General features: G+C 65.7%; 49 protein-coding genes and 1 tRNA gene. 18 read left to right on the forward strand and 32 right to left on the reverse strand.

Going from position 1 to position 46,392, the window contains the following annotated elements; translation table 11 throughout:
- The 5 genes from BLQ39_RS13595 to BLQ39_RS13615 all read right to left on the reverse strand — a co-directional run.
- Nucleotides 1-641, reverse strand: a 641-nt coding sequence (locus BLQ39_RS13595; protein WP_092324735.1) for an NAD-dependent epimerase/dehydratase family protein, incomplete at its 3' end; no start/stop codon positions are given.
- 146 nt (nucleotides 642-787) lie between these two features.
- Nucleotides 788-1,210, reverse strand: coding sequence for an RbsD/FucU family protein (locus BLQ39_RS13600; RefSeq protein ID WP_092324737.1), 423 nt, complete (start codon nucleotides 1,208-1,210; stop codon nucleotides 788-790).
- Between the two features lie 33 nt (nucleotides 1,211-1,243).
- The gene (locus tag BLQ39_RS13605; RefSeq protein WP_092324739.1) at nucleotides 1,244-2,110 is read right to left on the reverse strand and encodes an amidohydrolase family protein; all 867 of its coding nucleotides are present in this window, start codon (nucleotides 2,108-2,110) and stop codon (nucleotides 1,244-1,246) included.
- Nucleotides 2,107-3,063 carry an aldo/keto reductase gene (locus tag BLQ39_RS13610; protein WP_092324740.1) on the reverse strand — a complete coding sequence of 319 codons (957 nt, stop codon included), beginning with the start codon at nucleotides 3,061-3,063 and terminating at the stop codon, nucleotides 2,107-2,109. Before BLQ39_RS13610 ends, BLQ39_RS13605 begins: the two co-directional genes overlap by 4 nt.
- Nucleotides 3,056-4,342, reverse strand: a complete 1,287-nt coding sequence (locus tag BLQ39_RS13615) for an enolase C-terminal domain-like protein (protein WP_092324742.1) — start codon at nucleotides 4,340-4,342, stop codon at nucleotides 3,056-3,058. Before BLQ39_RS13615 ends, BLQ39_RS13610 begins: the two co-directional genes overlap by 8 nt.
- A gap of 151 nt (nucleotides 4,343-4,493) precedes the next feature.
- Between BLQ39_RS13615 and BLQ39_RS13620 the strand changes: the two genes are divergently transcribed.
- Together BLQ39_RS13620 and BLQ39_RS13625 are read left to right on the forward strand one after the other, a co-directional pair.
- Nucleotides 4,494-5,366 (forward strand): fumarylacetoacetate hydrolase family protein, encoded by an 873-nt coding sequence (locus tag BLQ39_RS13620; RefSeq protein ID WP_092324744.1) that lies wholly within the window; start codon nucleotides 4,494-4,496, stop codon nucleotides 5,364-5,366.
- On the forward strand, nucleotides 5,359-6,108 hold the full coding sequence (locus tag BLQ39_RS13625; RefSeq protein ID WP_092324746.1) for an SDR family NAD(P)-dependent oxidoreductase: 750 nt from the start codon (nucleotides 5,359-5,361) through the stop codon (nucleotides 6,106-6,108). Before BLQ39_RS13620 ends, BLQ39_RS13625 begins: the two co-directional genes overlap by 8 nt.
- 51 nt (nucleotides 6,109-6,159) lie before the next feature.
- Here the strand turns inward: BLQ39_RS13625 and BLQ39_RS13630 are convergent, their stop codons facing one another.
- The 4 genes from BLQ39_RS13630 to BLQ39_RS13645 are packed head-to-tail and all read right to left on the reverse strand — an operon-like array spanning nucleotide 6,160 to nucleotide 8,240.
- Nucleotides 6,160-6,684: a hypothetical protein gene (locus tag BLQ39_RS13630; RefSeq protein WP_092324748.1), complete on the reverse strand. Its 525-nt coding sequence runs from the start codon at nucleotides 6,682-6,684 to the stop codon at nucleotides 6,160-6,162.
- Nucleotides 6,685-6,727: 43 nt separating this feature from the next.
- Nucleotides 6,728-7,084 (reverse strand): hypothetical protein, encoded by a 357-nt coding sequence (locus tag BLQ39_RS13635; RefSeq protein ID WP_092324750.1) that lies wholly within the window; start codon nucleotides 7,082-7,084, stop codon nucleotides 6,728-6,730.
- A complete protein-coding gene (locus BLQ39_RS13640; protein WP_092324818.1) occupies nucleotides 7,081-7,677 on the reverse strand; it encodes an Asp23/Gls24 family envelope stress response protein in 597 nt (198 codons plus the stop codon). The genes BLQ39_RS13635 and BLQ39_RS13640 overlap by 4 nt, the downstream gene beginning before the upstream one ends.
- Nucleotides 7,674-8,240: an RNA polymerase sigma factor gene (locus BLQ39_RS13645; RefSeq protein ID WP_092324752.1), complete on the reverse strand. Its 567-nt coding sequence runs from the start codon at nucleotides 8,238-8,240 to the stop codon at nucleotides 7,674-7,676. Before BLQ39_RS13645 ends, BLQ39_RS13640 begins: the two co-directional genes overlap by 4 nt.
- 130 nt (nucleotides 8,241-8,370) lie before the next feature.
- Here BLQ39_RS13645 and BLQ39_RS13650 point away from each other — a divergent pair, with 130 nt between their 5' ends.
- The 4 genes from BLQ39_RS13650 (at nucleotide 8,371) to BLQ39_RS13665 (ending at nucleotide 9,833) form a co-directional block, all read left to right on the forward strand.
- The gene (locus BLQ39_RS13650; protein WP_092324754.1) at nucleotides 8,371-8,790 is read left to right on the forward strand and encodes an Asp23/Gls24 family envelope stress response protein; all 420 of its coding nucleotides are present in this window, start codon (nucleotides 8,371-8,373) and stop codon (nucleotides 8,788-8,790) included.
- 4 nt (nucleotides 8,791-8,794) lie between these two features.
- Nucleotides 8,795-9,220 (forward strand): hypothetical protein, encoded by a 426-nt coding sequence (locus BLQ39_RS13655; RefSeq protein WP_092324756.1) that lies wholly within the window; start codon nucleotides 8,795-8,797, stop codon nucleotides 9,218-9,220.
- 70 nt (nucleotides 9,221-9,290) lie between these two features.
- Entirely contained in the window at nucleotides 9,291-9,464 is a 174-nt protein-coding gene (locus BLQ39_RS13660; RefSeq protein ID WP_092324758.1) for a CsbD family protein, read from the forward strand.
- Between the two features lie 105 nt (nucleotides 9,465-9,569).
- On the forward strand, nucleotides 9,570-9,833 hold the full coding sequence (locus BLQ39_RS13665; protein WP_092324760.1) for a GlsB/YeaQ/YmgE family stress response membrane protein: 264 nt from the start codon (nucleotides 9,570-9,572) through the stop codon (nucleotides 9,831-9,833).
- Nucleotides 9,834-9,929: 96 nt separating this feature from the next.
- Here the strand turns inward: BLQ39_RS13665 and dcd are convergent, their stop codons facing one another.
- Entirely contained in the window at nucleotides 9,930-10,535 is a 606-nt protein-coding gene (gene dcd / locus BLQ39_RS13670) for a dCTP deaminase (RefSeq protein ID WP_092324762.1), read from the reverse strand.
- A gap of 64 nt (nucleotides 10,536-10,599) precedes the next feature.
- Between dcd and BLQ39_RS13675 the strand changes: the two genes are divergently transcribed.
- A tRNA-Gly gene (locus BLQ39_RS13675) sits at nucleotides 10,600-10,670 on the forward strand.
- On the opposite strand, the gene BLQ39_RS13680 is transcribed toward BLQ39_RS13675, so the two are convergent.
- From BLQ39_RS13680 to BLQ39_RS13725, 10 genes are all read right to left on the reverse strand, one after another.
- Nucleotides 10,670-12,787: a phosphocholine-specific phospholipase C gene (locus BLQ39_RS13680; RefSeq protein WP_092324764.1), complete on the reverse strand. Its 2,118-nt coding sequence runs from the start codon at nucleotides 12,785-12,787 to the stop codon at nucleotides 10,670-10,672. The two genes, BLQ39_RS13675 and BLQ39_RS13680, sit on opposite strands and share 1 nt — an antisense overlap.
- A gap of 211 nt (nucleotides 12,788-12,998) precedes the next feature.
- Nucleotides 12,999-13,601: a YgjV family protein gene (locus BLQ39_RS13685; RefSeq protein WP_166784415.1), complete on the reverse strand. Its 603-nt coding sequence runs from the start codon at nucleotides 13,599-13,601 to the stop codon at nucleotides 12,999-13,001.
- 108 nt (nucleotides 13,602-13,709) lie between these two features.
- A complete protein-coding gene (locus BLQ39_RS13690) occupies nucleotides 13,710-14,687 on the reverse strand; it encodes an ornithine cyclodeaminase family protein (protein ID WP_166784416.1) in 978 nt (325 codons plus the stop codon).
- Nucleotides 14,688-14,743: 56 nt separating this feature from the next.
- Nucleotides 14,744-15,904 (reverse strand): D-TA family PLP-dependent enzyme, encoded by a 1,161-nt coding sequence (locus tag BLQ39_RS13695; protein WP_092324770.1) that lies wholly within the window; start codon nucleotides 15,902-15,904, stop codon nucleotides 14,744-14,746.
- A 73-nt stretch (nucleotides 15,905-15,977) separates the two neighbouring features.
- Nucleotides 15,978-16,907, reverse strand: a complete 930-nt coding sequence (locus BLQ39_RS13700; protein WP_166784417.1) for an aldo/keto reductase — start codon at nucleotides 16,905-16,907, stop codon at nucleotides 15,978-15,980.
- 13 nt (nucleotides 16,908-16,920) lie between these two features.
- The gene (locus BLQ39_RS13705; protein WP_166784418.1) at nucleotides 16,921-18,588 is read right to left on the reverse strand and encodes an N-acyl-D-amino-acid deacylase family protein; all 1,668 of its coding nucleotides are present in this window, start codon (nucleotides 18,586-18,588) and stop codon (nucleotides 16,921-16,923) included.
- Nucleotides 18,585-19,418 carry a carbohydrate ABC transporter permease gene (locus BLQ39_RS13710; RefSeq protein WP_092324776.1) on the reverse strand — a complete coding sequence of 278 codons (834 nt, stop codon included), beginning with the start codon at nucleotides 19,416-19,418 and terminating at the stop codon, nucleotides 18,585-18,587. The genes BLQ39_RS13705 and BLQ39_RS13710 overlap by 4 nt, the downstream gene beginning before the upstream one ends.
- Nucleotides 19,415-20,365, reverse strand: a complete 951-nt coding sequence (locus BLQ39_RS13715) for a carbohydrate ABC transporter permease (RefSeq protein ID WP_198414404.1) — start codon at nucleotides 20,363-20,365, stop codon at nucleotides 19,415-19,417. Before BLQ39_RS13715 ends, BLQ39_RS13710 begins: the two co-directional genes overlap by 4 nt.
- A 113-nt stretch (nucleotides 20,366-20,478) precedes the next feature.
- Nucleotides 20,479-21,753 (reverse strand): ABC transporter substrate-binding protein, encoded by a 1,275-nt coding sequence (locus BLQ39_RS13720; protein WP_166784419.1) that lies wholly within the window; start codon nucleotides 21,751-21,753, stop codon nucleotides 20,479-20,481.
- A gap of 74 nt (nucleotides 21,754-21,827) precedes the next feature.
- A complete protein-coding gene (locus BLQ39_RS13725) occupies nucleotides 21,828-23,300 on the reverse strand; it encodes an aldehyde dehydrogenase family protein (protein WP_092324779.1) in 1,473 nt (490 codons plus the stop codon).
- 216 nt (nucleotides 23,301-23,516) lie between these two features.
- On the opposite strand from BLQ39_RS13725, the gene BLQ39_RS13730 reads away from it, so the two are divergent.
- Complete coding sequence (locus BLQ39_RS13730; protein ID WP_166784420.1) at nucleotides 23,517-24,188, forward strand: GntR family transcriptional regulator; 672 nt, start codon at nucleotides 23,517-23,519, stop codon at nucleotides 24,186-24,188.
- Nucleotides 24,189-24,278: 90 nt separating this feature from the next.
- Here the strand turns inward: BLQ39_RS13730 and BLQ39_RS13735 are convergent, their stop codons facing one another.
- The 6 genes from BLQ39_RS13735 to BLQ39_RS13760 all read right to left on the reverse strand — a co-directional run bounded on the left by BLQ39_RS13735 (nucleotide 24,279) and on the right by BLQ39_RS13760 (nucleotide 30,411).
- Nucleotides 24,279-25,304 carry an ABC transporter permease gene (locus BLQ39_RS13735; protein WP_198417110.1) on the reverse strand — a complete coding sequence of 342 codons (1,026 nt, stop codon included), beginning with the start codon at nucleotides 25,302-25,304 and terminating at the stop codon, nucleotides 24,279-24,281.
- On the reverse strand, nucleotides 25,301-26,860 hold the full coding sequence (locus tag BLQ39_RS13740; protein WP_092324785.1) for a sugar ABC transporter ATP-binding protein: 1,560 nt from the start codon (nucleotides 26,858-26,860) through the stop codon (nucleotides 25,301-25,303). Before BLQ39_RS13740 ends, BLQ39_RS13735 begins: the two co-directional genes overlap by 4 nt.
- 51 nt (nucleotides 26,861-26,911) lie before the next feature.
- Nucleotides 26,912-27,898, reverse strand: a complete 987-nt coding sequence (locus BLQ39_RS13745; protein ID WP_092324786.1) for a sugar ABC transporter substrate-binding protein — start codon at nucleotides 27,896-27,898, stop codon at nucleotides 26,912-26,914.
- Nucleotides 27,899-27,978: 80 nt separating this feature from the next.
- A complete protein-coding gene (locus BLQ39_RS13750) occupies nucleotides 27,979-28,827 on the reverse strand; it encodes an MBL fold metallo-hydrolase (protein ID WP_166784421.1) in 849 nt (282 codons plus the stop codon).
- Nucleotides 28,828-29,003: 176 nt separating this feature from the next.
- Entirely contained in the window at nucleotides 29,004-30,005 is a 1,002-nt protein-coding gene (locus BLQ39_RS13755; RefSeq protein ID WP_092324789.1) for a LacI family DNA-binding transcriptional regulator, read from the reverse strand.
- The gene (locus BLQ39_RS13760) at nucleotides 29,989-30,411 is read right to left on the reverse strand and encodes an RbsD/FucU family protein (RefSeq protein WP_092324791.1); all 423 of its coding nucleotides are present in this window, start codon (nucleotides 30,409-30,411) and stop codon (nucleotides 29,989-29,991) included. Before BLQ39_RS13760 ends, BLQ39_RS13755 begins: the two co-directional genes overlap by 17 nt.
- Nucleotides 30,412-30,569: 158 nt before the next feature.
- On the opposite strand from BLQ39_RS13760, the gene BLQ39_RS13765 reads away from it, so the two are divergent.
- Both BLQ39_RS13765 and BLQ39_RS13770 read left to right on the forward strand, forming a co-directional pair.
- Nucleotides 30,570-32,219 carry a fucose isomerase gene (locus BLQ39_RS13765; RefSeq protein ID WP_092324792.1) on the forward strand — a complete coding sequence of 550 codons (1,650 nt, stop codon included), beginning with the start codon at nucleotides 30,570-30,572 and terminating at the stop codon, nucleotides 32,217-32,219.
- Entirely contained in the window at nucleotides 32,216-33,694 is a 1,479-nt protein-coding gene (locus BLQ39_RS13770; protein WP_338419125.1) for an FGGY-family carbohydrate kinase, read from the forward strand. Before BLQ39_RS13765 ends, BLQ39_RS13770 begins: the two co-directional genes overlap by 4 nt.
- 311 nt (nucleotides 33,695-34,005) lie before the next feature.
- On the opposite strand, the gene BLQ39_RS15665 is transcribed toward BLQ39_RS13770, so the two are convergent.
- Nucleotides 34,006-34,365 carry a hypothetical protein gene (locus BLQ39_RS15665; RefSeq protein ID WP_135109408.1) on the reverse strand — a complete coding sequence of 120 codons (360 nt, stop codon included), beginning with the start codon at nucleotides 34,363-34,365 and terminating at the stop codon, nucleotides 34,006-34,008.
- A 232-nt stretch (nucleotides 34,366-34,597) separates the two neighbouring features.
- Here BLQ39_RS15665 and BLQ39_RS13780 point away from each other — a divergent pair, with 232 nt between their 5' ends.
- The 4 genes from BLQ39_RS13780 to BLQ39_RS13795 all read left to right on the forward strand — a co-directional run bounded on the left by BLQ39_RS13780 (nucleotide 34,598) and on the right by BLQ39_RS13795 (nucleotide 38,248).
- The gene (locus tag BLQ39_RS13780) at nucleotides 34,598-36,214 is read left to right on the forward strand and encodes an isocitrate lyase (RefSeq protein WP_092324796.1); all 1,617 of its coding nucleotides are present in this window, start codon (nucleotides 34,598-34,600) and stop codon (nucleotides 36,212-36,214) included.
- 582 nt (nucleotides 36,215-36,796) lie between these two features.
- Nucleotides 36,797-37,321 (forward strand): hypothetical protein, encoded by a 525-nt coding sequence (locus BLQ39_RS13785; RefSeq protein WP_092324798.1) that lies wholly within the window; start codon nucleotides 36,797-36,799, stop codon nucleotides 37,319-37,321.
- A complete protein-coding gene (locus BLQ39_RS13790) occupies nucleotides 37,318-37,701 on the forward strand; it encodes a DUF5655 domain-containing protein (RefSeq protein WP_092324800.1) in 384 nt (127 codons plus the stop codon). The genes BLQ39_RS13785 and BLQ39_RS13790 overlap by 4 nt, the downstream gene beginning before the upstream one ends.
- A 37-nt stretch (nucleotides 37,702-37,738) precedes the next feature.
- Complete coding sequence (locus tag BLQ39_RS13795) at nucleotides 37,739-38,248, forward strand: dihydrofolate reductase family protein (protein ID WP_338419124.1); 510 nt, start codon at nucleotides 37,739-37,741, stop codon at nucleotides 38,246-38,248.
- A gap of 61 nt (nucleotides 38,249-38,309) precedes the next feature.
- On the opposite strand, the gene BLQ39_RS13800 is transcribed toward BLQ39_RS13795, so the two are convergent.
- Nucleotides 38,310-38,582, reverse strand: a complete 273-nt coding sequence (locus BLQ39_RS13800; protein WP_092324802.1) for a DUF2277 domain-containing protein — start codon at nucleotides 38,580-38,582, stop codon at nucleotides 38,310-38,312.
- 274 nt (nucleotides 38,583-38,856) lie between these two features.
- Here BLQ39_RS13800 and BLQ39_RS13805 point away from each other — a divergent pair, with 274 nt between their 5' ends.
- Nucleotides 38,857-40,242, forward strand: a complete 1,386-nt coding sequence (locus BLQ39_RS13805; protein WP_092324804.1) for an MBL fold metallo-hydrolase RNA specificity domain-containing protein — start codon at nucleotides 38,857-38,859, stop codon at nucleotides 40,240-40,242.
- Nucleotides 40,243-40,317: 75 nt separating this feature from the next.
- Here the strand turns inward: BLQ39_RS13805 and BLQ39_RS13810 are convergent, their stop codons facing one another.
- A complete protein-coding gene (locus tag BLQ39_RS13810) occupies nucleotides 40,318-40,851 on the reverse strand; it encodes a DinB family protein (protein ID WP_092324806.1) in 534 nt (177 codons plus the stop codon).
- A gap of 9 nt (nucleotides 40,852-40,860) precedes the next feature.
- Nucleotides 40,861-42,153 carry a serine hydrolase domain-containing protein gene (locus BLQ39_RS13815; RefSeq protein WP_166784422.1) on the reverse strand — a complete coding sequence of 431 codons (1,293 nt, stop codon included), beginning with the start codon at nucleotides 42,151-42,153 and terminating at the stop codon, nucleotides 40,861-40,863.
- A gap of 224 nt (nucleotides 42,154-42,377) precedes the next feature.
- Here BLQ39_RS13815 and BLQ39_RS13820 point away from each other — a divergent pair, with 224 nt between their 5' ends.
- Both BLQ39_RS13820 and BLQ39_RS13825 read left to right on the forward strand, forming a co-directional pair.
- The gene (locus tag BLQ39_RS13820; protein WP_092324810.1) at nucleotides 42,378-42,788 is read left to right on the forward strand and encodes a DUF4383 domain-containing protein; all 411 of its coding nucleotides are present in this window, start codon (nucleotides 42,378-42,380) and stop codon (nucleotides 42,786-42,788) included.
- A gap of 38 nt (nucleotides 42,789-42,826) precedes the next feature.
- Nucleotides 42,827-43,426, forward strand: coding sequence for a hypothetical protein (locus BLQ39_RS13825; protein ID WP_092324812.1), 600 nt, complete (start codon nucleotides 42,827-42,829; stop codon nucleotides 43,424-43,426).
- On the opposite strand, the gene BLQ39_RS13830 is transcribed toward BLQ39_RS13825, so the two are convergent.
- Entirely contained in the window at nucleotides 43,423-44,736 is a 1,314-nt protein-coding gene (locus BLQ39_RS13830; protein ID WP_174775379.1) for an ATP-dependent DNA helicase, read from the reverse strand. The genes BLQ39_RS13825 and BLQ39_RS13830 overlap by 4 nt on opposite strands.
- Nucleotides 44,737-44,896: 160 nt before the next feature.
- On the opposite strand from BLQ39_RS13830, the gene BLQ39_RS13835 reads away from it, so the two are divergent.
- Nucleotides 44,897-45,940, forward strand: a complete 1,044-nt coding sequence (locus BLQ39_RS13835; protein WP_092324816.1) for a hypothetical protein — start codon at nucleotides 44,897-44,899, stop codon at nucleotides 45,938-45,940.
- On the opposite strand, the gene BLQ39_RS13840 is transcribed toward BLQ39_RS13835, so the two are convergent.
- Nucleotides 45,937-46,392 (reverse strand): integrase core domain-containing protein (locus BLQ39_RS13840; RefSeq protein WP_143006477.1); only part of this gene is annotated, 456 nt, incomplete at its 5' end. The two genes, BLQ39_RS13835 and BLQ39_RS13840, sit on opposite strands and share 4 nt — an antisense overlap.

Genomic DNA, 46,392 nt, shown 5'->3' on the forward strand with positions numbered 1-46,392 from the left:
AGCACAATCGCGTCTGCCAGATCATAGACGTCGATGTAGCTCCACAGATTCGGGCTGAGCACCGCGGCGTCGCGCACCTGCGGCCCAAGGTTCTGCTCGTAGTTGCCTTCGTTCTGAACCCAGCTCGGGCGCAGGGAGATGCAACGGATGTCCGACCGCTCGACCGCAGCGTTCATCAGCTGTTCGCCGAAGTGCTTGGACAGGGCGTAGGGATCCTGCGGGTGGACCGGGTGTTCCTCGTCGACCGGGGCGTAGTCGGGCAGGAAATCCCGCTCCGGGAAGAAGAAACCGGGGACCGTCTCGCTCGAGATGTTGACGAAGCGCTTCACCCCGAACCGGACGGCCGCTTCGAGAACGTTGAAAGTGGCCATCAGGTTCGTGCGGAACACGACATGCGCGGGGTTTCCGGTTGGCTCCGGGATCGCAGCCACGTGCACGACGGCATCGACGCCGCTCACGACGGCGAACGCCTCTCCGGCATCCGTCAGGTCGGCCATCTGGTAGCGGGCCGTTCCTTCGGCGCGTCGCTCAAATCCGGGGCGGGTCAAGTCCGTCGCGAGGACGTCGTGACCGGCGTCCAGCAGGGCCTGGGTGGCGGCACGGCCGACCTTACCGTGGGCTCCGGTGATAAGTACCTTCATGATTGCTCCTTCTGTGCTGCAGTGTTATGCGCGTCCGTTTGACGCGCTGTTGTGATCTGTGCGACCTGGCCGCCCACGCCAACAGGTTCATTCGCGGGCGGCTGCACGGCGTCGAGTCCATCGCCCAGCACTAGCACGGGCACCTCCTAGGCAGCGGAGGCGTGCCCGACGAGTCCCTTCCGCACGATCACGCAGCCGTAGGTGCGCGTTTCGCCGGTGCGGATGATGACGTAGGCGCTGTCGGCGGCATCGTAGAAGGCATACCGGTCGAGGAAACGGCTCCCCTGGGCAGTGACGCCGGCGGCGGTCAGGAGCTGCTCTTGCACCTCGAGCAGCGATCCATCGGCCGAAGTCATTAGGTCGACGGCGGGGGTGTCATCGAGCGGAAGCACGCTGCGCACCGCCTCGAGCACGTCGGGCGATGATGTGCCCGGCATGGAGACGAGGCGTCGGGCCAGGCGCGAAGCAGGGAAGTGGGCGTCGACGATCAAGGCGGTGTCCGAGTGCCCCATCTCGTCGAGGTGCTTGAGCAGCTCTCCGGTCAGGAGCGGGTTGATTCCCTGCAGCATGGCGGCTTCCTTTCGTGTGGTCGTTCGGCGTGGTCAGGGGCGAGGCGGCGGCGCATCGGGGAGCCCGTAGACGCGAGTGGCCGTGCCGGACAGGATGTTCTCCTGTTCGGCCGGGGCCAGCTCTCCGATCAGTTCCGAAGCGACCTGCCAGGTGGGCTGGTAGCCGCCAACGGGCACGGTCAGCGGCCAGTCGCCGCCGTACATGAGGCGCCCCGGGCCGAACAACTCGAGTGCTGTGTCCCAGACCTGCCGGAGGGCATCGGCCGTGAACGGGGCATCCGTGACGTGGAGCCCGGAGAGTTTGGCGACGGTGTTCGGGTTCGCGGCCACCCCGGCCACGGCCGTCCTCCACGCCTCCATGCCGTCCCGGCCGCGCGGCGGTTTGCCCAGGTGGTCGATCACCAGCGTGAGGACAGGCAGGTCGCGGGCAAGCCGCTCGGTCTGGCCGAGGTGGCGCGGCCAGGCGTCGTGCACATCGAACGGGAGACCGCGTCGCGCCAGTTCCGCGAGGGAGGAGCGCACGCTCGAACGGTCGAGGAAATCCGCCCGCGGGTCGTCGTTGATCAAGTGACGCACGCCGCAGAACGCGGGATGCTGCAGCCACCGATCGAGGTCCCGGCCGGCGGCGAGGGGATCGTCGAGCCGGATCCAGCCCACCACGCCGAGCGCCCACGGGTGGGCGGAGGCGACGTCGAGCAGGTACTGGGTGTCGACCTCGGTATCTTCCGCCTGCACGAGCACGGCGCCCGCCATGCCGGCCGCCTCCAGTTCGGCAGCCGCCTCTTCCGGCGACCAGCTGGCGTGCAGGACGCCCATTTCCGGGCCGAGCCAGGCGTAGTCGCTCACCGCCAGGTCCCAGAGGTGCAGGTGGGCGTCGATGCGGCGCGGCTCGGCGCTCATGCGGGGATGAGTTTCTTCCGGGCGAGCGCCTGCCACAGCTGCTCGGGGATACTCACCCGCATGTGCTCGGCGTTCTGATGCAGCTGCTCGGGGCGGCTCCCGCCGACCACGATGGTGCGTACCGTGTCGTCGCGCAGGGTGTACTGCAGTGCGGCAGCGGGGAGCGAGACCCCGAAGTCCCGGCAGACGGCAGCGATCGCCTGCACCCGGGCGAGCACCTCGGCCGGCGCCTGCCCGTAGTCGTACCGCGCCCCCGCCCCGGGGTTGTCGGTCGCGAGCATCCCGGAGTTGAAAACGGAGGCGTTGACAATGCCGACGCCGTGCGCCCGGCAGGCCGGGATCACCTCGGCCAGCGCAGGCTGTTCGGCGAGCGTGAAGCGACCGGCCACCATGAGGAGGTCGAGCAGATCGGTCTCCACCGAAGCCAGTAGTGCGTTCGTGTCCATCGACCCCACCCCGATGGCGTCGACGAGCCCGTGCTCGCGCAGCCCGGCCAGCGCCGGCAGGGCGGACTCGAGCCCCTCCCGCAGGCTGTGGCGCTCCGGGTCGTGCAGGAACAGCACATCGAACCGGTCGAGCCCCGTGCGCGCCAGCGATTCCTCGACGCTCTGCCGGATGCCGGCGGCCGAGAAGTCCCAGACCCGCCGGGTGTCGGCCGGCACCGCGAAGTCATGCGCCAGGTCCAGCGTGCCGGCCCCCTCCGGGTTCGGCCGCAGCAGGCGCCCCACCTTGGTCGACACCAGGTATTCGCCCCGCGGCTTGCTCGCCAGGAAAGCGCCGAGGCGGCGCTCCGACAGGCCCAGCCCGTAGTGCGGGGCCGTGTCGAAATACCGGATTCCCTCATCCCAGGCTGCCTGCAGAACCGCCCAGGCCTCGTCATCCGTCAGCGCCCGGTAGAGGTTGCCCACATTGGCGGCGCCGTAGCCCAGGCGCGGGAGTGCCAGATCAGTCATGTCCGGGGAAAGCGTACTCGGCGCGACTGGACGCGTGCATCTCGGTGCCGGCGCCGGGCGCCACCGGCGCCCGGTAGGCGCCCCGCCGCACCATCGCGGGCGTCACGAAGTGTTCGTGCAGGTGGTCGACGTATTCGATGACTCGTTGCTCGGTCGTGCCGGAGACGGCAACGAAATCGAACATGGAGAGGTGCTGCACCGCCTCGCACAGGCCGACACCGCCGGCGTGCGGGCAGACGGGAACGCCGAATTTTGCCGCGAGCAGCAGGATGGCGATGTTCTCGTTCACCCCGCCGACCCGGGTGGCGTCGATCTGCAGCACCTGGAGGGCGTCGGCCTGAAGGAACTGTTTGAACATGATCCGGTTGGCCATGTGTTCCCCCGTCGCGACCGGAATGGGCGCGACACCGCGGGCGATCGCTGCGTGGGCGAGGATGTCGTCGGGGCTGGTGGGCTCCTCGATCCAGGCGACGTCGAATTCGGCCAGGCGTGCCATCCACTCGATCGCCTCGTCGACGCCCCAGCGCTGGTTGGCGTCGGTGCCGATGCGGATGTCCGGGCCGACCGTTTCCCGGGCGATGCGCATCCGGCGGATGTCGTCGTCGACGTTGGCGCCCACCTTGAGCTTGATCATCGAGAAACCGTCCGCGACCGCTTCCCCGGCCAGCCGCGCCAGCTTCTCGTCGCTGTAGCCCAGCCAGCCGGGCGTCGTCGTGTATGCGGGATAACCGGATGCCAGCAGCTCGGTTTCCCGCGCCGCCCGGCCGGGCGCCGCCGCACGGAGAATACCGAGGGCGTCCTCCGGGGTGAGGGCATCGGTGAGGTACCGGAAGTCGATCAGCTCGACGAGCTGCTCCGGTGTCATGCGGGACAGGAGCTGCCAGAGCGGAAGGCCGGCGCGTTTGGCTTTGAGGTCCCAGAGCGCGTTCACGACCGCGCCGATGGCCATGTGCATGACGCCCTTCTCCGGGCCGAGCCAACGCAGCTGCGAATCCCAGACGAAGCCGCGCCAGGTTTCCCCCATGTTGCCCAAAAGGTCTTCGACATTTCGGCCAACGAGGTGGTCGGCGAGCGCACGGATGCCGGCCACCTGCACCTCGTTGCCGCGACCGATCGTGAAGACGAAGCCGTGGCCCTCCAGGTCGTCATCCGCGTCGGTGACGATGCGCAGGTACGCGGCCGAGTAGTCGGGGTCGGGATTCATGGCGTCCGACCCGTCCAGCGAGGTCGAGGTCGGGAAGCGCACGTCGCTGGTCTCCAGCGCGATAACGGTACTCACAGATGTTTCTCCTTGATCGGCACCCCGAGCCTAAACATCGGATGTATAGAATGTCAATTGGCGATGCGGCCACGTTCATCCGTCCCTGCCGAAATCGCGGCCGGAGAGTTCAGATGTTCGATCACACCAGTCGCCAAAGGAAAGTTGACTCATGAAATTCGCCCGCCTCGGCCCGATCGGCCGCGAGTTGCCCGCCGTGCTCGTTGACGGCCGGTACTTCGACCTCTCGCCGATCGCGCGCGACATCGACGGAGACTTCCTCTCGTCCGGCGGGGTGGAGCGCGTGCGTGAGGCGCTCCGGGCCGGCTCCCTGGCGCCGGTCGCCGGAGCGGGATCGCTGCGCATCGGCGCGCCGATCGCCCGCCCGAGCGCCGTCGTCTGCATCGGCATGAACTACGCGGCGCACGCGGCCGAGTCAGGGTCCACCCCGCCCGATGTGCCGATCATCTTCCTGAAGACCCCCAACACCGTGGTCGGGCCCAACGACGCGGTGGAGATCCCCCGGAACAGCACGAAGACCGACTGGGAGGTGGAACTGGGCATCGTGATCGGCAAGCGCACGTCCTACCTCGCGTCGCCGGCGGAGAGCATCGACCACATCGCCGGATTCGTCACGGCAAACGATCTCTCCGAACGGGACTTCCAGATGGCCGTCTCCGGCGGCCAGTGGTCGAAGGGCAAGTGCGCTCCTGGCTTCAACCCCACCGGACCGTGGCTCGTGACCCCCGATGAGGTCGACTATCAGAACCTGGCTCTGCGGAGCTGGGTCAACGGCGAGGCCAGGCAGGATTCGACCACGGCCGACCAGATCTTCCCGGTGGACTTCGTGGTCTGGCACCTGAGCCAGTACCTGGCGCTCGAGCCCGGAGACCTCGTGTTGACCGGTACGCCGGAGGGAGTTGCCCTGTCCGGTCGGTTCCCCTACCTCGCGGCCGGCGACGTCTGCGAGATCGAGATCGAGGGCCTCGGACGTCAGCGCCAGGAGTTCATCGATGCCACCAACGAAAGGCAGCACCATGAATGAGTTCGAGAACCTCGTCGCCGTCGTCACCGGGGGTGCGTCCGGCATCGGAGCCGCGATCGCCCGTCGGCTGCGGGAGGGCGGTGCGTCCGTCGCCGTGCTCGACCTCCAGCCGGAGGGCGCGGATGCCGCACACTTCGCCGTGCGGGCCAACGTCGCCGACGATGCGTCGGTGCGTGCGGCCATCGCCGCCGTGGCCGCCGAATTCGGGCGAATCGACATCGTGGTAAACAACGCGGGAATCGGCGCGCAGGGCACGGTGGCCGACAACGACGACGACGAATGGGCCCGCGTTCTGAGCATCAACGTCGTCGGGATCGCGCGGGTCTCTCGCGCCGCGCTTCCGTGGCTGCGCCAGTCGCCCTCCGCCGCCATCGTCAACACCGGCTCGATCGCGGCGACGGCCGGCCTGCCCGCGCGCGCCCTCTACAGCGCGTCGAAGGGCGCCGTGCTCGCGCTCACCCGGGCGATGGCCGCCGACCACCTGGGCGAGGGCATCCGGGTCAACAGCGTGAGCCCCGGCACCGCGGACACTCCGTGGATCGGCCGTCTCCTCGAGAAGGCCGACGACCCCGTCGCCGAACGTGCCGCACTCAGCGCCCGCCAGCCGCACGGGCGACTGGTCGCCGCGGATGAGGTCGCCGACGCGGTTGCCTACCTGGCCAGCCCGCGATCCGGCTCGACGACCGGCGTCTCGCTCGAAGTCGACGGCGGCATGCAGAACCTGCGTCTCCGACCCGAGTAGCCCGCGAGGCCCCTTCCCGGGCGAACGCGGCGCGGGTTCGCTCCCCGACGGTCAGTGGATGCGGGTGGCCTGGTTGCGCGCGACCAGGAGCCAGCTGGCCCCCTCGTCGTTCGAGACCCAGCCCTCCCAGGTGTAGGCCTCGGCCGTGATCGACGTGAAGTTCCAGCGGATCAGGCGCCCGTCGGTGCCGGTGCCGTCCTGGCGCAGTCCGTTGCGATGCGGAGTAGCGACGAGGTGGCAGTACTCCCCCAGGACCGGCGAGAAGAAGCTCACCCTCCACGCGCCGGCGTTCGGGTCGTACACCCGGACGGCAGTGGCCACGGTTTCGAATCCGGACGGATGCGTGGCGCTGGCAACGACCTCGACGTCCTGCACGGCGCGGCCGTCCAGGATGAACTGGACAATCCAGGTGAACTCGCGTTCACTCCACTGGCCGCTTTCCTCGTCCAGTCGGGAACTCTTCGTCGACCAGGAGCCAACGAGCTGGCCGAACCGGCGCATCCGGCCGGGGTACTCCGGCGTTGGTCCCGGCGCGATGAGCGCATGGGCGAAGTCGGGCACGGAAGCGGAGGTCATACCCCGATTTTAGCCCGGCCCATGTTGCGTCCGTGTGAACAAGCTACGCGCCGGGCTCGCCGCCGTCCTCGCCCGAGCTGATCCGGCTGACCTGGATCGTCACCCGGTCGACGGCCGGGCCGTCGGCATCCGAGCCGAGGTGACCGGAAATGGCTTCGAGGATGCGCTCGCACACTTCGGCGGCCGGGCTCGCGTCAGAGATTGCGACGCTCACCGCGACGCTGATCCCGCCGCCGGAGTTCCTGACCGCGATCGGTTCCCCGGACGGTTGCCCGATGAGCGTCGCCACGAGGTCCGCGGCCGCGGCGAGGGCGGTCGGGCGCGCGTCGTAGACCTGCACCACCCCGTCGATCGACTTCACCAGTCCGGTCAGTTGCTCATGCAGCTCTGTTGTCGTCATTGGTCCGGCTCCTGCCCGTCGCGGGCGACGGTGACATCGGTAACGGTCACATCGATGGCGGCGAGGGTCAGCTCCGTGTGCCGGCGGAGCGCACCGGCGATGTCCTCGCGGATGCGCTGCGCGGCCGCCGGAATGGGTTCGCCCCAGTAGACGCCGGCCTCCACCGCGACGGTGATCGGGGCGCCGGGCACCGTGACATCGCCGTCGAGCCGGCAGCGGCCGATCAGCGCGCCGGGTACGGAATCTCCGGCCGCACGGATGAGCCCGCGCACGGCCCCTTCCGTGATGCTGAACTCGGCGTTCGGGCTCGGCGACGTGAGCGGAATGGATCTCCCGGCGCGCGCCTCGATGTGGATATTGGTCAGGATGCGCGAGACCCAGCTGTCGTCCCTGGCCGGCTCGGCGTCGGCGTCGGCCTGGAGCAGGCCGCCGGCCACGGCGCGGAACCGGAGCAGCGATTCGAGCGCGAGCTGATGCGCGGGCGAACGGTCCAGCAGCTCCTGCGGGGGCCTTTCGCCCCGGTCCAGGTATTCGCTGAGGTCGGCAATGATGTCTTCCGACTGGTCATGCGCCTCAGTGTTCGGTGTTGTCATCGCCATTCCTCCATTTCTTCCACTAGTTTCCGTCGCGCCCGAGCCAGGTGTCCGCGCACGGTGGAGGGAGGAATCTTGAGTTCTTCCGCAATGTCGTCGTAACTGTAACCACCCATTTCGCGCAGCAGCCAGCACTGACGCTGCGTCTCGCTGAGCCTACCGAGGACGTCTGAGATCTTGTCCCATTGCGAGTCGGCCTCGACGCGATGGTGCGGAGTGTCGGAGTCGGGCGCCTCCACGTCCCAATCCTCGAGCGGCGCGTGATCGCGGCGCGCTCGAATCCGGTCGATGGCCTTGTGGCTCGTGATCCGCATCAACCACGACTTGACCGCGCTCAGGTCTTTCAGGGTCGGCAGCTGGTCCCAGGCGGTGATGAAGGCCTCCTGGACGACGTCGTCGCTCTCACTCGTCGACCCGAGCACGCGGGTCGCATAGGCCCGCATCAGCGGCCCGTGGCGGCGAACCAGCACCTCGAAGGAGCGCACGTCCCCGTCCACGGCGCGGCCCGCGAGCACAGCGTCGGGTGCCTCGACCAGGCGCAGATTGTTGTGTGACTGCGTCATCGGAAACCCCCTTGTCAAACTTTTTCGTGCGCTTCCGTGACGAATGCGCGTCGAGTTGCGTCCTACTAGTGACCATGCGATTCGGTTGCCCGAACTGACTGGTCCCTATTCTTGCAAGGAGTTGAACACAATGGTTGACACCGCACCCACACTCGAAACGAGCGGCGCGATTGCCGGCACAACGGTCATCACCGACAGCGTCATCGCCAAGATCGTCGGCATCACGGCGCGCGAGGTATCCGGCGTGCACACGCTGGCCAACGGCGCGGGCCCCCTCGGCGCCATCCGCGACGCCATCAGCGGCGCCGACCTCGACCAGGGCGTGAGCATCACTGTCGCGGACTCGCAGGTCGCCGTTGACATCTCCCTGGTCGCCGAGTACCCGGTTCCGCTGCACAAGGTCGCCGCCGATGTGCGCGCCGCGGTCATCGCGGCCGTCGAGTCCCTCGTCGAACTGCAGGTCACCGAGGTCAACGTGACCGTCAAAGACGTGCACCTGGTCTCCGACGACGACACCACCGGCAGCGCGAACACACAGGTCGGAGCGTAAACAGGTGATCGAGCAAGAAACGGATCGGGGCACCACCCGGATCAGCGCGCGCGCAGTCACGCGCGTCGCCGCCGCCGTGGCCGCCTCGCATCTCAATCTGGCGCCGGACACGGTCGGTGTCACCCTCGCCCGGCCCGACGGCCGGATCGAACTCACGGTGAGCGCGCCCATCCCGGCCGCCACAATGATCGACCGGGTGCAGGAGCAGATCCGCCAGGAGTCCGGCGACCTCATCGGTTCGACCATCGGCCGTGTCACTGTGCGGCAGAGCAGCGCTCCCCAGGCGGCGGCGCTGGCCGGCACCATCCTGACCCGGGTGCGTTCGCGCTACCGCGAGGATCCCGTTCGCCTTGTGGGTCTCGTTGCGGTCGGCCTCGCCTCGGTCGGCATCGTCGCGGGCATTCTCGCCCGCGCCATCTCGCGCAAATAACTGCCCCCGCCCACTTCCACGGCACGGCCATGTCGGCTGTGCACGACCCCGAGAGAAAGAGAGGCCCCTCATGGGCGCATCAGAAAAGATCAACAACGAAGCCGATGACCTCAAAGGCAAGGCCAAAGAGGGCTTCGGCAAGGCAACCGACGACGACGCAACCGTCGCCGAGGGCAAGGCCGACCAGGCCGGTGCCAACCTGAAGAAGGCCGGCGAAAACGTCAAGGACGCCTTCAAAAAGTAGACGTCTTCCGGCGGTGCCCGGGTTTCCCTGGGGGATTCGGGCCCCGCGACCCGCACAATCACATCACTATCGAACACACATCACTATCGAACAAAGGACACCCACATGGGCTTCATCGCATTCCTCATCCTCGGACTCATTGCCGGCGCGATCGCAAAGGCTATCCTGCCGGGTCGCCAGGGCGGCGGATGGCTCATCACGCTCCTCCTGGGCGTCATCGGCGCGTTCCTCGGCGGATGGCTCGGATCGCTCCTGTTCAACGTGCCGCTGAACGACTTCTTCTCGATCTCCACCTGGCTCCTGGCCATCGGTGGTTCGATCATCGTGCTGCTGGTCTACAGCGCAGTCTTCAACCGCCGCAAGGCGTAACGCCCCGGCCGCACGGCCCGCAAAAAACCGCCGGCGCACCGATACTCTCGGTGCGCCGGCGGGTTTTTTGTCTGCGGTTTCTTGCTGTGGTGCCGGCTACTCGCCGGTGCTGCCGGCGTCGCTCGCACGCACATCCGTGCGGTGGAAACCCTGGAATGAACGCGAGGCGGTCGGCCCGCGCTGGCCCTGGTAGCGGGAGCTGTACTCGCCCGATCCATAGGGTCGCTCGGCGGGCGAGCTCAGCTGGAAGAAGCACAGCTGGCCGATCTTCATTCCCGGCCAGAGCTTGATCGGGAGCGTCGCGACGTTGCTCAGCTCGAGCGTGACGTGGCCGGAGAAGCCGGGGTCGATGAAGCCGGCCGTGGAATGAGTGAGCAAGCCCAGCCGGCCGAGCGAACTCTTGCCCTCGAGTCGGGCGGCCACGTCGTCGGGCAGGCTGATGAGCTCGTAGGTGGAGCCGAGAACGAACTCACCGGGGTGCAGGATGAAAGGTTCGTCCGGCTGAGTCTCGATCAGGCGGGTCAGATCCGGCTGATCCTCGGCGGGGTCGATGTACGGATACTTATGGTTGTCGAACAACCGGAAGTACCGGTCCAGTCGCACGTCGATGCTCGAGGGCTGGATCATCTCCGGCTGGTAGGGGTCCAGACGGATGCGTCCAGCGCCGAGTTCTGCCTTGATGTCGCGGTCCGAGAGAAGCACGATGCCAGCCTACCGGCGCGTACTTGATAAGCTGGCACGGTTCCGGCAGCGACAACGCCGATACGCGGATGTAGTTCAATGGTAGAACTTCAGCTTCCCAAGCTGATAGCGCGGGTTCGATTCCCGTCATCCGCTCACCTGATGCCGGCGCCACCATCCTCGACCCGACCGGTCAGGCGGCGGCGGAAGCTGGCGTCCTCCGTAGTACTGATTTCAACGTCGTACCAGCCGTTGAGTGCCGGCCAGCTGAGCTTCTTCCGCTGTCCGGGCCGCAGGACCTGCGTGTGGGCGTGGCTGACGTACTGCAGGGACGTGAACGTCAGCGTGACGGCAACGGATCCGGTGTTGCTGACTGCGAGTTCCACGTCGCTTGCCTCCCGATTCTCCGTAATGCTGGCATCCACGCCCACAGCGGCCCCTGCGGATGTGCCCGCCAGCTCGTACTGGAAGCCGTTCGGCCCCGAGACGGCGAGGTCGTACTTCCCGTTCTTCACTGGAACGTCCACGCTGAGGTTCTTCAGCACGTCGAAGTGCTGCGGCACGGCATACTCGCCCGCATAGCCGTAGAGCGCGAAGTGCGTGGACCGTGGACCGGTGTTCATCAGCGCCAGCGTCACGTTGCCGGCCGGGTGCGCCTGGGCGGCAACCTTCGGGCGGTAGGGCAACGGGCGAGCCGGACGGGTTCCGGATTCCTGGATTGGTGAGGCCTGGGCCGTCGGCGGGGTGGGATGCCAGCGGGCGATGGCGGCGGGAACCGGGCCGGGGTGATCCACCTCGGGTTGCGTGCCCGCCCTGGTGAAGTCAAAGACACTGGTCAGATCGCCGCAGACGGTGCGCCGCCACGCGGAAATATTCGGTTCCCGAACCCCCGTCCACCGTTCCAGGAAGCGGATCACGGACGTGTGGTCGAAGACTTCTGAGCTGACATAGCCGCCAATAGTCCACGGGGAGACGACGGTCATCGGCACCCGCGGGCCCAGGCCGATGGGCGAGCCGCCAAACCAGTCATCGCCGCTGCCAGACTCCGGTCGTGGCGCAACGGGTGGGGGGACGTGGTCGAAGTAGCCGTCGTTTTCATCAAAGTTCATGAAGAGGGCCGTCGTCGCCCAGGTCTCCGGGTCGCTCGCGATGGTGTCAAGCAGCCGGTAGACGAAGTTCGCGCTGCCTACCGGGGTGGAGGCTCCGGGATGCTCCGAGTCCGCGGCCGAAGGGACGATCCAGCTGACCTCGGGGAGCTCGTTCGCGGCAATATCAGTGCGCATCCGATCGAGCAGAGTATCCGGATTGCCGCGCCACATTGCCTTGTCGAAGAGCGATTTCTCCGCCTCGCTGAGCAGCTCACGGCCCTGGCTGAGTTGGGCCAACAGCCGCTGCTGCTCGGCGGGGGCCTGCGCGGCCAGGCTGTCGTAGAACTCTTCTGTGGTGCGCAGGTGACCGTCCACGGCGGCCAGCATCTTGTGGCCGATCTTCTTGAAGGTCTGGAAGTACTCCACAGCATTGTCGGTGAAGTTGTCCCAGTCCTGGTAAATCCGCCAGGACACCCCGGCCTCCTGTAACCGTTCCGGGTACGTGGTCCAGTCGTAGCCGGCATGGTCATAGTTGTAGGCGGCGTTGGTGACGGCGCGGGAGGCGGAACCCGGCTCATTACCCACCGTTCCGGACCAGAGATAGTTGCGGTTGGGGTTCGTGGATCCGTTGATTGAGCAGTGATAGGCATCGCAGATGGTGAAGGTATCCGCCAGCTCGTACTGCAACGGGATGTCCGCACGTTCGTAGTACGTCATGGTCGACGGGCTCTTGGAGGGGATCCACTTGTCGCACCACCCGTTGCCCCAGGCCGCGGTCGTCCCGGCCCAGGAGTGATCCAACGCGCCCAGATACTGGATATCAGAGGCCGGGCGACCGGCCAGTTCGGCAGCTTTCCGCAACGAGAACGGCAATACGGTCTCGCCGCTGGCCGAGGCTTGTTCGAAAACGGGTTTGCCGCTGGGCAAGCGCAGCGCCGCCTGATCCGCGAAGCCGCGGACTCCGCGCAGGGACCCGAAGTAGTGGTCGAAGGACCTGTTTTCCTGCATCAGCACAATGACGTGCTTGATGGCCTTCAGCCCGCCGGGGCGAATCGGCTGCGCCATCGCCGCCTGCACGGAGGGAGGGAGAAGAGAACTCGCGGTCCCGACTGCCGCAGCGGCTGCCGCAGTGCTCAGAAACCGACGCCGGGAAAAACCTGTGCTGGACATGCGACTGCCTTTCATCGACGTGCAAAGCGGGCGCTGAGTGACTTTCGCACCCCCACGCCAGCTTCGCGTCCGCACCCTGACTGGCAGCAAATGCTAGCTAAACGCGGGATGAACACCCGCGTCAGGCGATCGCCGACCGGGCCGATCTCATCCGTCGGCTAGTCGGTTTCGAAGGCTGGTGCGTCTGCCGGCCACAGTGCTCCACCCATGCCTGTCCGGGCGGTCATCAGGTCCTCGGGGTGTTCGCTTCCGACAATCCATAGGTCACTGCTACGGCCCCGGATTGACCCGCGGCTTCGGGGAAAGCTCGACGCTGTCGCAGGATCATCACGAATGCCGTTCCAATCAGGCCCAGTCCGATGACCTCTCCGCCGAGGACGCCCCACAGGCCGAAGGCGATCTCATAGGTGACCCAGGTGGCCACGCCGAAGAACATCACGGCTTTGACGTGCAGCACGTCGCGAAGCGACAGCGCGGCGATGACGAGCCCCGAACCGAGAATCGGTAGCCACGCGGCCCACCAGGTCGGTATTCCGTTGAGCCCCAGGTAGGCAATCCAGATAGCGGAGATGAACGCCGGGGTCCACCAGAGGCTCCGCGCCCACGCATGGTCGTCAGAGCGGGCAATGATCCAGCCGCGGACAGCGGCGATCGCGGGTATCGCGGCGGTCCCGGGCATGCCCAGGAACAAGTACGAGGCAGTGAGGATGACGGAGGCCACCGCATTCCGGACGACGGTGGTGCGGCGTTGCCTCGACCAGTGCGACCAGAGGATGACGGCGATGCCGACGAAACCGAGGGCCTGACCCGCCCACCACGTCCAGTCCACGCATGCCTCCACGTTGTAGTCGCTATTGCACTTCACTTCGAATACCAGGATCGCTCCCGACGTGCTTCCGGCATCCGGCAGATGGAGGCTGGAGCACGACGGGCGGAATCATCTGAGGAGCTCGCCGGGGGCTCCGCCATCGAGGTCGAAGCGTCGTCCGAGATTTCGTTGTGCCGCCTGGCGCATCACGAGCCCGACGACGGCCGCGTCCACTGCAGACGAGCCGACGGAGTCGAAGACAATCCTGCGGCCACTCCTCCGCGACCCGATTCCTGCTTGGAGCACGGTCCCAATGCTTGAAACCCGCACCATAGAGTCCTCGCCCAGGTAAGCACATTCACCAACCGCCAACGCATCTGAGCGGACGTCCGCGTAGACCTCAGCGGAGTCGAGGACGCCGGGTGCCAGTTCGCGCTTCCCAGCGCTGTCAGCTCCCATCGCCAGTATCACGGCGTCCGGGAGCAGGTCCTCCACGGAGACGAGCGGCGATTGTGAGGGGGTGCACGTGATGACGAGGTCAGCACCGATCACCGTATCCGAAATGGTTCGGCAGGCGCGGTGCTCCACCCGCCCCTGGTACGCGGCCGCCAGATCAATCGCATGCTCGTGCGTGCGGCTCCAGATGCGCACGTCACCCGCGATGCCGAGGTACTCCAGCGCTTCGTCTATTCTTTGCGCCACGGGACCCGCACCAACGAGCGCGACTCGGACCGGCCCCGGGCCCACCAGGGCCCGGGCTGCGACGGCCGCGATGGCCGCGGTGCGCATAGCCGTGAGGTCACCACTGGCCATAACGGCTTGCAGGCGCTGTTTCTCGTAGTCGAAAACCAGGATCGCCCCGGAGGTGCTTCCAGCCTCGGGCCGAAGGTTTGCTTTGACCGAGATTATGGGCGGTTCTGTGAGGGCCCCGGACTTGAGGTGCAGGGACGCCCCTGGCACAACCAGCTGACTGGAGATGCTCGGGAGAACGTCGCCCTCGGCCAGATCGATCAGGGCGCGCTGCGTCGCATCAATCAGTTCAGGCCAGGTCAGCAGGCTGCGGACTTCCTCGCGATCAAGCATCAGGATGGGTTCGGTGCCGGACATAGTTCTCCAATTAGCGTCGGTAGGTGTCACAGGGCGGGGGTGGGTCGCGGCGGACATCACAGGCTGCGCCGCATGGCATCAACTCGGATCCGCTGCACGATCTGGCCGTTGCGGGTGCCGTACACCTCGCGTTGCAGGTCCATCCACACGCAGCTGTGAATGGGCAGGATCCTGACGCGTTCCCCCAATCGCAGATCCTCATCCTCGGCGGCAAGACCGAGTACGGCGTGTTCTTCTGAAACCTGACGAAACCCGCTGCCCGGCCGGTTCACCAAGTGCCCGTGTCCGTGCTGGTCCGTGCGCGCCGTCGTAATGCTCTTGCTGCCGGCATTCAAGGTGGCACGCCCCGGAGCACGGCTGACCACAGTGGCCAGCATGCTGAGTGCGAGCTGATCTGGCGTGCACGCGTACCGTCCCAGCGTGCGCAGGTCATTGAAGACGTATGTCCCGGGCCGAACCTCGGTGATTCCGTCGTCAGCGGACAGATACGGCGTCGTCACGGTGGAGCCCGCGCTGACGACATCAACCTGGAGCCCGTGGGCCTCGAGCCCTTCCCGGGCGCGCTGCATGGCACGTACCTCATCACGAGCCACCTGCTCGATGCCCTGCTGGTCCACCGCCTGGTGCGCTTGCCCGGCGTGGGTGAGGATGCCCCGCACGCGCAGGCCCGGGAGCCTGTCGACTTCGGCGGCCAGGGCGCCAGCGAGTTCGGGCAGGACCCCGGCCCGATGCATACCGGAGTCGATTTCAATGAGCACCGGAAGCTCACGACCGACCGAAGTGGCGATCCTGCTGTATCCCCTCGCGACATCGATCGAATCAGCAACGACCGTCAGCGCCCCCGCGTCCACGAGCGGCGCGAGACGGCGGAGCTTGGCCTCTCCGAAGACCGGGTAGGCCAGCAGCAGGTCCCGGACGCCATGCCGCCACATGACCTCTGCCTCGCCGACCGTCGCCAGGCACAGTCCCGTCGCACCGGCGGCCAGCTGCAGGTCTGCGATGAACGTACTCTTGTGGCTTTTGGCGTGGGGACGCAAGGCCATGCCCCGACGTGTCGCAAAGTCAGCCATGGACGCGATGTTTCTTTCCAACACGTGCAGGTCGACGAGGAGCGCGGGCGTATCGAGCAATTCACTCTCGAGGTCGAGAGGCAGCTGCGCTTGCGGATCGAGCGCCAGCAGTTCCTCTGGGTGAGCGAGATGCGTGGTGGTCGTCATAGTTGTCTGCCTAAGTGGGGCACTGCTGCCGCGTTTGCGGCGCTGGTGCGGGTTTGGATGGGATTCGGGTTGCTTAGAGAACGCGCACGGCGTCCAGGAGCGCAGGGAGTTCCACCCAGACCTTGTCGGGAATCTCGAAGTTGAGCGCCTCCCAGCAGCCCACGACCTCCGATGCGGTGGCCGCGCCAACGAGCGTGCAGTCGAAGCGAGGCTGCTGCAGGCTGAATTGGAGGGCGAGGGCGAGGACTGGTACGCCGCGTTCGTCACACCACGCGTGGACCTGTTTGGCCGCCTGAACCTCCGCCGCCGGCGGGGTCCACCGCTCGGTGCCGACGCTTTCCGGGTCGCGACCGGAGAGAAGACCCATGGCCAGGGCCGCACCGTTCACCAGGCCCAGCCCACGCGCCTCTGCCAGAGCGAAGATGTCGTCCGCATTCTGACGCAGCAAAGTGTAGTCATTGACCATCATGCAGACGTCAAGATGGCCGCTGTCCACCGCCTGGCGGTGCAGATCATGGTCCTGCACGCCAATGCCAATGGAGCGGATGACGCCTTCCGCCTTGAGCGCCACAAGCGCCTCCATCGCGCCCCCCGGCGCCAACGCGGCAGCCAGCTGGTCAGGCTCGGGCTCATGAATGTGACAAAGATCGAGATAGTCCACGCCGAGGACCTCCAGGCTGCGGGCGACGGTCCATCGCGCCGCTTCTGCGGAGTAGTCACCCGGCTTCTGCGGGTGGGTACCGACCTTGCTGGAGATGTAGTAGCTGTCACGGGGAACCCCGCGAAGCGCCAGCCCCATCCGGCGTTCGGCCTCGCCGTACTTGGGGGACGTGTCCAGGTAGTTCATGCCAAGTTCGAGGGCCTTTTCAACTGCGGCGACGCCGTCCGCGTCTCCGACCGGCCCGAAAATTCCGCCCAAACCCGCGCCGCCAAGGCTGACTGCGGTGACCTTCATGTGCGTATTGCCGAGTTGGCGCAGCTCCAGGGGGTTAATGATGCTCACGGTGCTCCTTCGTTCAGGTTTCCAGCGCCGTCGGGCGCTGATCGAGGTTGGGCTGGTGTCGTCGCAGTGTGCGGCCGGCACGGATGCCGGTGGGCTGGCCGTCGCGGACGGCGAACCGTCCGGACACCAGGACGTCGCGGATGCCCACGGGGTCTTGCGTCGGATCGTCATAGGTTGCCGGGCCCGCCACTTCTGCGGGATCGAAGACGACCAGGTCCGCGTGGTAACCGGGCTCAACGAGACCGATACCGGTCAACCCGAGTCGACGGGCCGGCTGCGAAGTCATCTTCCGCACCGCGTCCTCCAGGGTGAGGATGTCGGTATCACGGACGTACTCACCCAGGATCCGCGGGAAAGTGCCGTGCAGGCGTGGATGCGGTCGGCCCCCCGCAAGAAGGCCGTCGCTGCCGAAGCACGTGCTTGGCTCCTGCATGACCTGCCGCAGGTCTTCTTCCGAGCAGGCCACCTGAATGTTACTGACGGCACCATCCTCGGCAATCAGGAGATCCAGCAGGAAATCCCCGGGATCCGCCGACTCGGAACGGGAGGCGGATGCCGCAGCCACGCTGAGACCGACGAGATCCTGGTTGCCCACCGTCAAGACATGGCTGATGTAGATGTTCTCCCAGCCGATGCTCGCAACGCGGTTGTCCCATTGGGGTCGTCCGTTGATCCAGTCGGCCTTGATTCTTGCCCTCTCGGCCGGGTCCGCGAGGCGCAGGAGCATCGCCGATAGCCCGCCGGCCAAGGCCCAGTCCGGCAGGAGCGCGGTCATCGTCGTGCTGCCCGCCAGATAGGGGTAGACATCCGATCCGGCGTCGATCCCCTCGGCGCGTGCCTGACGAAGCATGGCCAGGGACTGGCTGACTTTCCCCCAGTTCCGCCCGCCGACGACCTTGTGATGGGCGATCTGCACGGCCGCGCCGGTGCGTCGGCCGACGTCAAGGGTCTCGGCAACGGAGTCCAGAAAACCATCGCCCTGATCCCGCATGTGGCTGGAATACAGTGCTCCGGCGCGGGCAGCCTCGCCAACGAGCTCGCAGATCTCCTCGTGTGAGGAATAGGACCCGGGTGCATAAACCAAACCGCTGCTGAGGCCGACAGCCCCCTGCCGCAAGGCCGCTGCGGCGAGGTCCACCATGGCGCGGCGCTGTTGCGGCGAGGGGATTCCCGCGTCGAAACCGCTGACGGCCGAGCGGAGGGAACCGAGACCGACAAAAGTGGCCACGTTCACGGCCGGCCGGGCCGCAGTAACGCGGGCCAGGTAGCCGTCCACATCGGACCAGTCCCAGTCGAGCTCCCCGAAGCCAAGCACTGGCGTGGCGTACTGGCGGGATTCCGCTCTGAACTGTTCGGTTATCGGGACCACGGAAATACCGCAGTTGCCCACGATCTCGGTCGTAACCCCCTGACGCAGCTTCTGATGAGCGCCCGGCTCTGCTATCAGTGCAAGATCCGAGTGGGAGTGCATGTCGACGAAACCAGGCGCCACGACATGGCCTGTAGCGTCCAGGACCTCGCCGGCCGTTCCCAGGAACTGGCCCGGCGCGACCACATCAACGATGCGGTCCCCCCGCACAAGCACATCCGCGTAGCGCCAGGAGTTACCGGTCCCGTCCACCACGCGGCCGCCGCGAATGAGCAGGTCGATGTCAGCGATGGCGTCGGTTGCCCGGCTCACTTGACCGCACCGGCCGTCAGACCCTTCACCAGATTCTTCTCGATCAACAGGAACAGGATGAGAACCGGCACGATGGCGATCAGTGCCGCTGCCATGAGGTAGTTCCACTCGACCGAGTACTGCCCCAGGAAGGAGTAGATGCCCAGAGGAAGCGTGCGGTTGTCGGGGGTCGAGATGAAGGTGAGCGCGATCATGAACTCGTTCCACGCCCAGATGAAGGCAAAGACCCCTGAAGCCACAAGAGCGGGCTTGGACATCGGCAGCACGACGCGGACAAGCGCGCCCACCCTGGTGCAGCCATCCATCATGGCTGCTTCCTCGATCTCAATGGGAATCGACTCGAAGTATCCGGCGAGGAACCAGACCGAAAAGGCCAGGCTCAATGCGGCATACGTGATGACCAGTGACGCGTTGTTGTCCAGCAAGTGGACCTGGTTCATGAAGCGGAACAGGCCGATCAGGAGCACAACCGGCGAGAACATCTGCGTAACCAGCAGGGCCTGGCGGAACAGGCGCTTGCCCGGAAAGTTCAGCCGCGCCAGGGCGTAGCCCGCGGGTATCGCGAAAGCCATGTTCAGCAATGTGGCCAGCACAGACACGACAACGCTGTTGAGCACGTAGCGCAATAACGGCACTGCCGTCCACACAGTGACGAAGTTCTCCCAAGCCCACGTCTTCGGGAACCAGGTCGGCGGGAAGCTGAACAGTTCCGCGCGTGGACGCAGCGAAGTCGACAGGGCAAATGCGAAAGGGAAGATCGATACGGCCACGACCACGGCGAGAAAAGCCAGCAGGAGCCACCAGGACAACCCGCGCTCATGCCGCTTCATTTGATGCCCACCTTGGCCCGCTCTTTCGTGATGTGAGAGAAAGTGAGGCTGAAGGCCAGCAGCAGCACGAAGATCAGCATCGCCATGGCTGCGGCCGGGCCGAACTGACCCTCAGCAAAGGCACGCTTATAGATATAGGTCACCAGAATGTCCGTCCGGTATGCCGGGGAACCTTGAGTAAGCACCCAAGGAATGGGGAAGGAGTTGAAAACGTAGATCACGTTGAGCAACGTGGTCACGATGAGAACCGGCCGCATCAATGGCAGGGTGATGTGCCAGAAACTGGCCCAGAAGCCCGCGCCATCGACCATCGCCGCCTCGTAGAGTTCGCTCGGGACCGACTGCAGCCCCGCGAGCAACGAAAACGAGGTGAACGGGATGGACACCAGGATCCCGACAAGGATGATTGCCGCCCAGGCTGTTCCCTCGGAGCCCAGCCAGATGATCGGCTGGTCGATGAGGTGCAGCCTCATCAGCGTGCCGTTGATGATGCTGTGCTGGCCGTCCAGGATCCAGCGCCAGATGATCGCGTTGATCATCAGTGATGCCGCCCAGGGAACGATCAGTAACGCCCTCGCCAATCGACGACCGTGGAAGTTGAGGTTGAGGGCCAACGCCACCGGGATTGACACAACCGTCGTGATTCCCACGACTGCTACGGTCCAAAAAACGGTCTGAGCAAGAACGCGCAGGAACACCGTGTCGGAGAGTAGCGCCTGGTAATTCGCCAGTCCAGCGAATCCCTCCCGCTGGGCCAGCGAGTTGACGTTGCTGAACGACATGAGCGCCGTCTCCACAATGGGGTAGAAGACGATCACGCCCACGAGGACGACGGTGGGCAGGATGAAGAGCAGCCCTACCAGCGGCTCCGAGCGCGGCATGCGCAGCCGCCTTCGCGCTGGCCTGCCGGTCCGCACGCCTTCTGCCTCTAATACAGCCATATCCATTCCGTCCTTCATTTGGAGGTACGCGGGTCACCAGCGACGGGCGCTGGCAACCCGCGTATCTCATTCGTTGTGCCGCGGGTTACCAGCGGGGATCACCGGTAACCCGCCCACGGTCACAGCTTGTCGATCTTCGCGGTTGCCTCGTCCAGGGCTTCCTGCGGGCTGGCCAGCCCGCTCAAGGCCTTCTGGATGGCCACAGTTTCGATCTGCTGAATCTGCTCGAACTTGGGGTGCTGGGGCTGGAATTTGGCTGTCGCCAGTGCGTCGATGAAAGGCTTGTACTCAGGGGTCTGGTAGTAAGCCGACTCCGCCACGGCGTTGAGCTCAGGCAGCATGCCTTCGGTTTCGTCAAAGACCTGACGGTACTTGGGCTGGTACATGAATTCGATGAATTTCCAGGCCTCCGCCTGATGCGCGCCATTTGCCGACATCCCGAGGGAATCCGTGACCGAGACCGTCTGCTGTTCCTTGCCATCGTTCGTCGGGAACGGCACTGCGGCAAATTTCATGGACGGGTTGTCCGCCTTGATCATGGCTGTCAGCCACGGCCCGGTCGGGTACATCGCCAACTGGCCGGCCTTGAAGTTCTCAATGACCTGCTCCCGAGTGAATCCGCTGGGCTCGGGCTGGCTGCCACCGCTCTTGACCAGATCGGTCAGGAACTCCAGCGCTTCGACGCTCTCAGGCTCGCTCAGCATCGACTTCCCGTCTGCATCGAGGATGTCGCCCCCGTTGTTGTACAAGAAGTAGTTGAAGAAGGTGTCCACCTCGATCCCGCTGGCGGGCACGCCCAGGCCGTAGAGCTCCGGCGGATTGGCCGACTTGGTGGCCGCCTCCATCAGGTCGTCCCACGTCTCTGGTGCGGACAGGCCCGCGTCCTCAAGTACGTCGGTGCGGTAGAAGAGCAGCCGGGCCGAAACCGCTACCGGAAGGCCGTAGGTCTTGTCCTCGTAAACGCCGGCGTCGAGGACTTTCTGGTTGAAGCCCTCCCGGAAGTCCGCCGTCAGAAGATCGTCCAGCGGCGCGAGCTGCTTCAGCCCTGCGAACTCTGAGATCCATCGCGTCGCGTAGCCGAAGACGTCCGGCGCCTGGTCAGAGCCCATGCTCACGGCCAGTTTGTCGTGCATCTTGTCCCATGGCGCGGTTTCGAGGTTGACCTTGATCTCGCCCTTGTTGGCCGTGTTGAAGTCATCAACCATGGTTTTCATCAGCGGTGTGGTTTTCGCGCTGTACTCCGGAAAGAGGAAACGCAACTCAACCTCACCCCCACTTGCCGAGTTGTTCGAGGTTCCGCATGCGGCCAGGGAGGCCACTGTGGCGACCGCCAGGGCAAGTGCCAAAGCTCGGCGCGCGCGCCGCCCTGGGCGAGCGAACGGGGATTTCATCATTGTGGAGCCTTCCATTCTGTAGGGTTGCGGTGCGTCAGGGAGAAATCGAAGTGGGAGGGGTGAGGCGGGTGGAACTACAGGCCTTCGCCCTGCGGTTCCTGAAGATTCAGGACGACCAGTCGGGAGTCCGTCATCTCCTCCACGGCGTAGCGCACGCCCTCCCGGCCGGTACCGCTTTGCTTCACGCCTCCATAAGGCATGGAGTCCACGCGATATGACGACGCGTCGTTGACGATGACCCCGCCAACGTCCAGCCTCTGGGCCGCGGCCAGCGCGACATCCAGGCTGGCGGTGAAGATGCCCGCCTGCAGGCCGTACTCGGTGTTGTTCGCGATGTGGAGCGCTTCGCCCAGGGTGGCGTAGGGAATCAGCACCGCAACGGGAGCAAACGCTTCACGACAGGCCAGGCTCGACTGCAGGGACGGCCTCGTCAGCACGGCCGGGGTCAGGAACTGACCGTCACGCGTGCCACCGCACACCAATTCGGCGCCGTCGGCAACAGCCTCCGCTATCCACTCCTCGGCGCGCGTCGCTGCCTCGAGGGAAATCATTGGACCCACGTCGGTCGATTCCTCCGACGGGTCACCCACGACCAGGGCCTGGACATGATCGGCGAGCTGTGCAGTGAATTGATCGAAGATGCTTTCCTGAACAAGGATGCGCTGTGCGCTGATGCAGACCTGGCCCGCGTAGATCGACAATGACCGTGCCAGCGCCTTGGCAGCCAGGCCCAGGTCTGCGTCCGTGTGAACGATATTGGCGGAATTGCTACCGAGCTCCAACAGGGTCTTGCGCAGGCCGACCGTTCGCCGAATGTGGGTTCCCACCGCAGTGCTGCCGGTGAAGGTGTACACAGCGAACCGGGGATCCTCAAGGAGCTGCTGGCCGACGGTCTCTCCCCTGCCCTGGACCATGGTGACGTGGCCGGGCGGCAGTCCGGCGTCAAGAAGCGTTTGCACCAACATGATCGCCGACAAGGGCGTGACCTCCGCGGGCTTGACCACGACAGTGCACCCCGCCGCGATCGCGGTCGGCACCTTGTGGGACAGCTGATTCACCGGGCCGTTAAACGGAGTGATGGCACACACGACTCCGGCGGGTCGACTCATCGTGAACGCACGGCGGTTTTCCGAACCGGGAGTGGCGTTGACCGGAACAACCTCGCCGGTGAGGCGCGTAGCCTCCTGGGCGCACAGCTCGAAGGTCAGTACCGCACGGGCAACCTCGGCGCGGGAGTCACGAATAGACTTCCCGGCCTCAGCGACAATCGACCGGGCAAAGTCCTCGGCTCGTTCCGCGATCAGCTCCGAGGCCCGTCGAAGGATCGTCGCCCGCTCGAAAGGGCTGAGTTCCTGCGCGGCGAACGTCGCGGCCGCCTGCGCCACCGCTGCATCAACCTCGGCAGGCGTGGATTCTCGGAGCGTCGCCAGCAGGTGGCCGCCGAAAGGAGCCCGCACCTCCAGCATGTGCTCGCCGTTGCCGGCCTCCCATCGCTCACCGATCAGGAGACCGTGGGCCGGTAGATTATCCGGTATGAAACTTTGCATGCATCGAAGTATGCATGCTGGTGTGGTGCCGGTCAAGCAATTTGTTATCTCTTTTTGATGCCAAAAATGTCGTCATTGCCAAACGGCCCGATCAGGGCACGCGCGGATAGGATCTTGTATGCATGCACGCATGCTGAATTGCACGGCAAGCCACCGACAACAGTCAGTGCCACGGAAGTCGCCCTCACGAGGGACGATACTGAAGGAGATGACCCGATGCCCCCACTTGGGCGAACGGACCAGCGTTTGGCGCCGGCTCCCATCAATCGAACCACGGAGGTCTACGAGCAACTGCGCCAGGCCATCGTGGAGGGATCGATCAGGCCGAACGAACGCCTCATTGAGAGCGACCTCGCCGAGAGGCTTGGGGTGAGCCGCACGCCGGTGCGGGAGACCATGCTGCGACTTGCCGGCGACGGCCTCATAGTCAGCCAGCGTCGCGGTTGGGTTGTGCGCGAACATTCTCCCGAGGAGATCCGAGAGGTCTACGAGATCCGCGCCGCACTCGAAGGGTTCGCCGCCGGTCTGGCAGCCCACAGGGCCACTGATGCGGAACTCAAAGCCATCGAGGCGATCCATCAGAGCTATATCGACTCGATTCAAAGCTCAAGTCGTGGGCATTTGGTGGAGCACAACGACGCCTTCCACGAAGCGATCATCGCCGCTGCATGCAACCAGTTGCTTGCCGAGCAGATTCACCGCAATAGCCAGTACTACTTCATCCACCGCATCGCAGGGTTCCTGTCCGACGAGGAGGTGCGCGTATCCATAGAGGGTCATGAGGAACTCGTCCAGGCCCTACTGGCGCGCGACCCCGTTCTCTCCGAGCAGGTCGCCCGCGCGCGCGTCTTTGATGGCCTGGAAAAAGTCCTCAACCGGATCCGCTGAAAGGGCCGCGCCCCGGGTGATGTCGCACATCCAGCCCGGTCGCGCTCGGGGTTACGTCTCTATCTTCACCGCCTTCACTGCGCTCCTCGGTCAAGCCTTCGAATATCTGCGGGCGAGGGTCGACAGGGCGACGGCGAGAACGAGAATTCCACCCTTGAAGACGAACTGCCAAAAGGTTGGTGTGCCCATCAGGCTCAGCCCGTTGAATCCGACGTTGACGACCAGCACGCCGACGAGGGTGCCGATGATGTGAAAGTCACCGTCACGCAGCGTGGCAGCGCCCAGGAAGACTGCGGCGAAAGAGTCCAACAGGTAACCGTCCCCGGCGCTCACCGTTCCGCTCCCCAGCAATGAGGCCAGGAGTATTCCCGCTGTGGCGGCGCAGACACCGGCGATAATGAAAGCCGTGATCTTGGCGCGGTCGGTTCGCAGGCCAGCCAGGTGGGCGGCGTTCTTGTTCGCGCCCACCGCTTGCATGCGCTGGCCGGGCGGCGTGCGGTTCAGAATGACCCACAGCACGGCCAGAATGGCGATCATGATCCAAATGGGGTTCTGGATTGTGAGGAAACGGCCGAGTGTGATGTTGGTGAAGGCCGTCGGCACCGAGATGATCGGCGATCCGGCGGTATAGCCGTAGGCAAGGCCGATGAGCACGGTCCCGACGCCGAGTGTCGCAACGACAGCATTGACACCTACCTTGGTGACGAGCAGCCCGTTGACGGTTCCGATGAGTGCACCGATCAACAGGGTGGCCAGAATGGCGATCGGCAACGGAAGCCCCTGATTGGCCATGAGCCCGGTGACCAGGATCCCGGCCAGGCTCGCCGCGTAGCCGATACTCAGATCCATCTCGCCGACCACGAGGACGAGGGTTAACCCGCTGGCGATGATTGCGGTGAGGGCAGACTGATTGACGATGGCCAGAAGATTGTTGCTGCTCAGGAAGGCGCCATTCGGGACGCCGAGGCCGAAGATGAGAATCATCACGGCCATGGCGATGAGGGTGCCATATTTGGAGACGATGGTCAGCGCCAGACGCCGTCCGCGACCTCCGTGGGGCTTACCTTGGCGGGGTAGCCCGGTCCCAGGCCTCAGTGCGATAGTTTCGGTGCTCACGCCGCCGAGTCCTTTCCTTCATCCCTGGCAAAGCTCAGGGAAATTATTTGGTCTTCCGTGATTGCGGTTCCGGTCAGTTCGCCGGTGATCTTGCCTTCAGCCAGCACGACGACGCGATCGCACAGCGCCACAAGCTCTTCGTTGTCGCTCGATATCGCCAGGATCGCTGTCCCGCTGTCCGCGAGTTCCCGGATGACCCGGTGAACTTCAGCGCGAGCCCCGACGTCGACGCCTCGCGACGGCTCGTCGAGAATGAGGAGCCTGGGTTTGTCGAGCAGCCACCGTGCGATGACGACCTTCTGCTGGTTGCCGCCGGAGAGAGAGCTGACGAGCGCTTCGACGTCGCTGGCTTTCACCGTGACGAGATCGGCGACCTTTTGCGCCCGCTGACGGGCGCGCCGGAGGCTGAGGAACGGAAAGAGAGCGGAGGGCGTCAGCGAATCCAGTTTGGCGATGTTGATGTTGAAATCGATCGATCGTTCCAGGAAGAGCGCCTCGGAGCGCCTCTCCTCCGGGACCAGGCCGATGCCCGCTGCGACCGCGTCCGCGGGTTGGCGGAACGCGGTTCTCTTGCCGTCGAGAACAACCTCTCCCGCGCTCTTGGGAAGCGCCCCATAGATCATCTTGGCCAATTCGGTGCGCCCGGACCCGACCAGGCCTCCCAGCCCCAGAATCTCTCCGGCGTGCACGGTCAGCGAAACGTCTCGCAACAGGTCAGGGTCGGAGACTCCGCGAACTTCAAGAATTGCGCGCCCGTGGTCTCGCGGCTCGTGGCCGCGCTCAAGAATGACCAGATCGCGGCCGACGATCGCTCGAATCAGTTCGGCTTTGGTGGTGCGTTCTCCGACCACCCGCTTGGTGACGGCGCCGTCCTTGAAAACGGTGATGTCGTCACACAGATCTGACACCTCGTCGAGGCGATGGGAAACGAACACGACGGCGGTGCCGGACGACACCAATTCCCGCACAATCTGGTGGAGCCTCGTCGTCTCCTCGACCGAGAGGGACGCTGTTGGCTCGTCCATCGCGATCAGACGCGCGTCCCGCATGAGCGCCCTGCCGATGAGCACCAACCATTTGTCCGCGGTACTGAGGCTGTCGACGTTGGTGGAGAGGGAGAATCGAATGCCCAGTCGAGAAGCGACCTGTTTCGCTCGAGTCCGGGTGGGCCGCCAGTCGATCACGCCGAGCCTCGTGGCGGGGGGGATGCCGAGCGCCATATTGCGCAGGACATCCCACCCGGGGATCAGACTCATTTCCTGATGGATGAAAGCCAGACCCAGCGATGCCGCATCGTCAGGGGTTGCGATCGTCACCGCCTGTCCATCGACTTCGATCGTTCCGCTGTCGGGCCGACCGATTCCGGCCAGCGCCCTGATGAGGGTCGACTTGCCGGCGCCGTTGGCACCAATGAGACCGTGAACGACTCCCGCGCGGATGTCGAACGACACCTCCTTGAGCGCAGCGACGCCGCCGAAGGACTTGCTTACATCGGTGATTCTGACCAGGGGCCGCAGCTCCTGCGGCCCGCGTGGCCTGATGTCCTCAAGCACCATCGGCTTTTCACTCCTTCTATCTTGTGCGACCGCCACCAAGCAGGCGTCGGGCTACTTGAGTGCTTCCGGGTGGTCCTTCACGAACGCGTCAACGTTGTCGGCCGTGACCAGAATGCCGTCAACATTGATCGTCTTCTGCTTCCAGCTTTTGCCGGCCGCGATCGCCTCAAGGGTGGTATCGAACATGGCCTTGCCTTCCCCAGCCCCGTCTTCATAGACCGTCGCCGTCAGACTTCCATCCTGCACCGCTTTAATGGCCGTGCTCGATCCGTTGATGCCGTAGGTCAGCACATCGGTACGACCGGCCTGCTTCAATGCGGAGATTGCACCGAGCGTCGGGTCTTCCCAGCATCCCCAGATTGCCAGGTTGCCTTCGCCCGCAGGGTGACCGGCCAGCCAGGCGGTTGCGTAACGGGCTCCATCCTGAAGGAATCCGGGAATGGTCACTTCCTCTTTCTGAACGGTCACGTTTGGCTGCTTGCTGACGATCTCATCGAAGAGTGTCTCTCGAGCCCGGCAGACCTCACCCGTGCGGTAGGTGAGGGCGAGGACCGCACCTTCGTTGTCAATGTCGCTCAGCAACTGCTCGGTGGCCGGCTTGGCAAACGGCGCGCCGTCTCCAGTGGTCATGACGACGCCATCGGTGAGGCCGCCACCCCAGCTGGCGACCGGAATACCTGCAGACCTGGCGGCGTTCATGCCAGCGCCGAGTGACGTGACCGGGAAGACGAGGTCGAAGATCATTCCAGCTTTTTTGCTGACGAAGTTCGTGATGGCCGAGTTGGCGGTGTCGGCGTTGCCTGCCGCGTCCACGACTTCCACTTTCCATCCTGCGGCCTTGGCTGCAGCCGTCGCACCGGCGATGACCCGGGCGTTGTTCGCGTCGCTCGCGGTAATGGTGACGATGCCGAGCAGCTTGTTTACGTCGCCGCCGGATGCGGCAGGGGTGGCCTCGTCAGCCGGCGTGCTGCAGGCAGCCGTGCCGACCATGAGGGCGGCGGCGATGGCCGCGGCAAAAACGACTTTGTTCTTACGCATTGTGATCTCCTTCTAGAGGTCCTGTGACGGGTTGTTTTGGTGGTGCGGGGAGCGGTGGTGAGTTCGGAGAAGACGTGGGTTTATGAGCGGGGGAGAATACGGGACTCGACGCCTGGGGCAAGGAGGAGTTCGGCCACAGAGAGGTTGTCGTCATACCGACGGGACAGATGGCGCTTGAACGTCTCCGATTCGTGCACGATGACGAGCCGGTTGGTATCACCGGCGAGCCGCACCATCTCGTCAATCAGGCGCAAACCGGCCCAGCCGCTGCCGCCGCCGAAGCCGATGTTGACGTACTCGCCGGACTGGTTGATGCCCTCGGCATTTTCGTAGCTGTACATTGCGTCACCGGTGACGACCCAGTTGCGGCCCTCATGGTCGGTGACGACGACATACTGACCACCCTGGGTGTGTGTGTCCCAGGCAGCACGAATGGAGAGGCCGGGCAAGAAGTCATCGACCGCGCCGTCCAGGAGCCTCAGCCTCCCGGTCCTGGCCAGTTCCTCAAGAACATCGATGTCGGCGGGGTCGAGGGCGCCGATGATCGAGTCATACAGAGGCGAGGCGTTGAGCGCTTCCCTGGACGTCTCCAACTCGCGCCGCTGCATATAGAAAGTGGCATTGGGAAACCATCGCGTGGCGCCGGCGTGGTCGTAGTGGGCGTGAGTCAGAATCACGATGTCAATGTCTTCCGGACGAACCCCGACCTTCGCCAGCACAGCGTCAGGCGTCTGGTAATCGACGATGTCGTTTGAGTCGTTCAGCTCCTTGTTGCCGGAGGTGTTATCGTGCCCGATGTCGATCAGAATCCGGTGCCCGCCACCCTCGACGTAGGCATAGCTGTAGGCGAAGAGCCGGGTGCCCGCGTTCCACTCACCGTAGAAGACACAACCGAGGGGCTGGGCCAGGCAGTGAGAGTATTCCAGCATCCAGAGCGAGTATGACGTCATGGGCTCTTAGCCACTCCTCATCGAGTTGTCGGACGCTGGGCGTCGTGGACGGGTCTTGGTAATCGATTACTCGGGAAACTCCAACGAACTGAAGTAATCGATTTCTGGAGCCTAATAGGTGGACCGGTGGGTGTCAAGCGACATGCCCGACGTACCTATCGCATCCCCCAGGACCGTTGCGAACTCTCCCGGACGATAAGGGTCGTGGAGAGGGTGAGTTGGCGCCTTTCGGCCGGGGCCGTACCGCGGATCCGCTCCATGAGCAGCTGTGCCGCCTGAGCCCCGATGTCGTAGGCAGGTTGCGCGACGACAGACATAGGCGGACTGATGAACGGGGCCCACGGCGCGTCGTCGAAGGTGATGATGCCGATGTCACGGCCGATGCGGAGTCCGCGTCGTTTGAGCTCATCGAGGACGCCCAGCGTCATTTGGGCGTTCGCGACAAACAAAGCGTCCGGCGCGACCTCCGCATCCAACAGCTCACTGGCGGCGCGAGCCCCGCCGTGCTGCCGGAACGGTGCGTGCACGAAGAGCTCATCGAGGTTGCCGTGCTGTCGCACCGCCTCAAGGTAGCCCTGCAGCCGTTCCTGCGCCGTCGCAGCCTCCTCTGGTCCGGTAATACAGGCCGGCCGCGTCCACCCGGCGTCGAGGAGGTGGTTGGTCGCGGACTCAGCTCCCTCCCTGGAGTGCACCATGACGGAGTCGACCGGTTCGTTCAAGGGACGGTCGATGACAACCAGAGGGATGTTGGCGCCGCGCAGGCGCGACACATCACTGCCCGCCATGTGCGGGGACAGGATGACGCCGGCGACCTGTTCCTGCTCGGCAACGCGCAGGTAGGTTGCCTCCTTGGCCGAGTCCTCATCAGCGTTGCAGAGAAGCACGGAGTAACCGGAGCGTTGAGCCACGTCTTCAACGCCCCGCGTGATCGCGGTGAAGAACGGGTTGCTCACGTCGCTGATGATCAGCGCAATCACGTCGCTGGACTGACGGCGCAAGCTTCTGGCGATACCGTTCGGACGATAACCCAGCTTCGCGGCGGCGGCTCGGACCCTGTCCGCGTACTCCGGGTTCACATTCGGATGGTCGTTGAGCGCTCGGGAAACCGTAGCGACTGAAACGCCTGCCTCGCGTGCCACATCACTGATTTTCGCCATCAGTCACCACGCCCTTTCGCAGAATCACATTGCCATACGGCCGCAGTTCGCCAGTCGCGACAATGAGAACGGATTCCTGCGCGCGCTCGTAGAACTCGAAGCGGGTGATCGCCTCTGCACGAACGGCACCTGTTCTTCCGGTGGCCCGGACGAGCTCGGCGTGAATGTCCGGGGGGCCGGCCGGGGCCGACATCAGGCTGATCGGCTCGTCGGGATCGATGGGAAATACCGTAGCGATAGCCCTGATGGCCTCGATCGCGGTTGCCCCTGGCAGGTCGATGACGGGGGGGCCGAGCCGGCGAGCAGGGAAATTGGCATCCGCAATGACGAGCATGTCGCCGTGGCCCATCTCGTCCAATCGGGCCAGGAGGCTACCCCGCAGAAGTGGATCCACTCCGATGAGCATTTGACCTCCCTGTCCGCGCGGGCACGGTCGTCCGCTGCTGGATGATTTCCATTTCCAGCATCCTATCGGGAAACGATTACCGAACGTTCTTGCGCCAAGACTTGACCGAGTAATCGATTTCTGAAATTGTTTGTAGAGCGACGACGAAGGAGTCCCCCATGACCCAGTACCATCTGCCGACCACGACCACGCGCGGACGCGTCGAGGCCAAGACCGCTTATCTCATCTCCAGCGGGGACCTGCGCCACTCGGCCAACATCGCCGGCTGGCCGACTCAGGCGGCCCTGGAGGAGGCAGTGACGGCCGTTTTCACGGGATTCGGCTGGACTGTCGTGCGCGCCAATCCGGTGGATCCGAAGACCGGACACGGTTTCATCTCCAGCCAGCGCATGGGCCTGGAGGTTTTCAAGAACATTCCCACTGATGCGCCGCTCATTGTGGCCGAGGCGGTCTGGCAATACAGCCACCACATTCTCGCCGGGCTTCGGACCCATGGTGGCGACATTCTCACCCTGGCTAACTTCGCCGGCGACTGGCCAGGTCTTGTCGGCCTGCTCGGGCTCAATGCGGGACTGACCAAGATGGGGAGGCCCTACTCGACGATCTGGAGTGAAGACTTCACTGACGATTGGTTTGTCGAGGGCATCAAGTCCTGGATTGAGACCGGCCGCATTGACCATGACGCCTCGCACGTCAAGGATCTCGTCGACCTCCCCGGCGGTGCCGAGAGGGATCTCGGCGGAGCGATCGCGCACCAGCTTCTGACTGACAAGGCCATCATTGGTGTTTTCGATGAGGGCTGCATGGGAATGTACAACGCGATCATCGATGACGAGCTACTCAACAAACTCGGAATCTACAAGGAGCGCCTCTCCCAGAGCGCTCTCTACGCCGAGATGCTCACGGTTCCGGATGAGGAAGCACGGGCGGTTCGGGAGTGGCTTGACGCCAAGGGCATGACCTTCAAAACCGGCACTGACGATGCCACCGAACTCACCGACGCCCAACTGCACGAACAGTTCAAGATGTATATCGCCGCCCTGCGCATCAGCGACGATTTCGGGCTGGATGCCGTTGGTATCCAGTACCAACAGGGCCTCAAGGACCTCACCCCCGCCTCCGACCTCGCCGAGGGCCTGCTCAACAATGTGGATCGCCCGCCGGTGCTCAGCCGGGATGGCTCCCGGATCCTCTGGGACGGCGAAGCCCTTCCTCATTTCAATGAGGCCGACGAAGGCGTCGCGGTCGACGCGCTCATCACCAACCGGGTGTGGACGGCAATGGACCTTGACCCGGCCACAACCCTGCACGACGTGCGCTGGGGCGAAGACTACGGCGATGAATTCGTGTGGGTGTACGAGATCTCGGGATCTGTCCCTCCCTCCCATTTCGAGGGTGGCTACGCGGGCGCCAGCAGCTGGCGCCAGTCCCCGGTCTATTTTCCGGCTGGCGGCGGAACCATCAAGGGCGTGTCGAAGCCCGGCGAGATTGTCTGGTCGCGCGTCTACGTCGCCCCCGACGGGCTGCACGTCGATATGGGCCGGGCGTCGGCAATCGCGCTCCCCACGGAGGAGACCGAACGCCGCTGGCAGGCGACGAACCCCGAATGGCCCATCATGCACGTCGTCCTGCACGGCATCTCCCGCAACCAGTTCATGGCGCGCCACAAGGCCAACCACGCCCAGGTCGCCTACGCGCCCGATGCCGCAACCGCGGACCGGGCGCTGATTGCCAAGGCAGCGGTCTTCGACGCACTGGGTGTGCAGGTCCACTTCTGCGGCGACGTCGATCTCAGCGCCTCCGCATGATGCCGGCCGTTCTCGGCGTCGATATCGGAACGTCGAGCAGCAAGGGGATCCTGGTCTCACTTGACGGGAGCATTATCGGCATCGCTGTCCGCGGGCATGAGGTCGACCGCCCGGGACCTGGCCGGGTGGAGATGGATGCCGATCTCTGGTGGCGCGAATTCGCCGACTTGTCCCGGGAACTGCTGGCAAGGCATCCCGTTACCCTCGTCGGTGTCGGGGTCAGTGGGATGGGCCCGTGCGTTGCATTGGCCGACGCCGACGGACATGCAGTGCGCCCGGCAATTCTCTACGGCGTCGACACCCGGGCCGTCGCGCAGATAGAGCGCCTCACCATGCAACTCGGTCAGGCAGCCATCGTGGATCGCTGCGGTTCAGCCTTGTCGACGCAATCCGTCGGCCCGAAACTGGCTTGGCTCGCCGAGCATGAGCCGGCGGTCACCAACCGGGCCAGGCTGCTGTTCATGCCGAGTTCCTGGTTGGCCTTCCATCTCACGGGCGCGTACACACTGGACCACCACTCCGCGAGCCAGTGCACCCCGATGTATGACACCGTCGCCCAGGATTGGTATGAACCGTGGGCTGGACTCGTAGCGCCCGGGCTCGAACTTCCTCGACTCGTCTGGCCCGGGGAGGTAGTCGGTCGCGTGTCAGCGGCGGCTTCCGCCGTGACGACGATTCCCGAGGGGGTGCCGGTCATTGCAGGAACCATTGATGCCTGGTCTGAGGCGATCAGCGTCGGAGCCCAAAATCCAGGCGACTTGATGGTGATGTACGGCACCACGATGTTCCTGATCAATACGGTCGAGGAACAGATCAGTTCCGCCACCCTGTGGGGCACAGTCGGCGCGCTGCCCGGCACGCGCAACCTCGCCGGCGGGATGGCGACGTCGGGCGCGATCACGCAGTGGTTGCGCGAACTGGTCGGTTCGCCGGATTACGCCACATTGATCGCCGAAGCCGACGCAGCGGGAGCCGGAGCCCGCGGGTTGCTCATGCTCCCCTATTTCGCCGGCGAACGAACCCCGATTGCCGACCCCCGCGCCCGGGGAATCATCGCTGGACTCACGCTGGAGCACACCAGAGGAGACCTGTATCGGGCGACCCTCGAAGCGACCGCCTTCGGCGTACGGCACAACATAGAGGCGCTGCGCATGGCAGGCGGCCGCATCGATCGCGCCGTGGCGGTGGGCGGGGGGACTCAGGGCGGCCTGTGGACCCAAATCGTGAGTGACATCACCGGGATTGCCCAGGAAATTCCTTCCGTGACGATTGGCGCGAGCTTCGGCGCCGCGTTCCTTGCGGCTTCCGCGTCGACGTCGGTCATGATCGAAGGGTGGAATCCGATTTCGCACGTAGTCGAGCCGAGGGCGGAGCATGCGGGCCACTACGACGATCTCTACGCCATCTACCGCGACCTGTACACGTCGACCGCAGACCTGATGCATCGGCTGGAAGAGCTCTCCAGGGAGTCCTAGAAGGCATTGCAGGGTTCCTGTCCGAGGAGGTGCGCGTATCCATAGAGGGTCATGAGGAACTCGTCCGGGCCCTACTGGCGCGCGACCCCGTTCTCTCCGAGCAAGTCGCCCGCGCGCGCGTCTTTGATGGCCCGGAAAAAGTCCTCAACCGGATCCGCTGAAAGCGCCGAGCCCCGAGGCGGACGTAGCCGTCTCCCGGCCTACTTTTCCGTGAGGGGCAGGAAGTACCAGATGTCGAGGTCGCTCGGGCAACCCTCAGGAATCGCTACAGGCACACGAGGCGGCGCGTCGCGTTTGTCGTCGCTGCCCGTTTACCGAACCGTGTCGCCGACCGCAAAAGTGCCGCCACCTTCGACGGAAATCGTTCCGTGGCCGGACAGGGTGGTCCCGACAGGGAAAGCGACGATGAGCTTCTGATGGTCACTGGTCCTGTCGAGGCCCAGGCATCCGCTTCCCAGATCGACGATGACACCTTCGGCGAGAATGTCGAAGGAGGATCCATCCGGCTCGTAAACCGCGGCAGTGAGTCCTTTCGCGTGCACTACGTCCGGGCCGCCGCCCGACGCGCATCCGGCGACCAGGGCCGACATCGCGCCAATGACCAGAAGGGCCGCAGTGCCCCGAGCGCGACGACACCCTCGGGACGGGATCCAGGGCGCTGACGTCGGCATGGCGTCAGTGTGTCAGGCGCTCCTCACTCGGTCAACGTTCCAGGGCAACCCCGTGGAACCAGCCCGCAGCGCCCCTGACTTTCTTCTGAACCGGAGAAGAATCGCAAAAGTTCTGCCCGGAATCCTGAAGAAGACCCGCTGTTCTTGCCGCAGTCTTCATTTAGCGGCCGATACCGGGCCGCCGAAACAGCCGTCCAGTGCACAGCACAACTCCCACGTCGAAGGAAAGCAAATGACCATCTATCAGGACGATACCGAGGCCATCGAAGCTCTGAAGCATGCGTTCGGAAGCAGCTGGGACGCGATCGACCCGGAGTCGGTCGCCCGTATGCGCGCCCAGAACCGCTTCAAGACCGGCCTGGAGATAGCCCAGTACACCGCCGACATCATGCGCAAGGACATGGCGGAGTACGACGCCGACTCCTCCGTCTACACCCAGTCGCTGGGCGTCTGGCACGGCTTCATCGGCCAGCAGAAGATGATCTCAATCAAGAAGCACCTGAAGACGACGAACAAGCGCTACCTGTACCTGTCCGGCTGGATGGTCGCCGCGCTCAGGAGCGAGTTCGGTCCGCTCCCTGACCAGTCCATGCACGAGAAGACGGCCGTTCCCGCGCTGGTCGAGGAGCTCTACACCTTCCTCCGCCAGGCCGACGCCCGCGAGCTGGACCTGCTCTTCACCGCCCTGGACGGGGCCCGCGCGGCCGGCAACGACGACAAGGCCGCAGCGATCCAGGACCAGATCGACAACTACGAGACCCACGTCGTGCCGATCATCGCGGACATCGACGCCGGTTTCGGCAACCCCGAGGCGACGTACCTCCTCGCCAAGAAGATGATCGAGGCCGGCGCCTGCGCCATCCAGATCGAGAACCAGGTCTCGGACGAGAAGCAGTGCGGCCACCAGGACGGCAAGGTCACCGTGCCCCACGAGGACTTCATCGCGAAGATCAACGCCGTGCGTTACGCGTTCCTCGAGCTCGGCATCGACAACGGCATCATCGTCTCCCGCACCGACTCGCTCGGCGCCGGCCTGACTCAGAAGCTCGCCGTAACCTACCAGCCCGGAGACCTGGGCGACCAGTACAACTCCTTCCTCGACGTCGACGAGATCACCGAGGCAGAGCTGGGCAACGGGGATGTCGTGATCAAGCGCGATGGCAAGCTGCTGCGCCCGAAGCGCCTGGCCAGCAACCTGTTCCAGTTCCGTCCGGGAACCGGCGAGGCCCGCTGCGTGCTCGACAGCATCACCTCGTTGCGGAACGGCGCGGACCTGCTCTGGATCGAGACCGAGAAGCCGCACGTCGCCCAGATCGCCGGAATGATGAACGAGGTGCGCAAGGTCATCCCGAACGCCAAGCTGGTCTACAACAACAGCCCGTCGTTCAACTGGACGCTCAACTTCCGTCAGCAGGCGTACGACAACCTGCTCGCAGAGGGCAAGGACGTGTCGGCCTACGACCGTGCCAAGCTCATGAGCGTCGCGTATGACAAGACCGAGCTCGGCCGGATTGCCGACGAGAGCATCCGCACCTTCCAGCGCGACGGCTCGGCCGAGGCCGGCATCTTCCACCACCTCATCACCCTGCCGACCTATCACACGGCCGCGCTGTCCACCGACGATCTGGCCAAGGGTTACTTCGCCGACCAGGGCATGCTCGCCTACGTGAAGGGCGTGCAGCGGCGCGAGATCCGCGAGGGAATCGCCACGGTCAAGCACCAGAACATGTCCGGCTCCGACATCGGTGACAACCACAAGGAGTACTTCGCCGGCGAGGCCGCGCTGAAGGCCGGTGGCACGAACAACACGATGAACCAGTTCGAGGAACCGGTTCTGACAAGTCGCTGACGGACACTCCGTCGAAGTAGCAACGAGGAAGCCCCAGCCGCCTGACTGGGGCTTCTTCGTTTCGACGGGCCTCCGTGAGCGTGCAGCTGAAACCGCTCCTGACCGCAGAGGATCTCGACGAAGCGGCCAGGAAGACGCCGCCATACCGGCCCCCAGGCCAGGAGGCGGCGAGGGTCACTCGGGCCACAGGCCGGGAACGACGAGCACCAACCGGCACCTCGGGCACCGATGGCAGGACTCGAGCCCCTCGGCGGTGTCCACGCCATCGGCAGTCATCTCGACACGGCACGCCGGACACCTCGGACCATCTCCGTCCAGCCCGATCTCATCCACCTCCCAATTGTGCGGCATCGGGCACGGGCGGCAGGCCCGGCCGTGTGCCATGCTCGCGGCATGAGAAGCGCGGATGACGATGAGACACTCGTCCAACTGGGATCGATGGAGGTGGCTCGATCATCCCTGTCGGGCGAAGGCCGCCCGCTGTCCGACTTCACGAGACTCGTTCGTGCCGGGCAGTGGGACGAGTCAGATCCGTCTCAAACGAGGCCGCAGACAGGGTGGCGGGTCGTTCAGAGCGAGGGAGTGACCCGGCTGACGATCGCCGCACCACACCCGGACCTGACCGGCCGGTGGGTGACGAGCGACCTCTGGGTGCAGGACGGCGACTGGGCATACCGCCACCGGCCGCGTGCCCTTGAGGCGCAGCCAGTCAAGGCACAGCGTCGCAAGGGCCTCGCCTTGCGCTGGCCGGACAGTCACACCCCGTCGCTGTCGCCCTCCGCGCTGCGGATAGACATTGTGAACGAGTCGGATTCCCCCTGGTCGCCTTCCGGGGCCGATGACTTCTTCGTCGCCGGGTTCCTCTTGTCGCCCGAAGACCCGCCGGGCACGGCCGCGCGCGGCACGTTCTTCCACTACCTGGGCAGCGAGCCGGCCGAGACGCTGCAGCCGGGAGCACACGCCCGTGTGCCGGTGCACCTGTCCCCGGAGCTCTGGGAGGCCGCCGCCGCCGGGATCCACCTCGTGCAGGCCCTCCTGGTCACACTCGAACTGCGCTCCACGGAATGCGCTCCGCTGGAAAGGATCGCCGACCCGGCGCACGGATGACGAGCGCCCGCGGTGAACGGATCCTGCTTGAACAGTACTTTTCAGGCCGAGACCTGCGCTCGCGCGAGCTCTTCGACCGTGTTCGCTCGGCGATCGAGTCGATCGGCCCGGCCACGATGCGCGTCAGGAGGAGCCAGGTCGCCTTCCGGCGTCGGGTCGCGTTCGCGTGGACCTGGCTGCCCGGCCAGTACCTGCGAGGCGACGTGGCCCCGCTCGTCCTCACGATCGACCTGCACCGCCGCGACGAATCGCCGCGTTGGAAAGAGGTCGTCGAACCGAGACCGGGGCGATTCACCCATCACCTCGAACTTCGCTCGGTGGCGGACATCGACGAGCAAGTCCTCGCCTGGCTCGTCGAAGCGTGGGGCCATGCGGGCTGAGCGCACCCCGGACGCCGGTGGTAGTACCGTTCGCGTCATGGCCACACTGAGCTACACCGGGATCACGTCCCTCGACGGCTACCTGGCCGACGCCGACGGCAACTTCGACTGGGCCGTGCCGGATGACGAGGTGCACGCGTTCATCAACGACCTCGAGCGGCCGGTCGGCACTTACCTCTTTGGGCGCCGGATGTACGAGGTGATGACCTTCTGGGAAACCGCACACACCCTCGCCGACCCGCCGCCGGTCATCCGGGACTTCACCGGGATCTGGCGGGCGGCCGACAAGGTCGTCTTCTCGACATCACTGGAGACGACGTCCACTGCACGCACGCGAATCGAGCGGTCCTTCGACCCCGAAGCGGTCCGCCGTCTCAAGGCGACGGCGGCGCGTGAGATCGGTGTGGGCGGCGCCAACCTGGCCGGCAAGGCGATCGCGGCCGGGCTGGTCGACGAGATCCGGATGTTCCTGGCGCCCGTCGTGGTGGGCGGGGGGCACGCGCTTCCTCCCCGACGGGGTGCGCCTGAAGCTCGACCTGCTCGATGAACGCCGGTTCGGTAACGGCATGGTGTACCTCCGCTACCGCGCCGAAGCCCGGGCGTAGCGGCTACGCCGCGGCGAACCGCTTCGCCGAGCGCGCCTTCGCTTTTTCGGCCTCGATGTCGCGGTTCTTCGGCGGGGCGGCGCTGACCAGGTCCTCGAGCAAGTGCCTCGAGATGTGGGCGATTTCCGCGACTGCCCGGTCGAACGCCTCGGCATTGGCCTTCGACGGCCTGGTCGCGCCGCTGATCTTGCGCACGTACTGCAGCGCGGCTGCGTGTACCTCGTCGTCAGTGGCGGCGGGCTCAAAATTGTGGAGCGTGTGGATGTTCCGGCACATGCTTCAAGGGTAGCCCGGAGGCCCGCATCCGTCACGGACAGGGGTGCCCAGGCCGAATGCGCCGACCATACTGCCGCTCCCCGCCGCCCATTCCAGTTGAGTTGCGGACAAGGAACCTTCACGTTCAGATCGAAGGTCCTTTCTCCGCATCTCAGCCAGAAGGCGGCTTGCGCAGGCCCTTGACAGGAGCCGTCAGTCGAAAATAGCTTGGGGCCTGAACCGGCGACGCGGTGCAGGTCATCCGGTACTCCATCGACTTCGTGGGGAGGCCACCGTGGCGCACGGCTCAGATTCGACTCTTCGCTTCCTGGGAGCCGCCGACACCGTCACCGGGTCGCGGTACCTCGTCGAGTCCGGTGACCGCCGGGTGCTCATCGAATGCGGGCTCTTCCAGGGGTACAAGCTCCTGCGCGACCGGAACCGCCTCCCCTTTACGGTGCCGCCCGAATCCATCGACGCCGTCGTCCTCACCCACGCGCACCTCGACCACAGCGGATACCTCCCAGCCCTCGTGCGGGACGGCTTCGCCGGCCCCATCTACTCGACGGTCGGAACCGCCGAATTGTGCAGCCTGGTCCTGCCCGACAGCGGTCACCTGCTCGAGGAGGAAGCGTCCTACTCGAAGAAGCGCGGGTCATCCCGGCACGCGAATCCCCGGGCGTTGTACACGGCGGCGGATGCGGTTCGCTCCCTCGAGTCGTTCCGGGTGCGGGATTTCGACCAGGAGCTGGACCTCGGACCCTCGCTCCGGGCAACCTTCATCCCGGCGGGCCACATCCTGGGCGCCGCCCAGGTCCGGCTCGACGTGGCCGGGAGCGCGGTGCACTTCACCGGCGACCTCGGCCGGGCGGACGACCCTCTGATGAAGCCCCCACGGGCACTTGGGGCGGTCGACGTGCTCGTGGCCGAGTCGACCTACGGGGACCGGAAGCACGCGGGGGCCGACCCTGAGGAGGAGCTCGGCGCGGTGATCCGGCGGGTCGCCCAACGCGGCGGAGTCGTGATGATCCCGGCGTTCGCCGTCGGGCGCTCGGAGTCCGTGCTCCTCCACCTCTCTCGGCTGCGTGCGGCAGGCTCGATCCCTGATATCCCGATCTACCTCAACAGCCCGATGGCCATCGACGCCTCGGAGATCTACCGGCGCCACGCCGAAGAGCACCGCCTGACGCCGGACGAATTCAGGGACATGTACCGGTTGGCCACCCTCGTGCACAGCGTCGACGAATCGAAACTGCTCAACCTGCGCGGCGGGCCGATGATCATCATCTCCGCCAGCGGGATGCTCACCGGCGGCCGCATCCTCCACCATGTCATCGCCTATGGATCCGACCGGCGCAACGCCATCATCCTCACCGGCTACCAGGCCGGCGGAACGCGCGGCGCCGCGCTCCTGCGCGGCGAGGACCACCTGCGGATCTACGGCCGGGACGTGCCGATCAAGGCCGAGGTCGTCGCCCTGGGGAGCATGTCGGCCCACGCCGACTCCGACGGGGTCATCGAGTGGATGCGCGCCGCCCCGCGACCGCCCGCGATGACCTACCTCACGCACGGGGAGCCGGCCTCCGCCGACACCCTGCGGGTGCGAATCAAGCGCGAACTCGGCTGGAACGCGAGGGTGCCGGAGCACCTCGAGTCCATCGACCCCGCCCACCCCCGCTGACCGCGCTAACCGCGCCCTCTCTCTTCGCCGAACTGTGAGTTTGGCACCTTCACCGGGGTCGGGAAGGTGCCAAACTCACAGTTCGGCGAGGGGGCGGTGGACGTCGTGCAGGTGGTGGACGGGGTCGTGGAGCACGTATTGAGCGAGCGTGGTCACGGTGAAGCGGGCTCCGTCGCTGCGGCGGCCGGTGCGGGTGCTCTCCGTTACCGGGACGGCGGCGAAGGCATCGGCCAGGGATGCCGCGGCGAGGGCGAGCTCCCGGCCGACCACGGCCGGGTCCTGTTCGTGGTACCGCTCGGCGACCGCCGTGGCATCCTGGTCCCAATTCGCGAACAGCGGGTCGTCTTCGCTGAGCATGAGCCCCAGCCGCACCGAGAAGATGCGGAAAACGTCGCGCACGTGGGCGGCGTATTCGAGGGGGGACCAGGTGTGGTCGTTCGGGCGCACGGCCGCGTCGGTGCGCGCGAGGACGGGGCCCCAGCCGGCCGCGTTCTCGCGAATCAGGCGCGGGATGTCGTCGAGGGCGACCTCGGCGGCGTCGAAGCCGCACTCGGGGCACGGCTGCTCGAGGACCCAGGTCCAGTCTTTTGTGTCGGGTGTGATCGCCATGACCGAATTCTAGCCAGCGGCTGTGTCCGCCGCCTGGCAGGCCGCGCCGGAGCGCATCGCCTCGGCCGTCTGTTCCTCGGACCACGGCAGCCTGAGCACGGGAGCCTCGGCGGAATCCGTCGGCGGTGCCTTCGCCGCGATCGAGGCGAGGCGTTGCGCGAGGGACTGCACGAACCCGGGGCCCGCGGTCGAGTTGTTCAGCATGACGACGATCGTCAGGCCGCTCTCCGGGTCGACCAGGGTCGCTGAGAGGAAACCCGGGATCGCACCGGCCTGCCCCCGCAGAGGGCCGAGTTGGCGGCCTCCCAGTCCGTAACGCTGCCACTGCGGGGACGTTTCGCCCTGGGGCACGGTCGCCCACAGCGCCTCCGTCGATTCCTCGGACAGCACGCTGCCCTCGGCGAAGGCCCGTGCCCACGTCCTCAGGTCGGCGAGCGTCGACACGACCCCGGCGGCGACCCAGCCCATGGAATTGGACAGCTCGGTTTCATCGCGCACCTTGTCGCACGCCGGCACCCCTGCTGCGTCGACCGCAGCCGCATAGCCGTGCGGGTGCGGGTCGGGGAGCCGCACGGCGTCGCCGGCGGGAAAGGTTGTCTGGGTGAGGCCCAGCGGGTCGAAGATGTAGTGCCGGTAGAGCGATCCCCAATCCTGGTGGGTCGCCGACTGCAGCGCCATGCCGAGCAGGATGATGCCGGTGCTGGAATACGACCAGGCGCCACCCGGCGCCGCAAGGCGCTTGCCGGCCAGGCCGCTCGCGAGGATTTCCATGGGCGGCCACTGCCGCGTGGGGTTGTCCACGAACTGGGGCGCGAGCCCCGGGTAATAGTCCGCCAGGCCGGAGGTGTTTCGGCAGAGCTGTCCGAGCGTGATGCCCTCGACCTCCGCGCTCCGGCTCAGGTAGCGTGAAACGGGGTCGTCAAGCTTCACCCGGCCTTCCTCCACGAGCCGGAGGAGCACCGTGCAGGTCATCGAGGTGGTGGTGGTTCCGATCCGGAACTTCATGTCGGTGGTCATCGGGTTGTCGCCGGCCATCGTGGTGGTTCCGGGCGTCGCCACCCAGTCTCCCGCCCACGGCGCCCAGACCCCGGCGAGCGCCCCGGACGCTCCGGACAGGGCGAGCCCGTCTGCGAGTGCGGCATCGAGTCGCTCGGCCACACCGGCCGGCAACCGAGAGCCCACCGGAACCGTGAGGTCGGGGGCCGGACCAGCCTCGCTGAGGCAACCGGAGAAGGCGAAGGCGGCTCCGAGAACGAGCGCGAGCGCAGCCCAGCGGCGTTTCGGAACGGGTCTACTGTCCATTGGCATCCCCAGGCTGACTGATGGCCCTTGTACCGGGGAGTGTACCCAGATCGCTTCGGTCGCGCGCCGGTGTCGGCCGAGTCGTTCCCGGGCGTTCCACCATTCCAAGCCGCCGCGGCGAGGGGTTCTCGGATCACATTCGCAGCAAACACCAATCCGATTCACGGCTATCTCCGAATACCAGATGAGCCCGGATAACCGTGGCACCTAAGAGAGGCACCAACATGCGTACATCCCCCAACCGACTGCTCGGCACCGTCTTCGGAGCGGTCTACATTCTCGTCGGCTTGCTTGGCTTCGCCGTCACCGGCGGCATCGGCTTCCTCGCGACCGAGGGCGGCCTGCTCCTCGGGATCTTCGCGGTCAACCCGCTGCACAACGTGGCCCACCTGCTGATCGGCGCCGCCCTGCTGATCGCCGCGCTCTCCAGCGTGTCCGCAGCCAAGGCCGTGAACGGGGCCGTCGGAGCCGTCTACCTGCTCCTCGGTATCGTCGGCTTCTTCATCGTCGGCTCGGCGCTGAACATCCTGGCCCTGAACACGGCCGACCACTTCCTGCACCTGGCCAGCGCCATCGTGCTGCTCGGCGCCGGACTCGGAGCCGAACGGTCCGCCCGCGTCTCCGCCACCGCGTAACCGCGTCCGAACAGCGTCGCCCAGGAGAAGAGCACAACATGAACCCCGTCGTCCGCACCTGGCTTGCCTTCGCCGCCATCGGCGCAGCGCTGGTACACCTCGCCGTCGGAGCCGGCGCTCCTCTCCCGCTCGCAATCATCCTGGTCGGGCTCGGCCTCGCCGAGCTCGGCTGGGGTGTCGTGACACTCATCCGAGGCCGCGTCACGGCCCCGGATGCCACCGTCGCCCTCGCACTCGTCCCGGTGTTCCTCTGGGGCGCCACGGCGATCCTCGGCAGCGGGCTGGGCGTCACGGCCGACGCGACGGGACTACCCTTCTACCCGATGGCCGTCGCCTCGCTCTTCGACATCACGCTCGCCTGCTCCCTCGCCCTGTCCAGACGCAGCAACGCGCGGCGGGCGACAACGGATGCCGCCCCCTCGCCCCGGGCCGACGTCCCGGCCGCCCCACCCCGGCCACAGGCCGCCTGGAGTTTCCTGGCCGCACTGATGATTGGCGGCATGCTGTTCTCGGGCCTGACCACGAGCGCCCTGGCCGCCACGAGGGCCGGCGAGTACGCCGTTCCGCATGGCTCGCACTCGACGCCGGGGACCGACAATCCCAGCGGAAGCCACACCGGCCACGACACCGGCCACTAAGTCCGGGGGATCTCCTCGGTGGCCAGGGCAGCCCGCTCGCCCTGCATGAAACGCTGCACGTTCTCATCCACGATGATGTCGCTCGGACGCAGCGGGCGGGCCAGGTAGAGACCCTCGAGACTGGTCAGCCGGCTGAGGGCCACGTAGGTCTGGCCGGGGCTGAAGACCCGCGAGCCGAGGTCGACGATGGCCCGCTCGTAGGTTGCCCCCTGCGACTTGTGGATCGTGACCGCCCACGCCAGCCGCAGCGGGAACTGCGTGAACTCGGCCACGACATCCTTCTTCAGCTTCTTCGTGAGCGGGTTGTAGCTGTACTTGAACTTCTCCCACACGGTGGGTTCGACCTCGTGGGTGTCGCCGTCGATGTCGACGTACACCGTCGAGTCGACCTTCGTGACGGTGCCGATGCTGCCGTTCACCCAGCGCTGCCCGCCGTCCTGGTGGTTCGAGTCGTTGCGCAGGAACATCACCTGAGCGCCCACCTTGAGCTCGAGCACCTCGTCGGCCGGGAACGTGCGTCCGCCGAAGTCGCCGGTGATCTCGGCCTTGGCCGTGAGCGGCCGGCCGGAGAGTCGCTGCAGGGCGGCCGCGTTGATGCGGTTGACCGCGTCGTTGCGGGTTGCCAGCGTGATGACGCCTTCGCTGGGCGCCGGACGGGCTCCGGCGGCGTTCAGCGCGCCGCCGATCTCCGCGGTGACCTGGCCGTGGCGCACCGCGTTGAGCATGTGCTTGAAGTCCGCGTCGTGCTGGCGGTGGATCTCGGTGAGTTCGAAGATGCGCAGTTCGGCTTGCTGCCAGACCCTGGCGTCGAAGAACCACATCGACCGGTACGTGTCGGCGAAGTAGGCGCGCTCGTCGGAATCACCCGGGACCGGTGCGAGCTGGTACGGGTCGCCGAAGAGCACGATCTGCACGCCGCCGAACGTGTCGTGTGGGCGCTGGCGCGCCTGTCGCAGACTGCGGTCGATGGCATCCATCAGGTCGGCGTTGACCATGGAGACCTCGTCGATGACGAGCGTGTCGATGGTGTTGAGCAGCTTGCGCACCTGGTCGGACTGGTCGATCACGTGGTCGGCGATCACCCCGATCGGCAGCCGGAACAGGGAGTGGATGGTCTGCCCGCCCACGTTCAGCGCGGCCACTCCGGTCGGCGCGGCAATGACGATCTGTTTGCTGGTGTGCCAGGAGAGGTGGTTCAGCAGTGTCGACTTACCCGTGCCGGCGCGACCGGTGACAAAAACGTTCTGGCGCGTGCTTTCGATCGCGGCGAAGACTTCGGCCTGCTCGCGGGACAGCGGGATCTCGGACACGGGGGCACTTTCGGTGGGCGCGGGGGCGGGGGGAACATTCCACTGTAACCGTCCCGACCCGGCAAACGCCGGGACTTCACGCGGTTGGGGGCAAGGACACGTGGCAGTGGCGGCACCGGCCGTTTCGGGGGCGGCGAGCCTGCGCCCGTAGGATGTTGACGTGACCATCGGGGACGGCGAGAGCCGGCGAAGCCTACGGCGCGCCATCATTGCCGTGAGCGTGATCGCAGCGCTGCTGCTCGGTGCCCTGTTTGCCGCCATCGGTTCCCTGAACCGGGAGGTCTACAGCGCCGGCGGCTTCGTTCGCCAATACCTCGACGCCCTGGCCCGGCACGACCAGGCCGGTGCGCTGGCCATGCCCGGCGTGGAGCTCACGAACGCCAGGCTCACAGAGGACGGGCTGCCGCAGAACCTCCCCTCGACGCTGCTGCGCGGATCCGTCCTGGGTGAACTCAGCGACATCCAGCTGCGAAGCGACACCGGCGGCGCCAACGGCCGCCACACCGTGGTCTACGACTTCCTGCTGGACGGCAACGAGTCGACGATGAAGTTCGCGGTGGCCCGCACCGGCACCTTCGCCGGGGTCTTCGACAGCTGGCGCTTCACGACCAGCCCACTGGCCGTACTCCAGGTGACGGTGCTCCACGAGGCGACGTTCACCGTCAATGGGCTCACCCTCGATACGCGGGCCCACGCGGCACCGGAAGCGCCGGTCACGTTCTCGAACCAGGCCGCCTACCTCGCGTTCGCACCGGCGCTGTACGGCTTCACCCACGATTCCACCCTGCTCACCGCCCCGAAGCAGGCGCTGCCCGTCACGTCGGGCGGCGCAACCGATGTCACGATCGACGCGATGCCCAATAAGCGGTTCATCAAACAGGTGCAGACCGAACTCAACGATTTCCTCGAGGCGTGCGCGACGCAGACGGTGCTGCAGCCGTCGAACTGCCCGTTCGGCATCGAAATCAACGACCAGGTGCAGGGGCTGCCGGCGTGGTCGATCGCGAGCTTCCCGGTGGTCACGCTGACGGCCGGCCAGAACACGTTCGAGATGCCGCCGACCGTCGGCCAGGCGCACATCGTCGTCGACGTCCGATCCCTCTTCGATGGGGAACTCACCACCCGGGATGAGGACGTGCCGTTCACGGTGGCCCTGAGCGTGACGATCAGGCCCGACGGGGCGCTGGCGATCCAACTGCACTAGCTGTTGTTCCCACTGACGTTGTGAACGCGGTCGATGGGTGATTTGCCGCCGATGCCGGTATGGGGTCTGTGGTGATTGTAGCTATGGATCCAGCCCTGGTAGGTGTCGGCTCGGGCGTGGTCTGAGCTGTAGTGCCGGGCGTAAGCCCACTCGGCTGCGAGAGTGCGGTGGAAGCGCTCGATCTTCCCGTTGGTCTGCGGCCGGTAGGGCCGGGTGAATTTGTGCTTGATGTCGCCGAGGGCGTCGTTGAAGAACCGGGACCGGTAGCAGGACCCGTTGTCGGTCATCACGCGCAGCACGGTGATGCCGTGGGAGGCGTAGAACGCGTTGGCGCGTTGCCAGAAGCCGGCGGCGGTTTCCTTCTTCTCGTTGGTCAGGATCTCGGAGTAGACGAGCCGGGAATTGTCGTCGATCGCGGAGTGCAGGAAGGAATGGCCGACCCCGGAGCGCCG

The sequence above is a fragment of the Cryobacterium psychrotolerans genome, from assembly GCF_900101115.1.
GTDB classification, from domain to species: domain Bacteria; phylum Actinomycetota; class Actinomycetes; order Actinomycetales; family Microbacteriaceae; genus Cryobacterium; species Cryobacterium psychrotolerans.

What these genes read in the sequence shown, in the direction of transcription:
- BLQ39_RS13635 (WP_092324750.1), bottom strand. Translation starts at nt 7,084, where the DNA reads ATGACGACAACAGAGCTGCATGAGCAACTGACCGGACTGGTGAAGTCG.
- BLQ39_RS13790 (WP_092324800.1), top strand. Translation starts at nt 37,318, where the DNA reads ATGACGAGCGCCCGCGGTGAACGGATCCTGCTTGAACAGTACTTTTCA.
- BLQ39_RS13640 (WP_092324818.1), bottom strand. Translation starts at nt 7,677, where the DNA reads ATGACAACACCGAACACTGAGGCGCATGACCAGTCGGAAGACATCATT.
- BLQ39_RS13815 (WP_166784422.1), bottom strand. Translation starts at nt 42,153, where the DNA reads ATGGACAGTAGACCCGTTCCGAAACGCCGCTGGGCTGCGCTCGCGCTC.
- BLQ39_RS13780 (WP_092324796.1), top strand. Translation starts at nt 34,598, where the DNA reads ATGACCATCTATCAGGACGATACCGAGGCCATCGAAGCTCTGAAGCAT.
- BLQ39_RS13750 (WP_166784421.1), bottom strand. Translation starts at nt 28,827, where the DNA reads ATGCTGGAATACTCTCACTGCCTGGCCCAGCCCCTCGGTTGTGTCTTC.
- BLQ39_RS13760 (WP_092324791.1), bottom strand. Translation starts at nt 30,411, where the DNA reads ATGCTCATCGGAGTGGATCCACTTCTGCGGGGTAGCCTCCTGGCCCGA.
- BLQ39_RS13605 (WP_092324739.1), bottom strand. Translation starts at nt 2,110, where the DNA reads ATGAGCGCCGAGCCGCGCCGCATCGACGCCCACCTGCACCTCTGGGAC.
- BLQ39_RS13800 (WP_092324802.1), bottom strand. Translation starts at nt 38,582, where the DNA reads ATGTGCCGGAACATCCACACGCTCCACAATTTTGAGCCCGCCGCCACT.
- BLQ39_RS13625 (WP_092324746.1), top strand. Translation starts at nt 5,359, where the DNA reads ATGAATGAGTTCGAGAACCTCGTCGCCGTCGTCACCGGGGGTGCGTCC.
- BLQ39_RS15665 (WP_135109408.1), bottom strand. Translation starts at nt 34,365, where the DNA reads ATGCCGACGTCAGCGCCCTGGATCCCGTCCCGAGGGTGTCGTCGCGCT.
- BLQ39_RS13630 (WP_092324748.1), bottom strand. Translation starts at nt 6,684, where the DNA reads ATGACCTCCGCTTCCGTGCCCGACTTCGCCCATGCGCTCATCGCGCCG.
- BLQ39_RS13745 (WP_092324786.1), bottom strand. Translation starts at nt 27,898, where the DNA reads ATGCGTAAGAACAAAGTCGTTTTTGCCGCGGCCATCGCCGCCGCCCTC.
- BLQ39_RS13715 (WP_198414404.1), bottom strand. Translation starts at nt 20,365, where the DNA reads ATGGATATGGCTGTATTAGAGGCAGAAGGCGTGCGGACCGGCAGGCCA.
- BLQ39_RS13755 (WP_092324789.1), bottom strand. Translation starts at nt 30,005, where the DNA reads ATGGCGAAAATCAGTGATGTGGCACGCGAGGCAGGCGTTTCAGTCGCT.
- BLQ39_RS13730 (WP_166784420.1), top strand. Translation starts at nt 23,517, where the DNA reads ATGCCCCCACTTGGGCGAACGGACCAGCGTTTGGCGCCGGCTCCCATC.
- BLQ39_RS13725 (WP_092324779.1), bottom strand. Translation starts at nt 23,300, where the DNA reads ATGCAAAGTTTCATACCGGATAATCTACCGGCCCACGGTCTCCTGATC.
- BLQ39_RS13820 (WP_092324810.1), top strand. Translation starts at nt 42,378, where the DNA reads ATGCGTACATCCCCCAACCGACTGCTCGGCACCGTCTTCGGAGCGGTC.
- BLQ39_RS13770 (WP_338419125.1), top strand. Translation starts at nt 32,216, where the DNA reads ATGATGCCGGCCGTTCTCGGCGTCGATATCGGAACGTCGAGCAGCAAG.
- BLQ39_RS13665 (WP_092324760.1), top strand. Translation starts at nt 9,570, where the DNA reads ATGGGCTTCATCGCATTCCTCATCCTCGGACTCATTGCCGGCGCGATC.
- BLQ39_RS13710 (WP_092324776.1), bottom strand. Translation starts at nt 19,418, where the DNA reads ATGAAGCGGCATGAGCGCGGGTTGTCCTGGTGGCTCCTGCTGGCTTTT.
- BLQ39_RS13680 (WP_092324764.1), bottom strand. Translation starts at nt 12,787, where the DNA reads ATGAAAGGCAGTCGCATGTCCAGCACAGGTTTTTCCCGGCGTCGGTTT.
- BLQ39_RS13825 (WP_092324812.1), top strand. Translation starts at nt 42,827, where the DNA reads ATGAACCCCGTCGTCCGCACCTGGCTTGCCTTCGCCGCCATCGGCGCA.
- BLQ39_RS13740 (WP_092324785.1), bottom strand. Translation starts at nt 26,860, where the DNA reads ATGGTGCTTGAGGACATCAGGCCACGCGGGCCGCAGGAGCTGCGGCCC.
- BLQ39_RS13795 (WP_338419124.1), top strand. Translation starts at nt 37,739, where the DNA reads ATGGCCACACTGAGCTACACCGGGATCACGTCCCTCGACGGCTACCTG.
- BLQ39_RS13765 (WP_092324792.1), top strand. Translation starts at nt 30,570, where the DNA reads ATGACCCAGTACCATCTGCCGACCACGACCACGCGCGGACGCGTCGAG.
- BLQ39_RS13600 (WP_092324737.1), bottom strand. Translation starts at nt 1,210, where the DNA reads ATGCTGCAGGGAATCAACCCGCTCCTGACCGGAGAGCTGCTCAAGCAC.
- BLQ39_RS13695 (WP_092324770.1), bottom strand. Translation starts at nt 15,904, where the DNA reads ATGACGACCACCACGCATCTCGCTCACCCAGAGGAACTGCTGGCGCTC.
- BLQ39_RS13620 (WP_092324744.1), top strand. Translation starts at nt 4,494, where the DNA reads ATGAAATTCGCCCGCCTCGGCCCGATCGGCCGCGAGTTGCCCGCCGTG.
- BLQ39_RS13690 (WP_166784416.1), bottom strand. Translation starts at nt 14,687, where the DNA reads ATGTCCGGCACCGAACCCATCCTGATGCTTGATCGCGAGGAAGTCCGC.
- BLQ39_RS13650 (WP_092324754.1), top strand. Translation starts at nt 8,371, where the DNA reads ATGGTTGACACCGCACCCACACTCGAAACGAGCGGCGCGATTGCCGGC.
- BLQ39_RS13810 (WP_092324806.1), bottom strand. Translation starts at nt 40,851, where the DNA reads ATGGCGATCACACCCGACACAAAAGACTGGACCTGGGTCCTCGAGCAG.
- BLQ39_RS13660 (WP_092324758.1), top strand. Translation starts at nt 9,291, where the DNA reads ATGGGCGCATCAGAAAAGATCAACAACGAAGCCGATGACCTCAAAGGC.
- BLQ39_RS13645 (WP_092324752.1), bottom strand. Translation starts at nt 8,240, where the DNA reads ATGACGCAGTCACACAACAATCTGCGCCTGGTCGAGGCACCCGACGCT.
- BLQ39_RS13610 (WP_092324740.1), bottom strand. Translation starts at nt 3,063, where the DNA reads ATGACTGATCTGGCACTCCCGCGCCTGGGCTACGGCGCCGCCAATGTG.
- BLQ39_RS13720 (WP_166784419.1), bottom strand. Translation starts at nt 21,753, where the DNA reads ATGATGAAATCCCCGTTCGCTCGCCCAGGGCGGCGCGCGCGCCGAGCT.